This window comes from Pseudomonas aestuarii (genome assembly GCF_027988105.1).
In the GTDB taxonomy this organism is placed as follows: Bacteria; Pseudomonadota; Gammaproteobacteria; order Pseudomonadales; family Pseudomonadaceae; genus Aquipseudomonas; species Aquipseudomonas aestuarii.
In genome coordinates, this window is sequence record NZ_JAQJZJ010000011.1 from 114,804 (window position 1) to 171,134 (window position 56,331).

Here is a 56,331-nt window from a genome sequence, read left to right on the forward strand (position 1 = left end):
TGATTCAGGAAAGTCACCCGACCGGCTCTGACCGGCGGGAAGCGGCTGTGGATTCAACCCAAAGCCAACGTTGGCCACTGGCGGCGATCGACCCATTGCAATCATCAGCAACCGTGCCAACGAATGGTTCAATTGAGCCCACACCGGACATTGGGTTGCTGATCTCAAAGCCTCCGGCAACTGTGTGATCTTGAAGCCAGCGAACTGACCCGGTATCGCTCACCGTGCTGATGGAGCTGACCGGTGACCTGCTGCCGCCCTGTGTGCTCAACGTGGTTCTGGGCCTTGGCCGCGAAGCCGGTGAAGGCAAGCGCATCACCAAGATCGCCCTCACCGGGCCCGCACATCCTCAAGTGCGCCCCAAGAACATCATTCCGTCTACCGTGGCGCTGAGCGGCAAGTCGTCGAGCATCATCTTCGAGGGCCTCACGAACGCCGGGCCGTTCAGAGCCTTCGAAGACCTGCTACTGACCTTCACTTCCGGGCTTATGTCCAAATAATCTCCATTTTATTCACGCCCACTCAATCCACCTGAATAGTTTGGAGATAATAAACCAGCTCAAGAATCCTTCCCCGAACAGCCGCTTCCCCACCATACGGGCCATACTTATCGCCTATTTCCTCTTGATAACGCCCCCCCCAGATAGGCATTTCTCTCACACCATGACCTGACACCTGAGTTCTACCATCGATGATTTGAAAAACACGATGAAACGGATACTGGCCTGCTTTGGTTTCGTACTGGCCTGTATTGTTCTTAGCTAGCACAGTCAAATCGGCAGGTTTGATTTTCAGGAATTGTGCCATCGGCCCATTCCCTTTTGCGTCTTGACCATGACATGTTGAACAATGTAAGCGAAATTCCTCGAATCCGATTTTTACCTCTTCTGCACTGGCGATACCGCTGCCAAACACAGCTATAAAAAATACTGGATACTGGATAAAACTCAGTAACTTTTTAGCACCAATGGTTTTCATGATGACAGTCTCCGTACATACTTGAAAATGAGAACTGTGACTTCACTTTCCTACAGCCCGAAGCGCATTGGATAACAACACCTATAAAATAGTTCGTCATGGATTTTAGTCAAGTAACCTGCTGTGCCCAACAACCCGCAAATGATCCACGAACCACGTCTTTCAATAAACGGGATTGATGCTTACTGTGGGAATCGCTGGCGTGCAGTAGCGCTTCGGCGTTACGGGCCTGCGGCAACTATTCGAGGACAGGACGCAGCCAGGCTGGGGTTTCTAGCCGTTGGCTTTGGCGGTTTCAACGAGACTGTAGAGCTGAGCGCTGGCGGTTGCGCTTTTTGGCGTGTCGCTGAACGGCCAGTTCTTGCGGTTATGCAGCAGAGGTGGTGGTCGCGCGCCTGGCTGCCAAGCATTGCCGGCTTTGCATAATTTCAGAGGCTTTCCAGAAACTTCAGCAGAGCGTCAGTCGGACGATAGCGCATGAGCTTAGAGTAGCGCCGAGCAAATAGGGCTTCGACGTAAGGCACAGCGATGGCGCGGAGCCGCACCTCCAGCACCGGGGAATGAGCTGAGGAACGATCACCTAAGGAGCGGTGGGGGTTCGTTAGCTGCCGGTCACGATCGACCGACACCGACCCAAAGCCGCCTGTCACGAAAGGCGGACACCGGCCAGGAATGGACAGTCATCAGTTTTCTTGATCCCAATGCCGACCGCGGTGCACCAGTTGATACGGCGAAGTTCACTCGCAAGCCTCGCGATGTAAAAAACTACAAAAATCCGATCACTGGCGCAGATATCGAAACCAAATGCTGCAACCATCGCCAACTTAAAGAATGAAAAACTGAGTTCGGCACCGACGTTATCGACGTCCTGACACACTCAGCAAGACCTGTTTTTATTTAAAATTATGGCTCTGCGGGGCATTTTTTTCTTGGGGTTTAGAATGTTTGATCATGGCAGAGCGTATACCATGAAATCTCTTGGCGCTGAATATAATCACTTTATGCAGGCAGCCCACCAGGACAAGGTTCAATATGACGTAACGATTAAGCGCCAAACAGTTCCAGATGACCCTGCTAACAGCTTCGGCATTGAGACAGTGGCAGGCACTACCAACTTGCCACGACCAAGGAGGCATGAATGGCGTCACCGGGTTGATAGGAACTGCCCCATTAGAGACATGGAAGCCCTCTGACATATATTCAATCCTATACAAAACCCAGAGTCCGCAAGCCCTTATATTCTTTAGCTGACATTTGCTTATATTTTTCAAGAACAGCTGCGGGCAAAATCCACCCGAGAAGCTGATGAACACCCAAGTCATATCGATTAAAAACTCATGCTTATGTCTGCTGATGCGCTGCCTGGATCAAAGGCCAGATATGCAATTAGTGCCGGCAGCGACTTATGCGGCAATTAATAAAGACCTTCCCAGGCGATAAATGTGCATGCGCGGCAGCCTCAACGTTGCCAGGCAATCAGTGCATTTTCCGCCGGCAGAAAGGCGTCTGGGCGCCAGGCGCGCACCCGGGGGGTGTAATGATCCGCAGGCCGCGTTGCCGCGACCGTGATGGAAAAGATATACCCCTGAATGGCACCGGTAATGGGCCCGACTGAGTTCATCGGCAGGCATTCTGCCGGGTGCTCATCGCACAAGGCGCAATAGAGTTCCACCCTTACCCATTCCGCGGCGATCTCCCCCAGATAGACCGGCACGCTGATGTGCAGTCGGTCACCGTCGTGTTTCGCATCGACTGTGCCGAAATGTATTTTGTCCCATCCAGTGGCAACCGCCTTCTGCCACGCATGAAGTGCGCGGGCGAGCTCGGCCTTATCTTTGCTGCGGAGTCGGAAAGCCTGAATCGCCGGTTGGTAATAACGATCCTGGTATTCGAGGAACATGCGATTGCTACTGAATTGCGGCCCCAGCTGCGACATGCTGGCGCGCATGCGTTGCACCCAACCACGTGGAATTCCCTGCGTGTCGCGCGTGTAGAAGGTGGGTACTACTTCTGCTTCGAGCAGGCTATACAAGCGCTCGGCGTCGGCCATATCGTCGCTGGGAGCGTCGCCGCCGATCGCCCATCCGCAGGCAGGCTGGTACGCCTCCGCCCACCAGCCGTCCAATTCGGACAGGTTCAGTCCACCGTTGACCAGTACTTTCATACCACTGGTACCGCAGGCCTCCCATGGTCGCCGCGGTGTATTGATCCAGACATCGACGCCTTGCACCAGATGTTGGGCCAATTCGATGTCGTAATCCTCCAGGAACACGACATGCCTTCGTAGATTCGGCCGATGAACAAACTCCATCCATGCCTGGATCAGCTGCTTGCCCTGCTCGTCATTGGGGTGAGCTTTACCGGCGATGATCAACTGTACCGGATGATGCTCATCGGTTAGCAGACGCGTCAGGCGTTCCGGGTCATGCAGCAGCAGATTCGGTCGCTTATAGTCGGTAAATCGCCGCGCGAAGCCAAGCGTGAGGCAATTGGGATCAAGCACCTGCGCGGCTTCTTCAACCTGCTGCGCTGACTCGCCCCGCTGTCCAAGGTGCCATGCCAAGCGGCTACGGGTGTAATGCACCAGGTCGCGGCGTTGCTCGGCGGCCATGGTCCACAAGGCCATATCGTCACTGTTGGATACCGTCCCCGGAAGAGACTCCACCGTGCCGAGCCAACGCTCCTTGCCACAGGTGCTGGTCCACAGGTGATCGGACCAGACCGAGTCCCAGGAAGGCACATGGACGCCGTTGGTAACATGTCCCACGGGTATCTCTTCCAGCGGCCAACGTGGATAGAGATCACTGAACAGCCGACGGCTGACCTCGCCATGCAAACGACTCACTGCATTGCACTGAGCGCACCCCCGCAATGCCAGGAAAGCCATGTTGAACGGCTCATCGTCGTCCGCCGGATCACGCCGGCCCAGCGCAAGAAGTTCGCGCAATGAGATGTGACAGTCGTCGAGATAGTCGCGCGCATACTTGCCAATCAGCGTGGGTGAAAATGAGTCGAAACCCGCAGCCACTGGCGTATGCGTTGTGAATACATTACCTGCACGCGTTGCCCACCACGCCTCCCAGAACGATGTGTCCATCTTGTGCATAAAGCGCCGGGCGCGTTCCAGCACAAGCAGTGCGGCATGACCTTCGTTGAGGTGGCACACGTCAACGTCGAGACCAAGTGCGTCGAGTACTGCCCAGCCGCCAATGCCAAGCACCACTTCTTGGAGCAAACGCATTTCCGAACCGCCACCGTACAACTTAGCGGTGATACCGCGGTCGCCAGCACCATTGCGCAGATCGTTACTGTCCAGCAGGTACAGGCGCGTACGTCCGACGATGGCTTGCCATACACGCACATACAAAGTGCGACCGGGAAGCTCCAGCACGATTTTCAGCCATGCGCCTTCGTTGCCGATAGTAGGCTGAATCGGCAGGCTGGTCGGGTCATTGTAGGGATAGGCCTCGTGCTGCCTGCCTCCCGCGTCGATGTTTTGCCGAAAATAACCTTCCTGATAGAGCAAACCCACGCCAAGTATTGGAACGCCCATGTCGCTCGCCGTCTTGAGGTAATCCCCGGCCAGCACACCGAGTCCGCCTGCGTAGAGCGGAAAGGCCTCGCTCAGACCAAACTCCATGCTGAAGTAGGCGATCCGCGCCGAATCGCTAGCCGTATGCTGCTGTGCATACCAGCATGTGTCTTCAAGATATCGTCGATGCTCTTGGATGGCGTGCGCGAGCTTCTGCGAGAAAGTGGCATCTCGGCAGAGTTCGTCAAGACACTGCTGCGAAGCGTTCTGCAGAATCATCCATGGGTTATGGGTGCGCTCCCATAGTTCCGGGTCAATAGCTTTCCACAGGCCGTCGAGTGCATGATTCCAGGTCCAGCGCAGGTTAAGCGCGAGCTCGGTTAATGAGGAGAGTTGCTCCGGCAACTCGCGGGGCAAGAACGCATACACGTCAACACCTCGATGCATCCGGTAGTTTTGCGGACCCTAATCATTCGTGCCATGAGGCACATGATGACCATCGCGATCCACGATCGATCTTCCCTCTTTGCTATGGGGAGCTACGGTGTGCGCAGCTCGTGCGGCTGCCATTAGTATGGTCCGGTTGGCACAGTTTTACGGTCGTCGACGCAATGGATGTGTGAAAGAGACTCTCACCATTGGCGGACGTAGCGCGCGAGTGCAACTGATCGAACAGCTGCCGCACCGATGGACGCCCGGGTCGAGACGGTGGCGAGCGGCACGCTCTTCAAGCAGATATGGCAACACCGCGCGCTGGTCGCCGCTGACGGCTGGTATGAGTGGGTGAAGGACGCGAGCGATCCACAGCACAAGCAGCCCTACTTCTATTCGCCTGCGCGACGGCGGGCCGATGCTCTTCGCCGCCATCGGCCAGCTTCCCCACGCCGACAGCGAGGTCAGCGAGGACGACGGGCTCGTGATCCTCACCACCGACGCCCAGGGCGCCATATGGGATATCCATGATCGCCGCCCCGTGGTGCTCCCGCGAGTGGATAGACCCGCATACAACTGCGCAGCGGGCCGAACAGATCGTGCGGGAGCTGGGCCTGCAGTCCGAGGCGTTCGAGTGGTATCAGGTCGGCAAGGCGGTGGGTAACGTGAAAAACACCGGGCCAGCGCTGATTGCTCCGCTTGATTCCAGAGAGTCACCCGACCGGTCCTGAGCGGCGGAGGCGACCTTAACCGGTCAGTTGCGACCGGCCGCAAGCGGCCAAAAGCAGACCGTTCTAAGCACAGTGAGCCAGGATTGCTAGCGAAGAGGCGGGACGCCAGGCGTATCCTTGGAGCGGGTGGACGCCCGCTCCGTTGGGATGAACCATTCTGAATATCTGCCTCTGGCCGATGTCTGCCTTTCGCCACCGACCGCTTCGCCTCGGTTTCCCTTCCGCGCCCTGCAGCCCCTTTGCGGCCGGTCACAGACCGGGGCCTGGGCCCCTGGCAAAATACGCGCCTGCCAGCTAGCTGTGGCAAACGCCAAGCCTGGCTGGCCCCATGCCTCGGATCCGAGAGTGAACCCGAGGCGACTTGGAGTGTCTGTCATCGTGGGATGACACAACGGGCCATGCGCCCCTCCCGGGAGAAAGCTTTCTCCCCAGCACGCCACGATCTGCGAAGCAGTCGTGACCCAAGCCGTCGCTACGGCTTGGTGGCAGGGTCTTATAGGCTATTGCCGCAGCGCTTACCACCTGGCCATCGGAGCCTTTATCTTTTCCTTTTTTATGTGAAGTCATCATGTCCCTATCTCGCCATCTTTTTGCCCTTGCCTCTCGTCTTGCCCGCTTTCATGTCAGCGCGCAGCGCCGTGCCCTTGGCGCTGGCCTGCTCGGAGCCCTGCTCGCCATCTGCGGCCCCGTTCATGCGCAGGAGGCCGGCGACAATCAGCGCTGGGTCAGCGACAGTCTGAGCACCTATGTACGCAGCGGCCCGACTGACGGCTATCGCATAGTCGGCACCCTGCAATCCGGGCAGAAGGTCGAACTGATCAGCACCCAGGGCGACTACAGCCGGGTCCGCAGCGAGGCCGGCACCACCGTATGGATTCCCAGCAGGGACCTGCAGGACAGGCCCGGCCAGGCCGAGCGCTTGCCGCAACTGGAGCAGCAAGTGGCCGAGCTCAGCGACCAGCTCAAGACCATCGACGACAGCTGGAAGCTCCGCACCCAGGGCCTGCAGGAAACCCTGGACTCGCGCAAGGCGTTGATCGAAGAACTGCAAGCGCGCCGCAAGGCCCTCGACGTCGAGCTGACCGCGAGCCAATCGCAGCTGCGCACCGCGCAGGCGCGCCTGGGCGATGAGAACAATCAGCTGTTGATGCGCTACCTGATCTACGGCGCCGCTATCGCCGGTGCCGGTCTGCTCCTCGGGCTGATCCTGCCGGCCATGACCCGCGGCCGCAAACGCAACGACCGCTGGTTCTGAACCGCTGCCGGGCGCTGCAGCGCCACCAGCGGCGACATCGGCAGCCAGCTCGGTCAAGGGCTGCGACACTCAATCTGCCCCGATGGGCAGCCGCCCCTCCTGCGCAGGCGGGTGCAGCCGAACCGGCGAACTGCCCGGCTAGCGAAGCCGCCTTGTCACGTGGCAGCACGGCAAGAGAGCCGTTGTCTTGGTGCACCGGCAAGCCACGTTGATAACTGCCGGCACGCTATGGCATCACTCTTGCTCAGTATTCATTACTGACAGCTATCACTGACAGATCGCATCCGCAGGATTCGCTCCTGCAAGGCAAAGGCGCCTGAACCCGCTGCGGCTATTTCGCAGAGGCTTCAGGCGTTTTTTTGGCTAGCCCGTCGGAGATTCAGACACATGAAGTGGCTTACCTACCCTGCGTTCTTGCTGCTACGCGAACTGGGCCTCGTCGGCATGCTGCGCACCCTGCTGGGGATGACCCTGGCAGGTGGCGTCAGCTCGCTGGCTGCACCGACACTGCCAACAGCACCACTGTGGACAGTCCTGGCCTACCTGGCCATTGCCAGCCTGTGGCTGCTGCAGCAGGAGATCGGCCAGTTGCAACGCTACTGTGAAGGCGCCGCCCAGCATGGCGCCCAGGAGCCAGCCAGCGCCAGTGAGTGGCGGTTGCTGCAGCCGGTCAGTCGCGGCTTCCAGCAGTGGCTGAACCGCGAGCAGCGGCAACAACAGCTGTTACAGCAGCGCCTGGATGAAATCTCCCACTCCTCACACGAGCTCGAGCAAAGCGCGGCACTGGTGACCCGCAATGCCGAAGGGCAAAGCCACTCGGCTACAGTCGCGGCGGCGGCGGTCGAGCAACTGAATGTGAGCATCGTACAGGTGGCGGCGCTGGCCGATGAGTCGCGGCAAACCAGCGTGGTGGCCAGCGAGCAGCTGGCCGATGGCATCGAACAGCTCACCAATCTGGTGCAGCAGGTGTCCGAAATGGCGCAGCAAGCCATCACCACCAACGACCTGATCCAGCGGCTGAACAGCAACTCGCGCACCATCAATGAAATGTCCGGCACCATCCGCGGGATTGCCGCGCAAACCAACCTGCTCGCCCTGAATGCCGCCATCGAAGCGGCCCGCGCCGGCGAAAGCGGTCGTGGCTTCGCCGTAGTGGCCGATGAAGTGCGCCGCCTGGCCTTGCACAGCCAGGAATCGGCGGCCGAAATCAGCCGCAACATCGAATCGGTGCAACAGCACATCCAGGATGCCACGGTCCGGGTGTCCGACCTGACCGACCTGGCGCATCGCAGTGCCCACAGCTCAGAGGCGGTACGCACCCTGCTCGATCAGGTGCAGCAGCGCACCCTGCAATTGACCGAGCAGGTGGACCAGGTGGCGGTCAGTACCGAACAACAGGGCAAGGCCGTGGCGGAAATCGCCGAACTGGCCGACCGCGTCCGCCAGGGCAATGCCGACAACCTGCTGGCCGCCGATCAGGCGCGCACCATCGCCCACCATCTGGCTCATCTGACAGGATAATCAGCATGAATGGATTGCCCGGACTCCCCCTCCAGCTCGCCGGCGGCGCCGCCCTGGTCCTGACCACGCTGCTGTTCTACGCCCTGCACCGCCGCCTGCAGCGACACAGGCACCAGCATAGGCAGTTGAACATTCGCCAGCTGGCCTTGTTACGCGCGCTGATCGCCGGGTTTCAGCGTCATCGCGGCCTGAGCAATGGCGTGCTCTGTGGCGATGCCAGCCTGAGCCAGGATCTTGCCGCCGCGCGCCAGGGGCTGGACCAGCATATCCGCGCGGCCCAGGAGCTCGAGAGCTCGCACCGGGACGCCTGGAACAGCCTGATCGATCACTGGTCGCGGATGCGCGAAGGGCGCAGCAGCGACCGGGCGAACAACCTGAGCCAGCATCACCTGATCATTCGCAACAGCATCTTCTTGATGGAGGATGTGGCCAGCGAAATCGATCTGAGCGAGGGCCGTGCCGAGCTGGGCTACCTACCCTGCATCTGGCGCGAGGTGGTCCAGGCCGCCGAATGGGCGGGCCAGGCCCGCGCCCTGGGTACCGGCATGGCGGCGGCCGGCCAGAGCAGTGCCGAGCAGCGCGTGCGGATGCGTTTTCTCTACCAGAAGATCGAGCTGCTGGCCGGCACGGCCTTTGCCACCCTGCAGCGCCATGCCACCGCGCACCCACAGATCAACGGGCTGCGCCTGGAGCATCGCCAACAGGTGGTGGCGGATTTTCTGCGCTGCATAAAACAGGAACTGCTCGGCCAGGAGCAACCGGTGATTGCCGCCAAGACCTACTTCCAACGCGCCACCCAGGCCATCGACGAACTGCTGGCCCTGGTCGATGCGGCGCTGGCTCAGCTCCAGCCCCGCTGAGGAACCGCAGATGCTCAATACCGTCCAGCCGCTGCACTACGACCGGCCAGCACCAGTCCGCCCGCCAGCGCCCGAGCGGCTGACTGACCCCATTATCGCCACCCGCTATCGCGGCCTGTCACTCACCAGCCATTTCCAGCCCATATTCAGCATCGCCCATGGCCGCGCGGTGGGCTACGAAGGGCTGATTCGGGCCCAGCATGCCGATGGCACGGCCGAGCCGCCGGCCGCCCTGCTGGCGATGCCACGCAATGGCCATGAATGCCTTGAGCTGGATCGCACCTGCCGAACCCTGCATGTGCACAACTTTGCGCGCCAGGCCACGGGGCAGGCCTGGCTGTTTCTCAACCTGAACTCGCAGTACCTGGTCAGCGAACAGCCAGACATTGGTTTTACCCGCAACCTGCTGCAGGCAAGCGGTATTCCAGCGCATCGGCTGGTGATCGAAATCATAGAAAGTGAAGTCAGCGATCATGCCCAGCTGAAGCGCTTCATCAGCCATTTCCGCCAGTTGGGCTGCCTGATTGCCATCGATGACTTCGGCGCAGGGCATTCCAACTTCGACCGCATCTGGGATCTGGAACCCGACATCGTCAAGATCGACCGCCGCCTGATCCAGGACGCCGGCAATTCGCGCCGGGTGGAGCGGATTCTCACCGGCATGGTCAGCTTGCTGCATGAGGCTGGCAGCCTGGTGGTAGTGGAAGGCGTGGAAAGCGAACACGAGGCCCTGGTGGCGATTGCGGCCAACGCCGACATGGTTCAGGGCTTCTATTTCGCCAAACCACAGGCCCACATCAATGCGAGCCAGAATTTTGCCACTACCTTCGACAGCCTGCTGCGCGGCCAGCAGTGGAAAAGCGTCAAACGCAACGCCGACCTGCAGCACTATGTGCGTGAAATAGAAGGCTTGTTTCGGCAGGCCGTGGCGAACTTTGCCAGCAGCCAGCAGGTTGAGCAAAGCAGTGGCGTGCTTTTCAGCGACCCGCGCACGGTGCGCTGCTATCTGCTCAATGAGGCGGGCTATCAGGTGTCGCGCAACGTCTATGCGCCGCACTACCAGCAGCAGTTGAATGCGCGCTTTGCCCCGCTGTTATGTGGCGACAACGCCAACTGGTCGCACAGGCACTACCACTACCGGGCGCTGAAGCAACCGGGGGTCATTCAGATCAGCCGGCCCTATCTGTCGGTCGCCGATTCACGCATGTGCATCACAGTCTCGCAGACGGTCAAAGTGGGCGGTACGCTCTATGTCTTCTGCTGCGACCTGGATTGGCAGGAACAATGACCCGGCTCGCCCCACAGGCGATGCGAGCCGGATCATCCGCGTTCGATTGAGAACCTGAGCGAATCGGTCATCACCTGACAAGCCCGCATTGACCTGCAATCCTCGCTCGTTTCCTCACCGCAACGCCGGCTGCCCTTGCCGCGGTTCGGCGGGAACATAGAACAGCAGGCGATCGGTTTCTTTCTTGACCACGGCGTAACACTCGCAACTCAGTTGCTCGAGTTTGCACCGATCCAGCACGTGGATATGCCCGCGGCTGTATTCGATCACGCCAAGTTTCTGCAACTTGCCGGCGGCCTCGGTAACCCCTTCGCGGCGCACGCCAAGCATGTTGGCGATCAGTTCCTGGGTCATGACCAACTGGTTGCCTGACAGGCGATCCAGCGATAACAGCAGCCAACGGCACAGTTGCTGATCAATCGAATGGTGGCGGTTGCACACGGCCGTCTGCGCCATTTGCGTCAGCAGCGCCTGGGTATAGCGCAACATGAGGTGCAACATCTCGCTATGGCGGTTGACCTCATCCTTGAACTGCTTGCCGAGCAAGCGGAAGGCATAGCCGGCGCTCTGCACGATTGCCCTGCTCGGGGTGCTTTCGCCGCCCATGAACACGGCAACGCCGATCAGGCCTTCATTGCCCACCACGGAAATCTCCGCCGAGGCGCCGTTCTCCATCACATAGAGCAACGACACGATGGCGTCGATCGGGAAATAGACGTGGCGCAAGGCGTCCCCGGACTCATACAAGACCATGCCGAGCGGCAAGGGTATCAACTCGAGATTCACCAGTAGGCGTTGCTGCACTTCGGCCGGCAAGGCCGCCAGCAGGTGGTTCTGTTGCGGGATGGGCATCACGGACATAGCTGCCACCGTTCGAGTGAAGGTCAGTTCCCCACGACACAGGATAGTCCCTGCGAGTCCTTCTTGCGTGCGCTAGCGCACAGAGACGGTCACCAGGCTGGACAGTCTCCTGGCAGGCCGCTAACGCTCGATCACCTGGCCGCGCATGGCTGCCAGGCGCGCCAGCAGGCGGTTCTGCGCCGGCGTGGCGATGCCTTCGGCGTCCATGGCGTCCTGCAGGTTTTCCACCAGGGCATTGAAATCGCTGCGGGTGAGATTCTGGCCCTTGTGGCTTTCCTCCATGCTGTCGCCGCTGTAGATGCAGGGGCCGCCGGCCTCGACGCAAACCTGTTCGACCAACTTGTCGCGCAGACGCACGATGTCGATATTCTCGAAGTGGCGGACGATGCGCTGGTCCCTGGCGATGTTGAGCAGCATGCCTTCGACGATCCGGGTGATGCCCGGCTGTTCGCCCAAGGCGCGGTAGAGGCTGTCATCCGTTGGCGCGCGCTGGGCGCAGGCGGCCAGGCTCAACGCCAGGATCAGCAGCAAAATGCGCATAGTCAGAAGCTCCCCTGCACGGACAGGTAGGCCGCGTTCTGGTTATCCAGACTGGCAATCTCCCCGAGGCGTGCGTAGGCCAGTACCACCGCCAGGTGTTTGTTGGGAAAGTAGCCGAGGAACAGGTCGGCCCAATCGCTCTCACCCGCGAAGCTGAGGTTGTCCGGTTTCTCGCGGTATTCGATACCGAGCGCCCAGTGACGGTCGAACAGTACGGCGGCCGAGCCTTCCTTGAGCAGCGAGTGCTGGTCGCGGCGGTCGCCGCCGAAGCCGAGCAGGCCCAGTTCGTTGGCCCGGCTGTAGCGCAGGCCACCGTTGAGCAGCAGGTTGTAGCCGAAGGCGCCACCGAGAATCAGCCGACTGGCACTGAGATAGCCTTCCGTGTCTGCGCTGCGCCGGGCACCGACCAGGCTGGGAATGAGGAAATCCTTCTGCCGCTTGTGCTGGACACCGAGCGATAGCTGGGGCAATTGCCCGTAGATCAGGTCGCCGAACAGGCGCACTTTCACCCCGAAAACATCCTGGCTCAGGCTGTTCTGCGGCAGCTTGAGACCTCGCGCCAGGTTGCCCAGGTCGAAGCGCTGCCGTGCATAGGATACTTCCACACGGTTGTCGAATGACGCCGCCACACCCGCCACATCCAGACGGTAGTCAGCCGTTTCCACTCGAGTGGCGAACACATCGCCCCCCCACTCACCACGTTCGCCATAACCGGACAGCACCGCCCAGGGAGTGATACCGCCACCCGCCGCACCCTCCAGGCTGCTCGCCCCGCCAGTAGCCAGCAGGCGGCCCTGGTCGGCAACCGCCAGACCTGAGCACAGACTGAATAACGCAACGCCAAGCCATTGTGAGTACTGCATAGGCTTAGGACACCTTCAAAGCGGCTGCCGGTAACGGCTGGGCGACCCAGGCCTCGAAGGCCGCCGCCGGCAGCGGCCGGCTGATCAAATAGCCTTGGGCTGAGTCACATTGCCAGCGTTCGAGCATGCGCAGGCTACAGGCCAACTCGACGCCCTCGGCAACCACCTTGAGGCCCAGGCTGTGGCTCATTTCGATGGTCGAGCGGACAATCACGGCATCTTCGCTGGCCTCATCAAGGTCAAGGATGAAGGACTGGTCGATTTTCAGCTCCTGCACCGGCATGCGTTTGAGCTGGGTCAGCGAAGAATAACCCGTGCCGAAATCGTCCACCGACAGGCTGATGCCGAGGTCGCGCAAACCGTGCAGCACCTGCAGCGCCAGCGTGGGATTGAGCATCACCCCGCTCTCGGTAATCTCGAATATCAGTTGTTCGGCCGGCACCTGATAGCGCATCAGCAACTGACTGACGCGCGCAGGCAGCTTGGGGTCGACCAGGTCTTCGGTGGAGATATTCAGCGACAGCTGCACGCGCAGGCCGCGGCCATTCCATTCGCGCAACTGCCGCAGGGCCTCTTCAATCACCCAGGCGGTAAGGTTCTGGATGCTGCCGGTACGTTCGGCCAGGGGAATGAACTCGCCAGGCGAAATCATCCCCAGTTGTGGATGCTGCCAGCGCAGCAGGGCTTCGGCCTGACGCACCTTGCCGGCGGCGATATCCAGCTTGGGTTGGTAATGCAGCAGCAGCTCGGCGTTGTCGGGAGCCAGGCGCAGGTCGCGGATCAGGCGAATCTGGCGCTGGTGTGCGGCGTCGCGGCCGCGCTCGTACATCTGCAGGCGGCCAGGCAGTTGCGCGGCGTCCTGCATGGCGATGCTGGCGCGGCGCAACAGATCATCCGCGGTTTCGCCATCGGCCGGGTAGGCGGCGATGCCGACACAGCAGTCGAGGACGACCTCCTGATTGCCGATGCGCAAGGGTTTGCTGAGCAATTGCTGCAGGCGGTCGCCGACCACAATGGCACTGTCGCCGTCGCTGTTTTCCAGCAACAGCAGCAACTCGCTGGTCATCAACTGAGCTAGGCTGTCGCCGGGGCGCAGGCTGTCCTGCAGTCGCTGGCTGAGTTGCTGCAGGGCCAGATCGCTGGCGCCCGGCCCACAGCTGTCGTTGACTGCACGCAAGTTGCCTACGCCCACGTATAGCAGCGCCGTTGGCCGCCCGGCGGCAATCGCGCTACCGAGCCGCTCCTGTGCCAGGGTGCGGTTGGGCAGACCGGTCAGCGCATCATGCAGGGCGTTATGCGCCAGCTGTCGCTCACGCTCGGCAATGCCCTGCTGCATGGTATGAAACGCCTTGGCCAGGCTGCCCAGCTCATCGTTGCGATGCAGTTCCAGGGGCATCTGGTAATCACCCCGGCCCACCCGCTCGGCCACAGCGGCCAGGCGCTGTACCGGCTGCGAGATATTGCGCGCCAGCAACAAGGCACCACCGAGCGCGGCCAGCAGCGCGACCATGGCAATTAACAGGATATTGCGATCGAGCGGGGCGAAGGCCTGTTGCGCCTGGGTCATGGATTTATGCAGCAGGGCCCGGACCTCAAAGCCATCGCCACTGGCGAGCACCAGCCGTTGATCGAGATAGCGCTCTTCGCCGATCAGCATCAGATCGCTAGCAGCGGCTGGCTCAATCGCCATGTCGTTCTGCAGCAACGCCTGCGTCGAGGCTGGCAAGGTGCTGATCCAGATCGCCGGCAGCCCCTCCTGGCGGGCAACCAGGGTCAGTTCGAGCAGGGTCAGTTCGCGCAGCTCGCGCGCGAATGCCTCGTCCACCTCGAAGCCCATCATCACGCGCGCGATCGGTAGCGGGGCATTGACCGTAGCCTGCACCAACAGGTAAATGCTGTCGCCAATCGGCAGCAGGACAATCTGCTCGCCGTCGCGCTGCAGCGCCCTCACCTGAGCACTCAGGCGCGCGGCAGTCTGGCCGCCGATGCGCTCGTCGGTGCTTACCTCAAGATTGCCATCGAGGCCAAGCATCATCACCGCGCTGGCATTGATCCGTGCACCATGGTTAGCCAGCGCCGAGCGAATGGTTGCGCTATCGCCGCTGGCCACCGCCGCCTTGAAGCCAAAGTCGGCGGCCAGCACCTGCACCGCGTCGTGCAATTGCCGACCGCGCACATCGAGCAGTTGTTCAAAGACTCGCGTACCCACATCCAATTGCTCGCGGGCCTGGCTGCGCACGGCCACAGTGGTGGCGGCCTGAACGGCGAAATACAGTGCGCCGACCACCACCAGCATCAGCAGGATCAGCACACTGGCTATGCGCGCCTGGAAACTACGGGGCAGCATCACGCTTCGCTTTCTTGAACGCATCGCCAAAGGCACTCGCGGGCCCCTGCGGCGGAGCGACAACGGTGGAGGCCTGCATCGCCAGGGTAAAGCGCTGCCGGGTTTGCAGTTCGCCGAGCACCAGCGTGCCTGCAGCTTGCGGCAGCATGTCGGGGGCCTGCGGGTGCCACAGGCTGACGGCGTAACTGCCGACCGGCAGGCTATCGAGCTGGACCCTGCCCTGGGCATCGCTCACCGCGAACCAGGGGTCGTCGGTGACATAGACATAGCCGACCATCCAGTCGTGGATATTGCAGCCGAGCACCACCGCACCGGGCGTGTCGAACAGCACAGGTGCGCTGGGTGTGCCCTGGTACAGGCGCAGCTCGAAGCGCTTGGCCGGCGAGAAGGAATAGACGTGGTGGCGAATATTGTCGCTGTTGGGGAAGGCCACCTTGGTACCGCTACGCACCACCAGCACGTTCGGCACGAACTGCTTGGCCTGTTGATCCATCAGCGCCGTCACGGGCTCGGCCTCCGCGCCCAAGGGCCCTTGCAAGGTCAACACCGCACCCGTCAACGGCTGACCCTGGGTATCGACCAGCTCGGCCTGCAGACTGGCGGCCCAGAGCGCTGGACTGATCAGGCAGAGCAGGCCAAGCAAGCCGGCGCGCAGAAGATAGAGGAAAGGTCTGGTCATGCGGATCACTCATGCTCGGTGCCAACCGCACCACAATAGGAATACTCACCGCCCGGCAACTCCGAAGAGTTCACCGGCTGTCAGTGCCGACAGACTAGCCGGGCGCGTCCAGAAGATCACGCATTAGCATTGGATAATCCCTGGGGAGAGGTATCGAACTACGAGGTTATTCGGCGCCGCGCAGACGCTTGGGAGTCAGACCAAGGTAGCGACGCATGGCCGTGGTCAGCGCACTCTGGCTGGAGAAGCCGCACTCTTCGGCGATGCGGATCAACGGCATAGCACTCTCGCGCAACAGCCGGGAGGCACTGTCGAGACGGGTTTTCAGCAGGTATTGATGGGGCGTCAGGCCGACGCTGTCCTTGAACTGCGCATGAAAATGGCTCGGACTGAGGCACGCGACCTGGGCCAGTTCGGCGACGCTGATGCGCCGTGCCAGGTGCTCGACGATGTAACCGTCCAGCCGCTCCAGATTGAGCCCCCCCGGCACCCGAGCAGCCTGTTCGCCGAACAGGCGCAGGTGCAGCGCACGCAGCAGCACGCCACCGAGGGCGCGCGCCAGCAGTGGGTCGCTACCGTAACGTTCCAGTTCGGCGCCGGCGTAGCTCAGCAGGTTCTGGAAATCGGCATCCAGCTGCGGGTAACGCGGGGTCTCGAACAGATGGGTGAGCAGGGCCAGGTCTTCGCTGGAGGTGCCCTGCTCGTCCAGGTCGATGATCAGCATGCGGTTGTCACCCATGCCGGCGAACTGGTGATCGGCATCGCCGGGCACCAGACAGGCGCGCATGCGACACACCTCGCCGCCACGGCCGTTGACTTCGAACTCCGCACGACCGGTCAGCGACAGCACCAACTGGTGGTGATCGTGGGTGTGTTCATGGGCCTGGTCATCCAGGCGCAACAGGCGCGCTTTGAGCATTGCAACGACAATCCGCGGAGGTGTACTGGCACTTTAACCAGTTGTGCGGGTCGCCGTCACCCCCGGCGGCCAACGCACCAAAACCGCCGGCAAAGGCAGCACGCGCACAATAATGACGCAGCGATCGATGCCGGCGGCCTAGCAGGCCCGCGCCAGGGCGGGCTTGCCTTAACTGGCAGGAGAGTTGCTAGCATTTAGCTGATGCACTTTGTGCCTACCCAGGATTCGCCCAATGGAACTCAGCATCGCCCTGGCCCTGGCAGCGGGCCTGTTTTTGCTCGGACAGTGGCTCTGCCAGCGCGCCACTCGGCGCCACCAGCAGGCACTCGGCCACCTGCAAAGCACCACCCTGCTGCGCGCCCTCGAACTGTTGCAAATCTTGCAGAAGCATCGCGGCCTGGGGGCGCAACAGGACATCGTCAGCGTCAGCCAGCGCAACGCCCTGGCCCGCCAGCTCGACCAGCTCTGGCTGAACTGGCCAGGCCCCAGCCTGCAACTGCCGCCGTTGCAACAGGACTGGCCACAGCTGCGGCGCAATCCGGCCGACTTCGAGGCCCACAGCCGGATGCTAGAAGCCCTGCTGAGGGTCATCGAACAACTCGAGGAGCGCCTGCGTCAGAACGACTCGCCCGCTCTGCATGGCCTGGGACCGACATTGCGTCAGCTGGAAGGCCTGGCGCGCCTGCGTGGCCTGGCGATGCGTGCGGCCAACTACAGCCATTGCCCGGCCGGGCTGCAGCTGCAGCTGCGCGAGCTGTGCCAGCAACTCGACGACCCCGCCCGCACGGAACCCTTGCACGGCCTGCTGCAACGTCTGCAGCGGGAGCTGATAGAGCCCCCCCAGGTTCGCCTGGCGCCCAACGATTTCTTTGCCCTGCTCACCCCGCTGATTGACGCTCGCTTGAACGCCCTGCGCCATACTGTCGAGAGGCGCATCGCTCCGAGCTGATTGAAAAGCACCATGCCTTGCCCCATGTAGCACTTAACGTGCAACCACAGGTGCCGCATGAACGAGCCACAGGACATCGAAATCCTCGCAGAACAAGCCCACGATAGCGACCAGGACAGGCGTAGCAGCCATAGCCTGGCGTTGCCCGATCAGCAGTTACCCGACAAGCTGTATGTGATCCCGATTCACAATCGTCCGTTCTTCCCCGGCCAGGTGCTGCCGGTGATCGTCAGCCAGGACCCCTGGGGCAAGACCCTGGAACGCGTAGCCAATACCGCACACCAGTGCCTGGCGCTGTTCTACATGGATCACCCGCCGGCCGACGACGCCAGCTTCGACCCCGACAGCCTGCCCAAGCACGGCACCCTGGTGCGGGTCCACCACGCCACCGAGGAAGGCGGCAAACTACAATTCGTCGCCCAGGGCCTGACCCGCGTGCGCATCCGCGGCTGGCTCAGCCGCAAGCCACCTTACCTGGCGGAAGTCGAGTACCCGAAAAGCCCGCCCGACCCGCGCGACGAGGTCAAGGCCTACGGCATGGCGCTGATCAATGCGATCAAGGAACTGTTGCCGCTCAATCCGCTGTACAGCGAAGAACTGAAGAATTACCTGAACCGTTTCAGCCCCAATGACCCCTCGCCGCTGACCGATTTCGCCGCCGCCCTGACCAGCGCCCCCGGCAACGAACTGCAGGAAGTGCTGGATACCGTGCCGATGCTCAAGCGCATGGAGAAGGTCCTGCCCCTGCTGCGCAAGGAAGTGGAAGTCGGCCGCCTGCAGAAAGAACTGTCGGCGGAGGTCAATCGCAAGATCGGCCAACACCAGCGTGAGTTCTTCCTCAAGGAACAGCTGAAGCTGATCCAGCAGGAGCTGGGCCTGAGCAAAGATGACCGTAGCGCCGACGTCGAACAGTTCGAGCAGCGCCTGACCGGCAAGACCCTGCCCGAGCAGGCGCGCAAACGGATCGACGAAGAACTCAACAAGTTGTCGATTCTGGAAACGGGTTCGCCCGAGTACGCAGTCACCCGTAACTACCTGGACTGGGCCACCGTGCTGCCCTGGGGCGTTTTCGGCAAGGACAAGCTCGACCTCAAGTACGCGCGCCAGGTGCTCGACCAGCACCACGCGGGGATGGACGACATCAAGGACCGCATCACCGAGTTTCTCGCCGTCGGCGCCTTCAAGGGCGAGATCGCCGGCTCCATCGTCTTGCTGGTCGGCCCGCCCGGCGTGGGCAAGACCAGCATCGGCAAGTCGATTGCCGAATCCCTCGGCCGACCGTTCTACCGCTTCAGCGTCGGCGGCATGCGCGACGAGGCTGAGATCAAGGGTCACCGCCGCACCTATATCGGCGCCCTGCCCGGCAAGCTGGTGCAGGCGTTGAAAGAGGTCGAGGTGATGAACCCGGTGATCATGCTCGACGAAATCGACAAGCTCAGCAGCAGCTATCAGGGCGACCCGGCCTCGGCACTGCTGGAGACCCTCGATCCGGAGCAGAACGTCGAATTCCTCGACCATTACCTGGACCTGCGCCTGGATTTGTCCAAGGTGCTGTTCATCTGCACCGCCAACACCCTCGACTCGATTCCCGGCCCCCTGCTCGACCGCATGGAGGTGATCCGCCTGTCCGGCTACATCACCGAGGAAAAAATGGCCATTGCCAAGCGCCACCTGTGGCCCAAGCAGCTGGCAAAGGCCGGCGTACCCAAGAATCGCCTGGCCATCAGCGATGCAGCCTTGAAGGCTCTGATCGAGGGCTATGCCCGTGAAGCCGGCGTACGTCAGCTGGAAAAACAGCTCGGCAAACTGGTGCGCAAGGCCGTGGTCAAATTGCTCGATGACCCCGCCAACACCGTCAAGATCGGCCCCAAGGAGCTGGAAGCCTACCTCGGTATGCCGCTGTTCCGCCGCGAGCAGGTGCTCTCCGGTGTCGGCGTGATCACCGGCCTGGCCTGGACTAGCATGGGCGGCGCGACCCTGCCAATCGAGGCGACGCGCATCCATACCCTCAATCGCGGCTTCAAACTCACCGGCCAGCTCGGCGAGGTGATGAAGGAGTCGGCGGAAATCGCCCACAGCTACATCAGCTCACACCTCAAGCAGTTCGGCGGCGACCCGAACTTCTTCGACCAGGCCTTCGTCCACCTGCATGTACCCGAAGGCGCCACCCCCAAGGACGGCCCCAGTGCCGGGGTGACCATGGCCAGCGCCCTGCTCTCGATCGCGCGCAACCAGGCGCCGAAAAAAGGCGTGGCCATGACCGGCGAACTGACCCTCACCGGCCAGGTCCTGCCGATCGGCGGCGTGCGCGAGAAAGTCATTGCCGCGCGCCGGCAGAAGATTTTCGAGCTGATCCTGCCGGAAGCCAACCGTGGTTCCTACGAGGAACTGCCCGACTACCTCAAGCAAGGCCTGACGGTGCACTTTGCCAAACGCTACAGCGATGTGGCCAAGGTATTGTTCGACTAGAGGCCTCTAGCAAGCTGTTGAAAAACCACTTAGGTTTTCAACGGCCTGCTAGCCCCCAGGTGCATAGGCAAGGCCGGCGACCCAGGCCTATTCCCGCAGAGGGATAAGCCCCGGCGCCATCAACCCAGGCGGGTTACAAAATCCCGCGGTGGCTTACGCCTAGCCCTGCACAGCGGCTATGCTGGCAGGCGTTTGCCGACCACAGGAGTTCACCATGTCCACCGCCCATCGCCTGCTACTGCCGTTAGGCCTCGCCCTGTTGGGCGCCTGCGCCAGCCAACCCAGCAGCCAGACTGTGCAACAGCAAAGCCAGTGTCCGCTGCGCCTGCACAGCGGCCAATATGTGATCCTGACCCTGCCGAGCAACCCCACTACCGGCTTTCGCTGGGTTCTGCGTGACGCGGCCAGCAACCTGCTCGACAGCCTCGGACCGGAAGTCTATAGCAACCCGGAAGACGCCGGATTGGTCGGCAGTGCCGGCCAATCGACCTGGCGTTTCCAGGCCAGACAGGCAGGCGAAGGCCACCTGCTGCTGACCTATCAGCGGCCCTGGGAAACTGGCGTGGCGCCGGCAAAAACCTTCGACTGTTCGATCAGGATCAAATAAGTCCCTGCAGCGCCCGCTCAGCCATTGTTGAGGCAACTATCGGCACAACCTTTCAGCCATGTAACAGCCCCCACTCAGCTGTTAAGCAAACGAAACATCAGATTCCGACTAAATTAACTACATGGCATAGCAGTATCCGACTTGTGGGGAGAACGACATGGCAGCCCGCTGGCGTGAAGCTTTAGTAGTCATGACGTTGATCTGGTTGAGTGGTTGCGGCAGTTTGCTACCCAGCGAACGCGCCGAAGTGCAGTCGCCATTTATCGACTACCTGGATGCGGAAATGCGCTATTCCCAGGCGATCAACGGCATGACCAGCCGCTCCGAGCTGTTCTCCCTGGGCTTTGACCCGCTGGCCCAGGGCAACGGCAAAATGCTCTCGTTCATCGACGTACGGCTGATGTTCGTGCAACCGAACATTCCCATCGAATACCTGCCGGACGGCCTGGTGCGATGCCTGGAAGCCAAGGATCGCTGCATCGGCTATGCCTTCGAATTCACCAAGAGCGATACCAAGCGGGTCGGCAGTTTCTGGGCCGATGTGTTCAACTTCCGCAAACAGCGGGCGATGCAGGGCTGGTCGTTCCGCGCAGTATTCGTACTGGTCGACGACACCCTGGTGCACAAGGTCAGCAATGGCGAGCCGAACATTCGTCACTTCGAAGTCAAACGCAACCCGCTGGGTCCGCTGCAGGGCGCCGGTGAGTATTTCTCCGATCAATTGAAATAATCGTGGTGTGCCTGGACGTCGCCCGGGGCTGAGCGGGACGCGCAAGCTTCCCGACACATCGAAGCCTGGCAAGCAGGGCTGCCTGCGCTCCGCGCCATGCACCCGCGATTCCCTGCAGGAGAAGGACACAAGGCCGTCGTCGCTGCGCCTCTTTCACGCTAAAATCCTCGGCTTTCTCGACCTTGCGCGGAACCACCGTGAAAAAACAGCCCGACCGTCTCTTCGCCCGGCCCCTTGTCCAAGTGCCGGACTTCGCCTTCAACGAGGACGTGGTGCGGGTATTCCCGGACATGATCAAGCGCTCGGTACCCGGCTACCCGACCATCGTCGAGAACCTCGGCGTACTCGCCGGCCAGTTCGCCCAGCCGCACAGTGTGCTCTACGACCTCGGCAGCTCCCTCGGCGCAGTGACCCAGGCCCTGCGCCGTCATGTACAGGTCGAAGACTGCCGGGTAATCGCGGTGGACAATTCCAGCGCCATGGTCGAACGCTGCCGCGAATACCTGCATGCCCAGGATTCGATGTTCCAGGAGCTGTTGCCAGTCGAGGTGGTCGAGGCCGATATTCTCAGCCTGGCGTTCCAGCCGACCTCGCTGGTGGCGCTGAATTTCACCTTGCAATTCATCCAGCCCGAACAGCGCCTGGCCCTGCTTGGCCGGATTCGCCAGGCCCTGCTGCCCGGCGGCGCCTTGATCCTCTCGGAGAAACTGCGCTTCGAAGATGCCGAGCAACATAAGCTGCTCGGCGACCTGCACATCGCCTTCAAGCGTGCCAACGGCTACAGCGAACTGGAAATCGCCCAGAAACGCAGCGCCATCGAAAAGGTCATGCTGCCAGACAGTCTTGAGCAACACCGCGAGCGCCTGCTGGCCGCCGGATTCAGCAAGGTGGTGCCCTGGTTTCAGTGCCTCAACTTCGCCTCTTTGATTGCCTTGCCATGATCAACCGCCTCGACCTCGACGCCCTCCAGGCGCAACTGGCTGGAACGCCACTGCAAGACTGGTCAGCCGGCTTGCCCGGCCAGATCGACGCCAAACTGGCCATCGGCCATGGCGACCTGCAACGCTGGTACGGCGCCGTTCAGGCCTTGCCGGCGCTGAGCGTCGAACAATTGGAGCTGTTGACTGCCTTCAGCTTCGACGGTGCCTGTAATGCAAGCACCCGCGCTGAACTGAAAAGCGCACTGCAGGGCTTGATCCCTTGGCGCAAAGGCCCTTTCGAGCTGTTCGGCGTGCATGTCGATACCGAATGGCGCTCGGACTGGAAGTGGCAGCGCGTAGCCCCCTACCTCGACCTGGCCGGCAAGCGTGTGCTGGATGTGGGCTGCGGCAACGGCTACTACATGTGGCGCATGCTCGGGGCCGGCGCCGACAGTGTCGTCGGCATCGATCCCAACTGGCTGTTCCTCTGCCAGTTCCTGGCAATCAAGCACTACCTGCCCGACCTGCCGGCCTGGCACCTGCCGCTGGCCTTCGAGGAACTGCCGGGCAAGCTGCAAGGCTTCGATACCGTGTTCTCCATGGGCGTGCTCTACCACCGGCGCTCGCCCATCGATCACCTGATCGATCTCAAGGATTGCCTGGTAAAGGGCGGCGAACTGGTGCTGGAAACCCTGGTGGTGGAAGGCGATGCCCAGCAGGTGCTGGTGCCCGAAGACCGCTACGCGCAGATGCGCAACGTCTGGTTCCTGCCGTCGGTGCCGGCACTGGAACTGTGGCTGCGTCGCGCTGGTTTCATCGATGTGCGCTGCGTGGACGTCAACACCACCTCGGTACAGGAGCAACGCGCGACCGACTGGATGCGCTTCCAGTCGCTGCCGGAATTTCTCGACCCGGCCGACCACAGCCGCACCCTCGAAGGCCTGCCAGCGCCGACCCGTGCCGTATTGATCGCCCGCAAGCCCTGACCACTGCCATGATCCTGTAGGAGCAGGCCATGCCTGCGACTTGCGGTTCGCGGCCATGGGCCGCTCCTACGGGCGTTCCGGCGATCAGATCCGCTATTCAGCCGCGCCCTGCCGCCGCGACTATCAGCGCCTTCATCTCCACTACTGCCTGTTTGAAGCCGACGAACAGGGCATGCGCGACCAGGGCGTGGCCGATGTTCAGTTCGTTGATGCCGGCAATCGCCGCCACCGCCTCGACGTTGTGGTAATGCAGGCCGTGGCCAGCATTGACGATCAGGCCATGGGCCAGGCCGCAGGCCACGCCGTCGCGAATCCGCGCCAACTCCTTGGCCGTTTCGACCGGCGTAGTGGCATCGGCATAACGCCCGGTATGCAGTTCGATAGCCGGCGCACCGACGCGCTTGGAGGCTTCGATCTGCCGCGGATCAGGGTCGATGAACAGCGAGACTTCGCAGCCGATCCGGCTCAGGCGCTCAACCGCGGCGCGAATCCGCGCCTCTTGCCCCGCCACGTCCAGGCCACCCTCGGTGGTCAGCTCCTGGCGGGTTTCCGGCACCAGGCAGACATGCTCGGGACGAATGCTTTCGGCGAAGGCGAGCATCTCTTCGGTGACGCCCATCTCGAAGTTCATGCGCGTCTGCATGACCTCCCTGAGCAGGCGTACGTCACGCTCCTGGATGTGCCGACGGTCTTCGCGCAGGTGCACGGTAATGCCATCGGCGCCCGCCTCCTCGGCGTCCAGCGCGGCCTTGACCGGATCCGGGTAACGCGTACCGCGGGCCTGGCGCAGGGTCGCCACATGGTCGATGTTCACACCCAGCAGAATACGGTTGGCGTCAGTCACGTGGTGGCTCCTTGAGCGTCATGAAGAGTTCGCGGCTGACCAGCGGTCGGCCGCCTAAATGCGGCGCCAGGGCCTGGCGCATGAGGCGCTTGGCCGCGGCCAGGGCGCCTGGAACGCTCCAGTCGGCCTCGGCCATGGCGAGTAATTCGCTGCCGTGGAACACGCCCGGCTGCAACTGGCCGACCGCTTCCAGGCCGGCATCGGCCTGCAGGCGATAGAGGCCCGCAGCGACGATCGGCTGGCCGAGCCGGTCCACGTCCAGGGCGAAACCATAGCCCAGCTCATCGAGCAAACGCCATTCAAAAGAACGCAGCAAGGGTTCCAGCGCGCGGCCCTGGGCCAGCGCCAGCACGGTCATGGCGTAGTGCTCGAACGTCGCCGGGTGTGGGTCTTGCTCCGGCAGCAGGCGGATCAGCAGCTCATTCAGATAGAGGCCACTGAACAGGGCCTCAGCGTGCAGCAGATTGGGGATACCGGCGGCTTCGAGACGGCTGACGGTCTTCAGCTCACCGCGCCCGCGCAACTCCACTTCCAGCGGCACAAACGGCCGCGCCAGGGTGCCGGCCTTACCCCGCGCACCGCGCAATACGACGCGCAGGCGGCCTTGCGGGGTGAGCAAGTCCACCAGCGCACTGCTCTCGCGGTAAGCACGGCTGTGCAGAACATAGGCTGGCTGGCTGAGCGGGAGCATGGCGGGTGATTACTCGGCATGGCGGGCGCAAGGGTGCCCCCGCACGCGGCTCAAATGTTGTCGTAACCCAGGGAGCGCAAGGCGCGCTCATCGTCCGACCAACCACCTTTGACCTTGACCCAGAGGTTGAGCATGACCTTGGAGTCGAACATGACCTCCATGTCCTTGCGCGCTTCCTGGCCGATGCGCTTGATCCGCTCGCCCTTGTCGCCAATGATGATTTTCTTCTGACCATCGCGCTCGACCAGAATCAAGGCATGGATGTGCAGGATGCGCCCGTCGCGCTTGAATTCCTCAATTTCCACGGTGATCTGGTAGGGCAGCTCGGCGCCCAGCTGACGCATGATCTTCTCGCGCACCAGCTCGGCGGCGAAGAAACGGCTGGAGCGGTCGGTGACCTGGTCTTCCGGGAAGAAATGCACGCCCTCGGGCAGGCGCTCACCCACCAGTTTTTCCAGGGTATCTAGGTTATGCCCGTGCTGGGCGGAGACCGGGACTATCTCGGCGTTCGGCAACTGGGTCGCCAGCCATTCGAGATGCGGCATCAGCTCGGCCTTGTCTTCGAGGCGGTCGGTCTTGTTGATCGCCAGGATCACCGGTCCCTGCACGTACTGGATGCGCTCCAGGACCAGCTGGTCCTCGTCGGTCCAGCGGGTGCGATCGACCACGAAGATCACCACGTCGACATCTTTCAACGCCGACGAGGCATTCTTGTTCATGTAGCGATTGAGGGCTTTTTCGTTGTTCTTGTGCAGACCCGGGGTATCCACATAGATCGCCTGCACAGCGCCTTCGGTCTTGATCCCGAGCATGTTGTGCCGGGTGGTCTGCGGCTTGCGCGAGGTAATCGCCAGCTTCTGCCCGAGGATGTGGTTGAGCAGGGTCGACTTACCCACGTTGGGCCGGCCAACGATGGCGACATAGCCACAGCGTGTAACGGGTGTATCAGTCATGACCATTCTCCACCCCCAGGGCAATCAAGGCAGCGGCTGCAGCGACCTGTTCGGCGATGCGACGACTGGCACCCTGGCCCAGGGTCTTGTCATTCAGTAAGGAAATCTGGCATTCGACGACGAATGTCCGACAATGCGGATCGCCCTGGATATCCACCACGTCATAGCGTGGCAGCTCGCAGGCGCGCGACTGCAGGAACTCCTGCAAGCGGGTTTTCGGATCCTTGTTGGTATCGACCAGAGTCAGACCTTCCAGTTCATTGCTCAGCCAGGCGATCACCCGCTCGCGCGCGGCGTCCATGCCGGCATCCAGGTAGATGGCGCCGATCAGTGCCTCGAGGGCATCGGCGAGAATCGATTCACGGCGGAAACCGCCACTTTTCAATTCGCCGGAGCCGAGCCGCAAGTAGTCACCCAGATCGAAGCCGCGGGCCAGGATGGCCAGGGTCTCGCCCTTGACCAGGCGCGCGCGCAAGCGCGACAACTGCCCTTCGCGGGCCAGGGGGAAGCGCTCGAACAGCACCTCGCCGGCAACGAAGTTAAGGATGGCGTCACCGAGAAACTCCAAACGCTCATTGTTGCGTCCGGCGAAACTGCGGTGGGTAAGCGCCAAGACCATCAGGTCCTGATCTTTGAAGGTATAACCGAGCTGACGCTCGAGACGAGCTAACGAAGCACTCACGGCATGCGCACGCGGTATTCTTTGTCGAACCGCACCACCAGATCGAGGTTCTCGATCAGTGGTTCGCGCTTTTCATACTTCAGATGTGCACGAAACTCGTTGTTCTCGATTTTCACTTTCAACGCTTCCTTCAGATTCAGGTCGCGAATACTGTTGACCCCCATGCCCTTGGCGACATGCCCGTAGAAAGCGCCGACCGAACGGATATCCATGGTTTGATCCGTCTCAACCGAGGTAATGATTTTATCCATCGACATGTAGTCGAGGTAGTGCGGCAGCATCTTGAATGCCGTGCTGGCGAAGAATGCCACCACCGCCAGTACCATCAACCAGCTCAGTATCGACAAGCCTTTCTGCGAACGTGCAAATGTCATGTTTGCCCCCAAGTGAGACCAATGTGAGTGCCCAGCGGGCTAAGAGGGTGTTTACAAATTACTGCGTTTGGCCATGCTGGGTTGAAATCAGCCCCGGATGCGACCCCAGTCGAAATACTCATGTACAGCAGTACACTCCGCTTTTTCAGTTGATTTCGCCTTGCCCGACCATCGCTCGCTACTTTTGTAAACACCCTCGCAGACTATATATTGCCGGCGACGCTGTATTGAACAGCGCCGCAAAATAGGCGAAACGTCAGTGAATCAAACCGACACGAGAGAAGTTCGGCAGATTGCGCAATTTCGGGTCAGGCCAGCTCATCCAGATGGCGAACGCTTTACCGACGATATTCTGGTCCGGCACCATGCCCAATAACGGCTGGGGAATGGCCGGGTCGTTCCAGTAACGGCTGTCATTGGAGTTGTCGCGGTTGTCGCCCATCATGAAGTAATGCCCTTGCGGCACCACCCACTCGTGCCCTGGCTCGGCCCGATAACGATTCATTTCCTTGCGAACCAGGTGCTCGACCTCGCCCAGCCGCTCCTCATAGAGGGCCACGCTACCGAGACTGCCCGGCTCTTCGCCGAGCAACTGCTGGGCTACTAGCTGATCGTTGACGAACAGGCGCTTGTCAGAAGTGTAACGAATATGATCGCCTGCCAAACCCACCACGCGCTTGATGTAGTTGATGCTCGGGTCGCTCGGGTAACGAAACACCATGACATCGCCGCGCTGCGGGTCATCCACGTCAATGACCTTGACATCCAGCACCGGCAGACGAATGCCATAGGCGAACTTGTTGACCAGAATGAAGTCGCCCACTTCCAGGGTGGGTTTCATCGAGCCGGACGGTATCTGGAACGGCTCGATCAGAAAGGAACGCAGCACCAGCACGATCGCCAGCACCGGGAAGAACGATTTACCGTACTCCACCAGCAATGGTTCTTTGTTCAGGCGTTCGACCACAGCCTCGTCAGGCTGGCTGACCTGGCCATGGTAATTGCCAATAGCCGTACGGCGGCGCGGAGCCAGAAAGATCAAATCGAACAGGGCCAGCGCACCACAAACGGCGACAGCGATTACCAGCAACAGCGGGAAATTTAGCGACATAGGACCTAACTATCCAACCTGAGCACAGCGAGGAAGGCTTCTTGTGGAATTTCCACGTTACCGACCTGCTTCATCCTTTTCTTACCGGCCTTCTGCTTTTCCAGCAGCTTGCGCTTACGGCTCACATCACCGCCGTAACACTTGGCCAGCACGTTCTTTCTGAGTGCCTTGACTGTGGTTCGCGCGACAATCTGCCCGCCAATGGCGGCCTGGATTGCCACATCGAACATCTGCCGTGGAATCAGTTCTTTCATCTTCTCGGTCAACGCACGCCCTTTATAGTGTGCGTTGTCACGGTGCACGATCAACGCCAGGGCGTCGACTTTTTCACTGTTGATCAATACGTCAAGCTTGACCAGGTTAGCCGACTGATAACGATCGAAATGGTAGTCCAGTGACGCATAGCCACGGCTGGTCGACTTCAGGCGGTCGAAGAAGTCCAGGACCACTTCGTTCATCGGCAGGTCGTAGGTCACTTGCACCTGGGAACCGAGGAACAGCATGTCGTGCTGAACGCCACGCTTCTCGATGCACAGGGTGATGACGTTACCCAGGTGCTCCTGTGGCACCAGGATATTGGCCCGCACGATCGGCTCGCGCATGTCTTCGATGGTCGACAGGTCGGGCAGCTTGGACGGGTTGTCGACGTAAACCGTTTCGCCGGTCTTGAGCAGCAACTCGAAAATAACCGTCGGCGCCGTGGTAATCAGGTCCAGGTCGTACTCGCGCTCCAGGCGCTCCTGAATGATTTCCATGTGCAGCATGCCGAGGAAACCGCAGCGGAAACCGAAGCCCAGGGCATCGGAGCTTTCCGGGGTGTACTGCAAGGACGAGTCGTTCAGCGTGAGCTTTTGCAGGGCTTCGCGGAAATCCTCGAAGTCGTCGGAACTGACCGGGAACAGGCCGGCATAGACCTGCGGCTGGATGCGCTTGAAGCCTGGCAGCATGTCGACGTCGGGGGTGGAACTCAAGGTCAGGGTATCGCCCACCGGCGCGCCATGAATGTCCTTGATACCGGCAATGATGAAGCCTACTTCACCGGCTTTCAGGTCAACCGTGGCGCTGTGCTTGGGGTTGAATACGCCGACACTGTCGACCAGGTGAATCTTGCCGGTGGATTTCACCAGCACCTTGTCACCTTTCTTGATCCGCCCATGGCGCACACGCACCAGGGAAACCACCCCCAGATAGTTGTCGAACCAGGAGTCGATGATCAGCGCCTGCAAAGGCGCCTCGATATCACCGGTCGGCGCGGGAATGGTGTGTACCAGACGTTCGAGCACCTCGTCGACACCCAGGCCGGTCTTGGCGCTGCAGGTCACGGCATCGGTGGCATCGATGCCAATGATTTTCTCGATTTCTTCCTTGACCCGATCTGGGTCAGCCTGCGGCAGGTCGATCTTGTTCAGCACCGGCATGACCTCGAGGCCTTGCTCGATGGCTGTGTAGCAGTTGGCGACCGATTGCGCCTCGACGCCCTGACCGGCATCGACCACCAGCAACGCACCTTCACAGGCCGCCAGAGATCGGCTGACTTCATAGGTGAAGTCGACGTGACCGGGGGTATCGATGAAGTTCAACTGGTAGGTCTTGCCGTCGCGCGCCTTGTAATACAGGGTCACGCTATGCGCCTTGATGGTGATCCCGCGCTCACGCTCGAGGTCCATGGAATCCAGGACCTGGGCTTCCATTTCACGATCGGCCAGGCCGCCACACATCTGGATAAAACGATCGGCCAGGGTGGACTTGCCGTGATCGATGTGGGCGATGATGGAGAAATTGCGGATATGACTCAGGTCACTCACAGGACAACACTCGAAAAGGTCGCAGGCGACAGCCCGCCGAAAATAGCCGTGAAGTGTACCCGATTGGCGCCGCAGCCGTCACGCCCAGGCGCCAATCAGCAGACAAGAAGAAGGGCGATCGGAATCGCCCTTCTGGCTCGGCCTTGCAGGTCGCACCCGATTCGGGACCAAGCCCGGGATGCCGTATCAGCAGCGTAGAGTCAGCCGGCAACCGGCACCGACGTCACTCCGCCAACTTGAAGGTGATGAAGCTGGCGCGCCCCTGACGCAGCACCCGCATGGAAACAGAGCGATTCTTCGGCAGTTCCTGGGCCACCCGGGTAAAGGTTTTCGCCGAGTCGATCGCCTGATTGTTCAAATGGGTAATCACATCACCCGGACGCAAACCGATCAGCGCGGCGGGACCGTCGAGAACCTCGGTGATCACCACGCCACCTTGCAGGTCGAGGCTTTTCTTCTGCTCGGCAGTCAATTCGGTCACCTTGACCCCGAGTCGATTGCTGCTGCGCTCGACCCCAGGCCCAGCCGTGCCGGCCAAGATCTCGCCGTCTTCCGGCAAGGCACCGATGGTCAACTTGAGCGTCTTGCGCGCACCGTCACGCACCACATCCAGCTCGGCCTTGCTGCCCGGCTTCAGACGACCGACCAAGTGCGGCAAGTCTCCCGACATGACGATCGGCGCGTCATTTATGCTGAGAATCACATCGCCAACCAACAAGCCGCCCTTGGCCGCCGGACCACCCTCCAGCACTTGGGCAACCAGCGCACCCGCCGGCTTATCCAGACCGAATGACTCGGCTAGATCCTTGTTCACTTCCTGAATCACCACGCCCAACCAGCCGCGACTGACCTTGCCCTCGGCCTTCAGCTGCTCGGCCACATCCAGGGCAACGCTCATCGGAATGGCGAAGGACAAGCCCATGAAACCACCGGAACGGGTGAATATCTGCGAGTTGATACCCACCACCTCACCCGCCAGGTTGAACAGCGGGCCGCCGGAGTTGCCCGGATTGATCGCCACATCGGTCTGAATGAATGGCACATAGCTTTCGTTCGGTAGGCTACGGCCCTTGGCACTGACGATACCGGCGGTCACCGAATGATCGAAGCCGAAGGGCGAGCCGATGGCCAGCACCCATTCGCCGACCTTGAGATCCTCGGACTTGCCCAGCTTGACCGTCGGCAGGTTCTTGCCTTCGACTTTGAGCAGGGCCACGTCGCTACGCGGATCGGCACCAATCAGCTTGGCCTCCAACTCACTGCGATCCGGCAGACGCACGATGATCTCATCGGCCCCGGCGATCACATGGTTGTTGGTCAGCACATAGCCATCGGCAGAGATAATGAAGCCGGAACCCAGCGACTGCGCCTCTCGCTGGCGACCACCGTTTGGTGTGCGCGGAACCTGCGGGAAGTTGCGCTCGAAGAATTCGCGAAAGATCGGTGGCAGGCCTTCAAGATCGGGAATGGCCAACTCGCCGGCACCGGCCACCTGCTCCGGTATTTTCTGTCGGGTGCTGATATTGACTACCGCTGGCGCGGCCTCTTCGACCAACGCGGTAAAGTCCGGCAGCTCTGCCTGGGCAACCAGCGCCTGCCCCAAGAGCAGTATTGCGACCAAGGAATAGAAATACGATTTCAGGCTAGGCATCGAGATAAAACTCCGATCGAAAACGAGTAAAAAGCTCAAACCGCTGCAGCAGATCCGGCGAGCAAGGCTCGCACGACAACCGGCTGCAAGGCCGGGTCATCGGCCGTGCGACTGCTGCGCCAACGCACCGCCGACCAGGCCACGAACAAGCCGACAAAAGCAGAGAAAATCACCAGTGGCTCACTCAAGGCCAATTGCTCGGCCAGTAATGCCGCGCTGAACAAGCCGATCAACGGCAGCAGGTAAACCAGCAAGGAGCCGCGCACCAGCAAGTCTTCGCGCACACCAATCACCACCGCATCGCCCACGCTCAACTGCAGATCACAGAGTGCACGAACATAGCCGCGACGACCACTGGCGCCCAGCTTCTCCAGAACGCCATGACCGCAACCTGCACTCACCGAGCAGCTGGAACAGGTGCTTTTACGCATAGTCTCAACCCAGACAGCACCTGGCTCGACAGCCACGACTCGCCCCTGCTCTTCGATCATTGTAGAGCCTGCCCATCTATGGCGCGCATCGACAAGGCAACGCGCTCTGCCGTGCCCAGCGGAATTTCACCAACCACCGTCACCATCACATCGCCATCAGCGGTCGCCAGACGTCGAGAAACCGCGGCAGTCGGGCCAAGCTGACTGCGCGCATCTTCGGCCATGACCCCATGCAAGGGCTCAACAAACACGGAAAAACGCGCCAACCCATCGAAATAAACCAGGCTGGTGACTTGCTCATCGGAAACCGGACTGCGGCGTTCGGCCACCCGACTCAAGGTGAAACCGGGGGGTAACCAGTCGGATCGCCAAGCCCCGACAACCTCAGTGGCCGCCTTGCTGGCAGTGACCGGCCGGCAACCTGCGCCAGACTGCAGCTGCTGGTCAGTAGGCGACGCGCCAAGATCGAACTGGGTGTACTGAAAGCGTTCGAGCAGCTGCCCCTTGTCATTCAGTAACAGGGACTTCAGCGGCAGAGCGCTTTCCTGATCCAGGTGCAGCTCAACGCCATAGCGATGCTGGTCACGCGGCGACAGCGCCAGCACCACGGCCGCACGCCCCGCCACGCGGGACTCGCCGATGACTCGCAGATCATAAGACTCGAGCAGTCGCTGACTACTCAGGTCGCGCGCCGACCACGCCTGATAGTCGCCAACCTCGTCGGCCAAGGTACCGCTGACGCATTGCGTGCGGCCATCGACATGCAGCACTTCCTGATCCGGACCATCCAACTGCAATAATCGCTCGCGCACCACGCCCGCCTCATCCACCCGATGCCAGATACGGTGGGTAGAGAAGCTGCCGTTACGCTCATAAACGAATGTGCCCTGAAAGCTTTGACTTTGGCCCGCATCAGCCAATCGCTCCAGCCAGTCTTGCGCCTCAGTAGCAGCGGCAGGTAATGCCAGCCAACTACCGAGCAACAAAGAGATGATGGGAATAAAGCGCATGCGCCTCCTTAGCGACCTTCCAGGCTTGCAGCACGAGCATATGGCAGCGCGCTTTCTTTGGCATTCATGGCAGCTTGCTGAGCATGCTGGCGCAAATAGGCCGGCAGACGCTGCTCATGCCAGCCGGGCGCGGCCTCACTGGCAGTTTCAGCCACACCTGGTTGCTCACCCGCAGTACTGAAGCCCGCCAGCATGGCTGGACCTTGCACTTGTGGAGCGCTCAAGGCTGGCTGAGCGGTTTGCTGCGCCAATTGCGTACTTGCAACGTCATCCTGATTGTACAAGCGCACACCCGCCAGCACGGCGACCGTAACAGAAGCGGCGACGGCAAAACGACCGACTGTACGCCACTGGCCACGAACAAGAGGCTTGCTCTGAACAGGCAAGTCTTCGTCGGCCAGTGCCGCAGACACTGCAGCTGCAATATCCAGACGCGGCTCCAGCAGCTCCTTGTGCATCACCGCACGAGCGATCTGATAACGCGACCACGTTGCTCGCAGTTCAGCATCGTCACTCGCACCGAGCACGCGCCGCAGTTCCATTTCGTCCGCTTCGTTATCCATCATCGCGGACAGCGATTCCTGCAGGGCTTCACGACTCATGGCGTTCCTCTCTTGGCTGTCGCCGCTGTCTTAACTTTCCTGCAACAGAGGTTGCAAGGATTTGTCTACGGCCTCACGAGCCCGAAAAATTCGCGACCGCACAGTACCGACAGGGCACTGCATGACGCTCGCAATGTCCTCATAACTGAGACCATCGAATTCGCGCAAGGTTAGAGCGGTGCGCAAATCTTCTGGCAATTGCTGGATGGCCCGGTGCACGGTGGCTTCGATTTCATCCCGCAGCAACAAGCGCTCAGGCGATTCGATATCCTTGAGAGCGTGATCGCCATCATAGAATTCCGCGTCTTCAGCACTGACATCGCTCTCTGGTGGCCGCCGACCGCGCGACACCAGATGATTCTTCGCCGTATTGATGGCAATGCGGTACAGCCACGTATAGAACGCACTGTCACCGCGAAAATTCCCCAGCGCCCGATAAGCCTTGACGAAGGCTTCCTGCGCCACGTCTTGCGCTTCATGGGTGTCATGCACGAAACGCACGATCAACCCAAGAATCTTGTGCTGGTACTTCAACACCAACAAATCGAATGCACGCTTGTCACCACGCTGCACGCGCTCGACCAGTTGCTGATCTTCTTCCTGAGCTAGCATCAACACTCCTCATTGAGTCCGAAGGAGTGCAGCGCCATCCAATCAATCGACTTGCCAAAATAGACCCGGACGTTGCGCAAAAGTTCTCCCCTCCAAACAAGCTTCCTGCAGAACGTTCTATGTCCTGCACGGAGCGACGCAGCAACGACCTATAAGCCCTGCTGCGCAAAAAATCTTAGACCGCTCATCTGCCGGCGAATGAAAGCCTTTGAAAGCCTGCAACGCACCCCGTCAAATAAGCGCTGTCCTCTGCGGGCGACCTTTTATGGAACCTGAAAGACTAAGAAAGTTCCCCAGCGCCACAGCAGGTCATAAGCCGGCTATTGTGCCGCTCGCCCCCTCTATATACTAGGGGCCGCTTACTTGCGGAATCACGACATGAGTCAACACTACCAACACGACGTTCTGGTCATCGGCAGCGGGGCCGCCGGCCTAACCCTGGCGCTGACGCTGCCCGAACACCTGCGCATTGCCGTGCTGAGCAAGGGTAATCTGGCCAATGGCTCGACTTACTGGGCCCAAGGTGGTGTAGCCGCAGTGCTGGACGACATGGATACCGTTGAATCACATGTCGACGACACCCTCAATGCCGGTGCCGGCCTGTGTCGCGAAGACGCGGTGCGCTTCACCGTGGAGCATAGTCGCGAAGCGATTCAATGGCTGATCGACCAGGGCGTCCCCTTCACCCGCGACGATCAGACCGCCCGCGAAGATGGCGGCTTCGAGTTTCACCTGACCCGCGAAGGCGGCCACAGCCATCGACGCATCATCCACGCCGCCGACGCAACCGGCGCGGCGATCTTCAAGACCCTGCTCGAGCAGGCCAAGCTGCGGGCCAACATCGAAATGCTCGAGCAGCGCGTGGCGGTTGACCTGATAACCACGCGCAAACTCGACCTGGCCGGCGAACGCTGCCTGGGCGCCTACGTGCTCAACCGTGCCAGCGGCGAAGTTGACACCTTTGGCGCGCGCTTCGTGATCCTCGCCACCGGCGGCGCAGCCAAGGTGTATCTGTACACCAGCAACCCGGATGGCGCCTGCGGCGATGGCATCGCCATGGCTTGGCGCGCCGGCTGCCGGGTCGGCAACCTGGAGTTCAACCAGTTCCACCCGACCTGCCTCTACCACCCGCAGGCCAAAAGCTTTCTGGTCACCGAAGCCCTGCGCGGCGAAGGCGCACTGCTCAAACTGCCCAATGGTCAGCGTTTCATGCAGCGCTTCGATGCCCGCGCCGAATTGGCGCCGCGCGACATCGTGGCCCGCGCCATCGACCACGAGATGAAGCGCCTCGGCGTGGATTGCGTATACCTGGATATCAGCCACAAGCCGGCCGAGTTCATCAAAGAGCACTTCCCCACCGTCTATGAGCGCTGCCTCGACTTTGGCATCGACATCACCCGCGAGCCGATCCCGGTAGTGCCGGCCGCGCATTACACCTGCGGCGGCGTCGTTGTCGACCAGAGCGGACACACCGATGTACCGGGCCTGTATGCCATTGGTGAAACCAGTTTTACCGGTTTGCACGGCGCCAACCGCATGGCCAGCAACTCGCTGCTGGAGTGCTTCGTCTACGCCCGTTCGGCGGCGGCCGACATCATGCAAAAGCTGGATGACGTGAGTGCGCCGAGCAACCTGCCGACCTGGGATGCCAGCCAGGTGACCGACTCGGATGAAGACGTGATCATTGCGCACAACTGGGATGAACTGCGGCGCTTCATGTGGGACTACGTCGGCATCGTGCGCACCAACAAGCGCCTGCAACGCGCCGAACACCGGGTGCGCCTGCTGCTCGACGAGATCGACGAGTTCTACAGTAACTACAAGGTCAGCCGCGACCTGATCGAGTTGCGCAACCTGGCGCAGGTCGCCGAACTGATGATCCGCTCGGCCATGCAACGCAAGGAAAGCCGTGGCTTGCACTACACCCTGGACTACCCGCAACAGTTGCCCGAGGCCAAGGACACTATTCTGCAGCCACCCATCTACGGCGACTGAATTTCAGGCGTACACGCAATCGCCTATGCATATCCCGCGGCATGCCATCATGCGGGATGCACAGGCCGCGCACCCGGCGCTCGCCCGCCAGGCGAAAGCGCAGCACCACCACCAGCGGCAACGCCAGACTGTCGGGTCGCAACTGAATGCGCTGCCAGCCGCCAGAAACACTCCACAACTGCCAGCCATCTGCCGTGCAACGCAGCTTGCTGAACGCTAGCGGCGCGCTGAGCAGGATATGCCGCGGCAGTACCCAGGCGGCATGCCCCAGACACAGGGCGACACCCAGCAATAACCCCCACAGCGGCATCTCGACCCGCAACAAACTGAGCAGCGCTAGTGCCTGAAGCAGCCCGTAGAGCAGCAGCAAGCGCCGCGACGGCTGCCAGCGGCACTCGAAGCTGTCACTTGGGCTGGACACGGTCCAGGATCATGCGAACCATGCGCTGCAGGTCGGCATCGTCGGGCTCGGCCCGCTGCATGAACCAACCAAACATATCCTGATCTTCACACTCGAGCAGCTTGCGGTAACGCTCGCGATCTTCGGCATCGAGGGTTGGATACACCTCCTTGACGAATGGCACCAGCAGTACATCCAGTTCCAGCATGCCGCGGCGGCTGTGCCAGTAAAGGCGATTGAGTTCTGTCGAATCGACCATGGAGCGGTTCCTTGATAGAGCCTGGCGGGAAGAAAGCGGCGCAGTATAACAGCCAGCCACAAGACGGGTGGCCGCCCCCTGCAAGCCAATCGCGAATGGTTCGTTGCGCTCGCCGTTCAAGCTTTTTCCAGGCTTTTACGCAAAGCCTGTAGCTTGAGGCTTGTGGCTGCTTTTATGATGACGCCCCTAACTTTCATCCAGCGATTGTTTATCCCTATGGCCGACTCCGCGTTTTTCTCCACCCTCAGCCACGAAGGCGTCCTCGCCGTCCGCGGACCTGATGCGAGCAAATTCCTCCAGGGCCAACTGACCTGCAACCTCAATTACCTGAGCGATGTCAGCTCCAGTCTCGGTGCTCGCTGCACCCCGAAAGGTCGCATGCTGTCGAGCTTTCGGATTGTCAGCGTGGCCGACGGCTTCGTGCTGGCGATGGCCAGTGAACTGGTCGAGCCGCAACTGCTCGACTTGCAGAAATACGCGGCCTTCAGCAAGTCCAAGCTGATCGACGAAAGCACCGAGTGGGTGCGTTTCGGCCTGCATGACGGCGACGCCGCGCTGACCAGCCTCGGCCTCGACCTGCCCCTCCACGCCGACAGCGTGGCGCGGACCGACGAGCTGCTGGCACTGCGTCTGAGCGACGGCCGCGCCGAACTCTGGGCGCCGGCCAGCCAAGCCGAGAGCCTGCACGCCCATCTGGCCACACAGCTGGCGCACGCCCCGCTCAATCAGTGGCTACTGGCCCAGGTGCGCGCCGGTATCGGCCAGGTGCTGGGCCCCACCCGCGAGTTGTTCATCCCACAGATGCTCAACCTGCAGGCATTGGGCGGCGTCAGTTTCAAGAAGGGCTGTTATACCGGTCAGGAAATCGTCGCGCGCATGCAGTACCTCGGCAAGCTCAAGCGCCGCCTGTATCGCCTGGCCGTGGACGGCGAGCAACTTCCCGCGCCGGCACTCGAACTGTTTACCCCCGAGCGCAACGGCAGCGTCGGCGAAGTGGTGCTGGCAGCGCAAAGTGACGGCGGTTACGAGCTGCTCGCCGTGTTGTTGGAGGACGCGATCAGCGACGGACGCATCCACCTCGGCACCCCACAAGGCCTGCCACTCAGACTGCTCGATTTGCCCTACAGCCTGGACAGCAACCGCGAAATCCAGCGCTAACCACACTGCACCTGCAGCCGATTAGAAGAGATCTGCCCCATGAGCAAGCTTGCCGAGAAAGTCCAACAGGAACTGATCAAGGCCATCGACAACGATGATCTGGTACTGCCCACCCTGCCGGAAGTCGCCCTTAAAGTCCGCGAGGCGGCAGAGAATCCGGACATCGGTATTCCACAGATCAGCAAGGTAATCGGTAACGATGCAGCGCTGACTGCCCGCATCATCAAGGTGGTGAACAGCCCATTGCTGCGCACCAACAAGCCAATCACCGACCTGCAGATGGCCATCAGCCGCCTGGGCATCAACTACACCTGCAACCTGGCCACCGGCCTGGCGATGGAGCAGATGTTCCAGGCCACCTCGGACGTGGTCGACCGCAAAATGCGCGAAGTCTGGAACAAAAGCACGGAAATCGCCGGAATCTGCCACGTGCTGTGCAAGCACTACACCCGCCTGATGCCGGACCAGGCGACCTTGGCCGGACTGGTGCATCAGATCGGCGTACTACCGATCCTTACTTACGCCGAAGACAATAATGAACTGCTGTCGGACTCGATCAGCCTCAACCATGTGATTGAACAAATTCACCCGCTTATCGGCGACAAGATTCTGCGCACCTGGGACTTCCCGGAACTGATCGCCATGGTGCCAAGCCAGCACCTGGACTTCAGCCGCGACAGCGCCAAGGTCGACTACGTCGACATCGTCCAGGTCGCCATCCTGCAGAGCTACCTGGGCAGCCAGCACCCCTATACCCAGCTGGACTGGAGCCAGATCCCGGCCTTCAGCAAGCTCGGCCTGGATCCGAATCAGAACCTGAATGACGACGAAGATCTCTCCGCGTCCATGGAAGCGGCCATGGCCATGCTGCAGTAAAGCGCAGGCGCATGTGGCGGCCCGCTGGCCGTCTGCGTACGCCACGCCAATCGCCGATCCCGGAGGCTGTCCGAGAAGAGTAAATCCTGCAGGTTGGGCTGAGCGCCGCGAAGTCCAACCTACAGGTTGATTTTTCGGCCTGCGCTGCACGATACCGTCACTTATCCTCAGCCAGCCTCGACGGCAAACTCGACTCGCACCAGCAGCCCCTGCGGCTGTACCTGATGCAGGCTGATGTTGGCCCGATGCGCGCGACATATCTCGCCGACGATGGCCAGGCCAAGGCCCGCGCCCGTCCCCTGCACGCCGCGCCGATAGAAGCGCTCGAAGACCTTCTCACGCTCCTCTGCGGGGATCCCCGGGCCATCGTCCTGAACCTCGAGGATGCCGGGCGCCAGCACCCGCAGGATCACGTTGCCACCGGCCGGGGTATGCGCCAGGGCGTTATCCACCAGGTTGCACAACAGTTCGTTGAGCAGGGTCGGCTCGCCGCGCAGCCATACCGGCTGTTCGGCCTCCAGCGCCAGGGCGATACCGCGCGCGTGGGCCAGGGGCGCCAAGGCCAGCCCCAGTTCACGGACCAACTGACTGAGATCCAGGCGTTGCGCGCCGCCTTCGGCAATCGCCCGCGCCCCGCTTTCGATGCGCGCCAGCGAGAGCAGCTGGTTGGCCAGCTGAGTCAGGCGGTCGGTGTTCTGCGCGGTCTCTTCCAGGGTACTGCGCCAGGCCGCCGGCTCCTGCGCGCGCAGACCCAGCTCGACCCGCGCCTTGAGCGCCGCCAAAGGCGTGCGCAGTTCGTGGGCAGCATCGGCGATGAATTGCGACTGGCGCTCGAACAGGTCGCGCAGTCGGTCGTTGAACTGGTTCAAGGCATTCACCAGCGGGCGCAACTCGCGCGGCAGCCCGGCATCCGGCAACGGCCGCAGATCGTCGCTGGCGCGCGCGACCACGGTTCGCCGCAACAGCTCCATGGGGCGTAGCGCGGCGCTCACCGCCAACCACACCAAGAGCAATGCGCTGAATGCCAGCAGACCCATGCGCCACAGCGTGCCGACCAGCAACTCACGGACCATGCGCTCGCGCGCGCCCAGGGTCTCGGCCACCCGGATCTCGGCGATACCATTGAGCAGCGGCTCGCTGACCGGTTGCAGCAGGCTGACCATGCGCACACCCTGGTTGCGGTAGGTGCCGTCGTAGAAACGCGCCAGCGCCGGGTAATCGTCGGTGCGCGGGGTGCCGGGAGGCGCGGCCGGCAGGCCTTCGTAACCGGAGACCAGCTGCCCGCGCGGGTCCAGCACCTGGTAGTAGATGCGCCCGGCGCTGTCGTAGGCGAAGGTATCCAGGGCGACATAGGGCACATTGGCCTTGAGCCGGCCATCGTCGGCATACAGGCCCTGGGCGATCGCCCGCGCCGACGCCAGCAAGGTGCGGTCATAGGCGGTATCGGCGGCGCGCCGGGCACTCCAGTAGGCGCTCAAACTGCTGACCACCAGGATCAGCGCCAGCAACAGCGCCAGGCGCCGCAGCAGCCGTCCGCGCAGGCTACCGACTTCAGCCATCCCGCGCCGCCAGCCCTTAGTCACCGACGGCCTCCAACAAATAACCCAGGCCACGGAAGGTGACGATGCGCACGCCGCTGCCCTCGAGCTTCTTGCGCAGGCGATGGACGTAGATCTCGATGGAGTCGGCGCTGGCCTCCTCGTCCAGGCCAAACACCTGGGCGGCCAGTTGCTCCTTGCTCATCACCCGCCCCGGTCGGGCGATCATGGCCTCCAGCACCGCCTGCTCGCGCGAGGTCAGGCTGAGGCTTTCACCGCGGGCGCTGAAGCGCCGGGTCGCCAGGTCGTAGACCAGTTCGCCACAGCGCTGCTGCTGCTCGCCGCCCAGCACGCTGCGCCGCAACAGCGCCTTGACCCGCGCCTCCAGCTCGCTCAGCTCGAAGGGCTTGGCCAGGTAGTCATCGGCGCCGAGGTTGAGCCCATGCACGCGATCCTTGACCTCGCCGCGGGCGGTCAGCATCAGCACCGGCAGGGTCTTGCCGCGCGCGCGCAGACGCGCCAGCACCTGGAAGCCATCGAGGCGCGGCAAGCCGATATCGAGAATCGCCAGGGCGTAGTCTTCGCTGGCCAGGGCCAGGTCGGCGGCCACGCCGTCGTGCAGCACGTCCACCGTCCAGCCGCCACTCTTCAGGGCCTGGGCCACGCTCGCCGCCAGTTGCGGATGGTCTTCGACCAGCAAAATTCGCACCGCCACCTCCCTCCAGAATCGAGTCGGACAAGCGCCGCCAACCACGCAGTCCGTGGCGCAGTTTACAGACGCGCGGCGCCCTGTGAATGGTCCATATGCCGGCGAACAGCCGCCGCGGCAATACTTTGTGGCCTGCCATCCCTGGCGTCCACCCGGCGAGCCGTCGCAGGCGACGCGCAAAAACGCTCCAGGCGTTTTTTTCAGCACTGAAAGCTTGGTGAAAGCTTGACCTCATAGGATCAGTCCCAGGTGGCTCGATCCACCTACCTGAACGGTCCGCACAGTGGTGTGCAGCCGTGACAAAAACAACAATGGAGACCACACGATGCCGATCGCATCCCGCCAGGCCCTGCTGCCTACGCACCTGCTAAGCCTAGCCGTAACCGCCGCATTGCTGACTCCTGCCGCCCAGGCCGCGTTTCTTGACGACAGCCAAGCCAGCCTGAGCATGACCAATATCTACCTGAACCGTGATTTCCGCGAAGGCACCGGCCAGAACAAACGCGAAGAATGGGGCCAGGGTTTCCTCCTCGACATCCAGTCCGGCTACACCGAAGGGACTGTCGGCTTTGGCCTCGATGCCCTGGGCATGCTCGGCGTCAAGCTCGACTCCGGCGGCGGACGCACCGGCACCGACCTGTTGCCGGTGCAGGACGACGGCGGCACCCCGGACGAATTCGGCCGCCTGGGCCTGACCGCCAAGGTCAAGGTCTCCAGCACCGAACTGCGCTACGGCTCGCACGTGCCCGAACTGCCGGTGGTCAAGGCCAGCGACAGCCGCCTGCTGCCCCAGGTGTTCGAAGGCGGCCTGCTGACCTCCTCCGAGTTTGAAGGCCTGACCTTTACCGGCGGGCGCCTGGACAAGGTCATCGACCGCGCCTCGACCAACTCCGAAGACCTGGTACTCAACAGCAAGAACAAGCGCTACGCCGGCGGCATTACTGCCGACCACCTGGACCTGGCCGGCCTCGACTACCAGTTCAACCAGAACCTGAAAGGTCGCTACTTCCATGCCGAGCTGGATGACATCTACCGGCAGAACTTCTTCAACCTGCTGGCCAGCTACCCAATGGGTGGCGGCACCCTGGCCGCCGATCTGCGCCTGATGCTCAGTGACGACACCGGCGCGGCCAACGCCGGCAAGGTCGATAACCGCGCGCTGAATGGCGTGCTCAGCTACGCCCACAGTGGCCACAAGCTCAGCCTCGCCTACCAGAAAATGAGCGGTGACACCGGCTATGCCTATCTCGACGGCAGCGATCCCTACCTGGTCAACTTCGTCCAGATCAACGACTTCGCCAACGCCGACGAACGCTCCTGGCAGGCCCGCTACGACTACAACTTCGCCAGCCTCGGCCTGCCCGGCCTGAGCTTCCTGACCCGCTACGTCAGCGGCGACGATGCACGCATTGCTGGCAGCACGGCCACCGGTAGCGAATGGGAACGCGACATCGAACTCAAGTACGTGGTGCAGAGCGGCCCGGCGAAGAACCTCTACGTGCGCCTGCGCAACGCCAACTTCCGCTCCGACTTCGCCCGCAATGCCACCGAGAACCGCGTGATCGTCGGCTACACACTGCCGATTTGGTAATCCACAATAACAATCGAGAGGATTCAACCATGAAAACTGCCTTTACCCGTATCGCCCTGGCTACCGCCTGCATGGCATTCGCCGGCCAACTGCTGGCCGCTGAACCCAAGCGCCCCGAGTGCATCGCCCCGGCCAAGCCCGGCGGCGGCTTCGACCTGACCTGCAAGCTGGCGCAGAGCGGCTTGAAGGACAGCGGCCTGCTGAAGGCACCGATGCGCGTCACCTACATGCCCGGCGGCGTCGGCGCGGTGGCGTACAACGCGGTGATCGCCCAGCGTGCCGATGACCCAGGCACCATCGTCGCCTTTTCCAGCGGCTCCCTGCTCAACCTGGCCCAGGGCAAGTTCGGTCGTTACGACGAGACCGGCGTGCGCTGGCTGGCGGCGGTGGGCACCGACTACGGCGCCATCACCGTGCGCGCCGACTCGCCCTACCAGACGCTCAACGACCTGGTCGAAGCGCTGAAGAAAGACCCGTCCAGCATCGTCTTCGGTGCAGGCGCCACCATCGGCGGCCAGGACTGGATGCAGACCGCCTTGATCGCCCGCCTGGCCGGCATCGATCCGAAAAACCTGCGCTACGTCGCCTTCGAAGGTGGCGGCGAAACCCTCACCGCCATGCTCGGCGGCCACGTGCAGGTGACCAGCAGCGGTCTGGGCGAGGTCACCCCGCAACTGGAAGCGAAGAAGGTACGCATCCTCGCGGTACTCGCCGACGAGCGCCTGCCGGGCAAGCTGGCCGACATCCCCACAGCCAAGGAACAGGGCTACGACATCAGCTGGCCGGTGATCCGCGGCTTCTATGTCGGCCCAGAGGTCAGCGACGAGCAGTACAACTGGTGGAAACAGCAATTCGACACCCTGCTCGCCAGCGAGGACTTCGCCAAGCTGCGTGAACAACGTGACCTGCTGCCGCTGTCGGTGACTGGCGACGAACTGCAAGCCCTGGTCTTCAAGCAGGTCGAAGACTACAAGATCCTGGCCGATGCCTTCGGCCTGATGCGCGAGTAACCCGCCGGTGCCCGGTCAGACAGCCCTGCGGCTGCTCTGACCGGCGCCCGCCACCGCGCGTGATGCGTTCAACTCTGTACCTTTTCACGAGACTACCGCCATGTACGTCCGCCTGTTCGCTGCGATCTGGCTGCTTTTCTGCGCCGTGCTCGCCGTCATTGCCTGGGGTTTCCAGGCGCCCTTCGCCTACGACCCGGTCGGCCCCCGCGCCTACCCGCTGCTGCTGCTGGCCTTGATGGCCGCCGGTTCGCTGTGGCTGCTGATCAAACCCGGCGTACTCGAGCAGAAGCTGGACACTTCCAGCGCCTTGCGCTCGGTACTGTGCATGCTGACGCTACTGGCCTACGCCCTGCTGTTCGAACCCCTGGGGTTCGTCATCAGCACCGCACTGTGCACCTTCGCCCTCGGCCTGCTGTTCACCGGCCGCCTGCTGCCCTGCGCCATCAGCGGTGTGCTGATGGGCGCGCTGCTCTACGGTTTATTCGATTACCTGCTGGACGTGCCGCTGCCGCTGGGCCTGTTCGAAGCCTTTGTGGAGAACTGAACATGGAAACGCTGAATTTCTTGATGCAGGGCTTCGAGGTCGCCAGCCGACCGGAAAACCTGATGGTGGCGCTGTTCGGCGCCTTCGTTGGCACCATCGTCGGCCTGTTGCCGGGCCTGGGCCCGATCAACGGCGTAGCCCTGCTGCTGCCGCTGGCCTTCGCCCTCGGCCTGCCGCCGGAAACCGCCCTGATCCTGCTGGCCGCCGTGTACCTGGGCTGCGAATACGGCGGACGTATCTCGGCCATCCTGCTCAACGTGCCGGGTGATGCGGCGGCGGTGATGACCACCCTCGACGGCTACCCGCTGGCGCGCCAGGGCAAGGCCGGCATCGCCCTGTCGCTGTCGGCGGTCAGTTCCTTTGTCGGCAGCATCATCGCCACCTGCGGCGTGGTGCTGTTCGCCCCGTTGCTGGCGAAATGGGCGGTGGCCTTTGGCCCGGCCGAATATTTCGTGCTGATGATCTTCGCCATCGCCTGCCTCGGCGGCATGGTCGGCGACAAACCGGTGAAGACCCTGATGGCGGCACTGATCGGCCTGGCCCTGGCCACGGTCGGGGTGGATTCGACCACCGGGGTGTACCGCTTCACCTTCGGCAGCGTCAGCCTGTCCGACGGCATCCAGTTCGTCATCGTGGTGATCGGCTTCTTCAGCGTCAGCGAAGTGCTGCTGATGCTGGAAAAAACCCACAGTGGGCAAAAGGCGGTGAAGACCAGCGGCCGTCTGCTGTTCAACTTCAAGGAGTTCTGCTTCACCTTCTGGACCATGGTGCGCAGCTCGATTGCCGGCTTTGTCATCGGTGTGCTGCCGGGCGCCGGCGCGACCATCGCCAGCGCCATGACCTACATGAGCGAGAAGCGCATGGCCGGTGCCAGCGGCACATTCGGCGAAGGCGACCTGCGCGGCCTGGCCGCCCCGGAAGCGGCGAACAACGCCTCGGCCTGCGGTTCGCTGATCCCCATGCTGACCCTCGGCGTGCCGGGTTCGGGCACCACTGCGGTGATGATCGGCGCCCTGACCCTGTACAACATCACACCCGGCCCGCTGTTGTTCGAGCAGCAACCGGACGTGGTGTGGGGCCTGATCGCCTCGCTGTTCATCTGCAACGTGCTCCTGCTGGTGATGAACATCCCGCTGGTCGGCTTGTTCGCGCGCATGCTCAGCGTACCCAACTGGGTGCTGGTGCCGGCGATCACCGCGATCAGCATGGTCGGGGTCTATGCGGTGCACAGCACCACCTTCGACCTGGTGCTGATGATCGGCCTCGGCGTGTTCGGCTACATTTTGCGCAAACTGGACTTCCCGCTGTCGTCACTGATCCTCGGATTCGTCCTCGGTGAACTGATGGAAGACAACCTGCGGCGCGCCCTGTCGATCTCGGCCGGCGACCTCAACATCCTCTGGAGCAGCCCGATCAGCCTGTGCCTGTGGGCGCTCACTGCGCTGATGCTGGGAATGCCCGCCCTGCGCTGGTGGCGTGCACGGCGCGTCTCTCAGCTCGCCAATGCTTGATCTCTGCGCCCTGGCTCAGTGGCGACGCTACTGGGCCACCCCGCTGATCGGCCTGATCGGCGGCTACCTGGCCAGCCTGATCGGCTGGCCTTTGCCGTGGATCATCGGCTCGCTGCTGGCGGTCATCGCGGCACGCTGCAGCGGCTGGCTGGTCACGGAACTACCCGGCGGCCGACAAACCGGACAATGGCTGGTGGCCAGCGCCATCGGCCTGCACTTCACCGGCGAGGTGATGGGCGAGTTGCTCGGTCATTTCGGCGTAGTCCTGGTTGGCGCCCTGACGACCCTGATGCTCAGCCTGATAGGTATCGCGCTGTTGCGCCGTGCCGGGGTCGACCCGGCCACCGCCTTCTTTTCCAGCATGCCGGGCGGTGCCAGCGAAATGGTCAACCTGGCGCAACGCCACGACGCCCAGGTCGCCCGCGTTGCGGCGGCGCACAGCCTGCGCCTGTTGCTGGTGGTGCTGCTGGTTCCGGCAATCTTCACCTGGAGCCTGCCTCCCATCGAAGCGCCGGCGGCGGCGACGGTGAGCGGGCCCTGGCTGGCCGCCCTGTTACCCGCTGGCGCGCTGCTGGCCCTGCTGTGGAAAAGGCTCAAGCAACCCAACCCCTGGATGCTCGGGCCGCTGACGGTGTGCGCCGTCGCCAGCGTCGGCTTCGACCTGCACATCGGCTTGCCTGACGGTCTCGGCCAGGCCGGCCAGTGGCTGATCGGCTGCGCCCTGGGCTGCCACTTCGACCGCGCCTTCTTTCGCAGCGCACCGGGCTTTCTCGCGCGCATTCTGCTGTTCAGCCTGCTCGCCATGCTCAGCGCCGCGCTGCTGGCCAAAGGCCTCGGCTGGCTGGCCGGCGAAGACCAGAGTTCGCTGATGCTGGGTATGATGCCCGGCGGCATCACCGAACTGTGCCTGACCGCCGAGGCCCTGCAGCTGTCGGTGGCACTGGTCACCGCGCTGCAGGTGCTGCGCCTGTTTCTGGTGATGTTCCTGGCCGAGCCGCTGTTCAGGCTGTGGCAGCGCAGCTAGCAGCCCTATGTAGATTTCGACCACGTTTAGCCCGCCTTGTGCGGGCTCTTTTTTGCTGCGCAATCCCGTGCGCGCCCGCGCCATCCTCTGCCCTGATCTAACCTGCAACTGAGCACCCGAACTCGATGAGGCGACCCCGATGATCCTGCTGCGGCGGCAACGGCTGAGCGGCATGGCCCTGCTGCTGGTCGCAAGCCTGCTGCTTGCGTCCTGCAGCCGCGTCAGCCTGGTCTACCGCAACCTCGACTGGCTGATCCCCTGGCGCCTGAACGACTACCTGCACCTGAACCGCGAACAGAAAGCCTGGCTCAAACCGCGCCTGCAGGCGCACCTTGCCTGGCACTGCAGCAGCGAGCTGGCGCGCTACCTCGACTGGCTGCAACGCCTCGACGCTTTGCTGCAGCAGCCACGGCCGGATGCCAGCCTACTGGACCTGCAGCTGAGGGAAGTCGACGAAGCGCTCAAGCGGGTCGCCGTGCAGATCACCCCGACCGCCATCGAGTTGCTGCGGATGTTCAGCGACCGGCAGGTGGCCGAACTCTTTGCGGCCATCGACGAAGACAACCGCGAGTTGTACGAGGAGTACCTCGAGCCGCCGCTGCGGGTACAGATCGCCGACCGCGCCGAGCGCATGGAGGAGCGCCTGCGCCCCTGGCTGGGCTCCCTGACTCTGCGACAGCGGGCGCGCATAAGTCAGTGGGCAGCAGCCATGGGCGGGCAGAACCGCCTGTGGCTGGACAACCGCATGCGCTGGCAGGAGGCGTTGTTCGAGGCCATCCGGGGCCGGCACGACGCGGCCTTCGCCGGCTTGCTGAGCGACCTGCTGCAGCTGCGCGAAAGCTACTTCAACGCCGAGTTCCGCGCCGCCTACCCGCGCAACCGCCGAGCTCTGGCCGAGCTGTTCCGCGACCTGCTGACCAGCGCCGATGACCACCAGCGCATGCGCCTGCGCCGTCGGTTGCACGACTTGCAGCGCGACCTCGCCGAGCAGGTGTGCGCCGCCCCGCTGACCGCCGACTGAGGCGAGTCGCTAGGAGCCTGTCCGCAGTAGCACAGCGTTAAGTCCGACAGGCTCCTAGAGTGGCGGCAGGCGCCAGTCGATAGGCGTCATGCCGTGCTGCACCAGGAACTTGTTGCAGCGGCTGAAGTGACCGTTGCCGATAAAGCCGCGATGGGCCGACAGCGGTGAGGGATGGGGCGAACACAGCACCAGGTGTTTGCTCGGGTCGATCAGGCGCGCCTTGCTCTGCGCATGCTTGCCCCACAACAGGAAAACCAGGTGCGGACAGTGACCGCTGACCACCTCGATCACCCGGTCGGTAAACACCCCCCAGCCCTTGTCCGCATGGGAGCCGGCGATGCCGCGCTCGACCGTCAGCGAGGTATTGAGCAACAGCACGCCCTGATCGGCCCAATGTTGCAAGCAGCCATGGGCGGCGATGTCGATATTCAGATCGCGCTTCAATTCCTTGTAGATATTGAGCAACGACGGCGGCGTGGCCACCCCCGGCTGCACCGAGAAGCACAGGCCATGGGCCTGCTCCGGACCGTGATAGGGGTCCTGGCCGATGATCACCACCTTGACCCGCTCCAGCGGGGTGGAGTTGAGCGCATTGAAGATCAGCGCACCCGGCGGATAGACCTCCTTGCCCGCGGATTTCTCCTGGCGCAGGAAGTCGGCCAGCTCCTGCATATAGGGCTTGGCGAACTCCTCGCGCAGCGCCTGTTTCCAGCCCGCTTCGAGCTTGATGTTATCGGCGGAGGTCATGCCTGGTTCCCGAGTCGACGAATTGAAGACGGCACGCTAGAGAAGCCTCACAGGCAAGTCAAGGCGCAGACGAATAGCCCCTCATCATCCACCTGGATGCAGATGGCGACAGCTCGGCAGGCAGTCGAGACTGGACCAACCAACCCCACAGGAGCACCCCACATGGACAGTCCCGTCGGCATCAGCCGTGAGCGCCTGGAGCAGGCCCTGGAACACTCTGCCTTTGCCAAGTTGCTCGGCGCCGAACTGCTGGACTTCGCCCCCGGCAAGGTCAGCCTGCAGCTGCACAGTCGCCCGGAGCTCAACCAGCACCACGGTTACACCCACGGCGCGGTGGTCGGTTTCATGATCGACAGCGGTTGCGCCTGGGCTGCCGCCTCGCTGGTGGGTGACGTAGTCACCAGCGAGTACAAGGTCAACCTGCTGGCCCCGGCGATTGGCGACCAACTGATCTGCCGCAGCGAGGTGATCAAGGCCGGCAAGCGCCAGGCGGTATGCCGCGCCGACGTGTTTGCCGTCAACCACGGCGAGGAGAAGATCATCGCCACCGGCCTGGCGACCATCGCCCGGGTATGAGGGCCACCGCTCCAACATCCCCCTAACGTCCGCTATCCCTGATGCAGCGCCCGGTAATGGCTGGGCGCCATGCCCACCACCTTGCGGAACAGCCGCGAGAAGTAGTACACGTCCTCATAGCCCAACTGCTCGGCGACCTGGCGGATACTCTGCTGGCCTTCGTCGAGCAGGCGGCAGGCGTGGGCCATCTTCAGCTGGATGAACTCCTGGATAGGCGCATGGCCGGTCAGCGCGCGGTAGGTCTTGGCGAAGTGAAAACGCGACAGCTTGAACTGCGCCGCCAGCTGATCGAGGTTGAGCGAACCGTGCAGGTGGGCGCGCATCACCGCCTGCACCGCATCGACGTCGAGCACCCGCCCCGACTTCAACTTGGCCCGCGCCGGCAGCACCGCCAGGGAGGCCAGCAGCGCCTGCAACTGATGGGCGGCATAGATGAAGTGCGCCAGGTTCAGGCCCTGCTTGCGCAGCGTGAGCAGGGCATCGAACTCGGCCAGCAGCCGAGGTTGCACGCCGATGCGCCAGATCGGTCCCTTGCCCAGCGGGTGCAGGAACTCCGCCGCCAACTCACCATCGAAGTGCACCCAGTACAGGGTCCAGGGCTTGCCGGGATCGGCGCCATAGGCATGGGCAATGCCCTTGGGCAACAGCAGCAGATCGCCACCGGCGACAGCGATTCGTCCATCCCCGGTTTCCACCCAGCCCTGCCCGGCCCGGCAATAGATCAGCAGGTAATCGTCCGGAAGCGGCCGATTCATCTGGTGTCCGCGCGCCTCCGGATAGAATCCCAGGGCCAGCGGATAGCAGCCGCAAGCCAGTGGATGACGGCTCAAGAGGCGGCGCAGGCGCGGCGGCGTGATAAAGCGCACGCCGTTGGCCGGTAATGGCCAGTTCGATGTTTCAACCCGAGCGTTCATTCGCCCTCCTACGGCTCAATGCCAAAATCGTCCATCCGTTGCCCAAGATCGTCAATCCACAAGCGCGCTTTCCCCGACTATAAAATTAAAAGAAGCACAACCTTGAAGACCTGGATCCAAGGGGGAGTTGACGATGAGCAAGGCAATCCCGCAGTTGATCGAAGGGGAATGGCGTGCAAGCCGTACCCGCGAATTCATCGAAGTCACCGACCCGGCGACCCAGGAGGTGCTGGCCCTGGCGCCCAAGGCCACGGCCGAAGAAATCGAAGCGGCCATCGCCAGTGCCAAGGCGGCGTTTGTCGGCTGGCGCGACGTGCCGGTGTCCGATCGCGCACGACTGATGCTGCGTTATCAGCACCTGCTCAAGGAACACCACGACGATCTGGCGCAAATACTCGCCAAGGAAACCGGCAAGACCCTGGCCGACGCCAAGGGCGATATCTGGCGCGGCATCGAGGTGGTCGAACAGGCGGCCAATATCGCCAGCCTGATGATGGGGGAGACCATGGAGAACGTGGCCACGGGCATCGACACCGCCAGCTGGATTCAGCCGCTCGGCGTCTGCGTCGGCATCACCCCGTTCAACTTCCCGGCGATGATTCCGCTGTGGATGTTTCCCCTGGCCATCGCTGCCGGCAACTGCTTCATCCTCAAGCCTTCCGAACAGGACCCCATGACCCCCAACCGCCTGGCCGAGCTGTTTATCCAGGCCGGTGCGCCCAAGGGCGTGCTGCAGGTGCTACATGGCGGGCGCGAGGTGGTCGACAGCCTGCTCACTCATCCGGATATCCGCGCCATCTCCTTCGTCGGCTCGGTACCGGTCGGCCAGCACATCTACCGCACCGGCACCGCCCACCTCAAGCGCGTGCAGGCCTTCGCCGGGGCCAAGAACCACATGGTGATCCTGCCCGACGCCCATAAGCAGCAGGTGCTGAGCAACCTGGTCGGCGCCAGTTGCGGCGCGGCCGGGCAGCGTTGCATGGCGATCAGCGTGGCGGTATTCGTCGGCGAGTCGAAGCAGTGGATCGACGAACTGCAGGCGCAGATGGCCGAGCTGCAACCCGGCTACTGGACCGACGGCCATGCCGCCTTCGGCCCGCTGATCAGCCAGCAGGCCAAGCAGCGCGTGCTGCGCCTGATCGCCGAGGGCAAGGCGGAAGGCGCCGAATGCCTGCTCGACGGCTCGCACTGCGCGGTCGCAGGCTACCCCGACGGCAACTGGCTGGGCCCGACCCTGTTCCGCGGCGTCACGCCGAAGATGAGCCTGTACCGCGAGGAAATTTTCGGCCCGGTGCTGGTGTGCATGGAGGTCGACACCCTCGAGCAGGCGATCGAACTGGTCAACGCCAGCCCCTACGGCAATGGCACCTCGATCTTCACCCGCTCCGGTGGCGCGGCGCGGCATTATCAGCACGCGGTGCAAGTCGGCCAGGTCGGGATCAACGTGGCGATTCCGGTGCCGCTGCCGTTCTTCTCCTTCACCGGCTGGAAAGGCTCGTTCTACGGCGACCTGCACGCCTACGGCAAACAGGCCGTGCGTTTCTATAGCGAGACCAAGACCGTCACCAGCCGCTGGTTCGAGGAAGACGCCGTGGCCACCGGGGCGCCGGCCGGGGCGAACATGACCATTCACTTGAAATGAGAACGGCGTAGGGTCTGTTAGACCAATAGACGATCACGCAGTCCAGCCGAGCGGGGTAAAAAGTTCTCCGAAAACAATAACAAGGGGAATTGCCATGCAACGACTGACTGCCACACTGGCCCTGTGGGCTGGATTAACCGCCTGCGCGCAGGCTGCCGAGCCGATCACCCTCGGTCTCAATTACCCGCGCACCGGCCCCTATAAGGAAGAAGGATTGGCCCAGATGCGCGGCGCCTTGCTGGCCATCGACGAACTCAACGCCCAGGGCGGAGTGCTCGGTCGCTCGTTGCGCCTGTCCAGCCGTGATAGCGCCTCGCGCCCGGAGAAAGCCGTGCGCAATGTCGACAAGCTGGCCCGCGAAGGCGCGGCCATGCTGTTCGGCGGTTCCTCCAGCGCGGTGGCGATCGCTGCCGGCCAGCGCGCCGCCACCCATGGCCTGCTGTATTTCGGCACCCTCACCTACTCCAACGACACCACCGGCAAAAATGCGCACCGCTATATGTTCCGCGAGTGCAACAACGCCTGGATGAGCGCCCGGGTGCTCGGCCAGTACCTGAACCAGCACCTGCCGGAACAACGCTATTTCTACGTGACCGCCGACTACACCTGGGGCCACACCACCGAAGACTCGCTACGCCAGACCACCGGCAGCGCAGATACCGGCAAACATCCCGGACTCAAGGTGCCCTTCCCCGGCGCGCGCCTGGCCGATTACCAGGATGTGCTGAGCCAGGCCGCGGCGAGCAACGCCCAGGTACTGGCCCTGGTGCTGTTCGGCGAAGACCTGGTGCGGGCCATGCGCATCGCCAAGGATCTGGGCTTGACCGAGCGCATGCAGATAGTCGCGCCCAACCTGACCCAGAGCATCATCGAGCAAGCCGGCCCCGGCCTGATGGAAGGGGTACTCGGCACCGAGCCCTGGACCTGGCGCGTGCCTAAACTGGAGCAATCAGCCCAGGGCGAAGCCTTCGTCAACGCCTTCAGCCAGCGCTATGCGATGTACCCGTCCAGCTCGGCTGCATCGGCCTACAGCATCGTCTATCAGTGGGCCGACGCCGCCCGCCGGGCCAAGAGCCTGGACAGCGAGGCCTTGATCAAGGCGCTGGAAGGTCACCGTTACCAGCTACTCAAGGGCCCGCAAGAATGGCGCGCCTTCGATCACCAGAACTTGCAGACGGTGTATGCCGTCAAAGTGAAGGCCCGCGCCGACGTGCTCAAGGATCCGCTGAAACAGGATTACTTTGACATCGTCGACCGGCTCGACGCCAACCAGGCCGCGCCCAGTCTCGCCGAATGGCAGGCGCAAAGACGCGCCGCCGGGCAACCCCTGACCCTGCAATGAGGACTTATGGATTTCGAACTCAGCGATGAACAACGCCTGCTGGTCGACAGCGCACGCGCTTTCGCCAGCCGTGAACTGGCGCCCCATGCCGCCGACTGGGACCGCGACCATCACTTCCCGGTGGACGTTATCAAGCTGGCCGCCGAACAGGGCTATCTGGCCCTGTACATCAAGGATGAGGACGGCGGCCTGGGCCTGTCGCGACTGTCCACCGCGCTGATTTTCGAGCAACTGGCCGCCGGTTGTGTTGCCACCACGGCCTTCCTCACCATTCACAACATGGCGACCTGGATGCTCGCCTCCTTTGCCGACCAGGCGCTGAAGGACCAGTGGCTGCCCGGCCTGGTCAGCGGCAAACTGCTCGCCTCCTACTGCCTGACCGAGCCGGATGCCGGTTCCGACGCCGCGCACCTGCGCACCCGTGCCAGACGTGACGGCGACGATTATGTGCTCGACGGCAGCAAGTGCTTTATCTCCGGCGCCGGCTCGGCCGACGTACTGATCGTCATGGCCCGTAGCGGTGAGGACAGCGGCGCCAAGGGTATTTCCTGCTTCCTGGTGCCGGCCGACGCTGCCGGGGTGAAGTACGGCCGCAACGAACTGAAGATGGGCTGGCGCGCGCAGCCGACCCGCACCATCAGCTTCGAGGGCGTGCGCATCCCCGCCGGCAACCGCATCGGCCCCGAGGGCCAGGGCTTCGCCTACGCCATGCAGGGCCTGGACGGCGGCCGCCTCAACATCGCCAGTTGCTCGCTCGGCGCGGCCCAGGCGGCGCTGGAACAATCGCTGCGCTACGTGGAGGAACGCAAGCAATTCGGCAAGCCCCTCAGCGAGTTCCAGGCCCTGCAATTCAAGCTGGCCGACATGTTCACCGACCTCACGGCCAGTCGACAGATGGTGCGCCTGGCCGCGCACAAGCTGGATCGGCAGCACGGCGAGGCCAGCCTGTACTGCGCCATGGCCAAGCGCTTCGCCACCGATCAGTGTTTTACCCTGTGCAACGAGGCGTTGCAGCTGCATGGCGGCTACGGTTATCTAAACGACTACCCACTGGAACGCTGGGTCCGCGACAGCCGCGTGCACCAGATTCTCGAGGGCACCAACGAAATCATGCGGGTGATCATCGCCCGCCGCCTGCTCGAACAGGGCGGCATGCTCGATCGCTTACTGTGAACACCTTTGCGTAGGGCGGGTGCAAAACGCCATTTGCGGGTTTCACCCGCCCTACATGACCGACATGAGGATTTTTATGAGCCACGCCATCGAACCCTACCATCCCGGTGTATTCGACCTGACCCACAAGATCACCGTGGAAAAGCACGGCCACACCGCGCTGATCACCCTCAACCACCCGCCGGCCAACACCTGGGACCGCGACTCGCTGATCGGCCTCAAGCAACTGATCGAGCACCTCAACCACGACGACGACATCTACGCTCTGGTGGTGACCGGCCAGGGCGGCAAGTTCTTCAGCGCCGGCGCCGACCTCAACCTGTTCGCCGATGGCGACAAGGCCCGCGCCCGTGAAATGGCCCGGCGCTTCGGTGAAGCCTTCGAGGCGCTGCGCGATTTCCGCGGTGTGTCGATTGCCGCAATCAACGGCTATGCAATGGGCGGCGGCCTGGAATGCGCGCTGGCCTGCGACCTGCGCATCGCCGAACGCCAGGCGCAGATGGCCCTGCCGGAAGCCGCGGTGGGCCTGCTGCCCTGCGCCGGCGGCACCCAGCACCTGGCCTGGCTGGTCGGTGAAGGCTGGGCCAAGCGCATGATCCTCTGCGGCGAGCGTATCGACGCAGAAACCGCCCTGCGCATCGGGCTGGTCGAACAACTGGTCGACAGCGGCGAAGCGCGCGGCCATGCCCTGCTATTGGCGGCCAAGGTCGCACGGCAGAGCCCGGTGGCGGTGCGCACCATCAAGCCGCTGATCCAGGGCGCCCGCGCACGCAGCCCGAGCACCTGGCTGAGCGAAGAACGCGAGCGTTTCATCGATCTGTTCGACGCCGACGACACCCGCGAAGGGGTCAACGCCTTCCTGGAAAAACGCACGCCACAGTGGCGCAATAAATAAACCCATTCCCCGAGCGTGCGCCCTGCGCACCAGGAACCCGCGACATGAACGTGATTTTCGAAGAACACCACAGCCTGCATGGCTTTCGCATCGGCATCGCCAGCCTGGCTGCAGAAAAAAGCCTGAACGCCCTGACCCTGCCGATGATCGAGGCATTGGATACACAACTCGCGGCCTGGGCGGATGACCCGACCATCGCCTGCGTGCTGCTGCGTGGCAACGGCGCGAAAGCCTTCTGCGCCGGCGGTGACGTGGTGCAACTGGTACAGCAGTGCCGCGAACACCCCGGCGAAGTCCCGCCCCTGGCGCGGCGCTTCTTCGCCGACGAGTACCGTCTCGACCATCGTCTGCACAGCTACCCGAAGCCCTTGATCTGCTGGGCCCACGGCCATGTGCTGGGCGGCGGCATGGGCCTGATGCAGGGCGCCGGCCTGCGCATCGTCACCCCGTCGAGTCGACTGGGTATGCCGGAAATCAATATCGGTCTGTATCCAGATGTCGGCGGCAGCTGGTTCCTCGCCCGCCTGCCGGGCAAGCTCGGGCTGTTCTTCGGCCTCACCGCCAGCAGCATCAACGCCCGCGATGCCCTCGACCTGGACCTGGCCGACCGCTTCCTGCTCGACGAGCAGCAAGACGCCCTGATCGAGGGGCTGGTGCAACTGAACTGGCTGGAACAGCCACACCTGCAACTGCACAGCCTGCTCAAGGCCCTGCAGCACGAGGCCCTCAGCGAACTGCCCGAAGCCCAATGGCTGCCGCGCCGTGAACGCATCGACGAGGTACTCGACCAGGCCGACCTGCCCACCGCCTGGCGCGCCCTCACCGCCCTGCACAACAGCAGCGACCTGTTGCTGGCGCGCGCAGCCAAGACCCTGGCCGGCGGCTGCCCGCTCAGCGCGCACCTGGTCTGGCAGCAGATCGCCCGCGCCCGACAGCTGTCAGTGGCCCAGGTATTCCAGATGGAGTACGCCATGAGCCTGAATTGCTGCCGCCACCCGGAACTCCCCGAAGGTGTGCGCGCGCGCCTGATCGACAAGGACCAGAAGCCCCACTGGCACTGGCCGGATGTGGCGAGCATCCCCGCCGAGGTGATCGAGTCACACTTCGAGGCGACCTGGGAAGGCGAGCATCCGCTGGCGGATCTGCAGTAACAACGCCGGGAGGTATCGCAGG

The 56,331-nt window shown here is 62.5% G+C and carries 54 protein-coding genes and 3 pseudogenes (2 of these 57 running past the window's edge); 31 read left to right on the top strand and 26 right to left on the bottom strand.

Annotation, left to right across the window (positions count from 1 at the left end):
• Window positions 1–31 carry the 3' end of an SOS response-associated peptidase gene (locus PH586_RS20330; RefSeq protein ID WP_271349624.1) on the top strand. 686 nt of this gene lie to the left of the window's left edge, so only the last 31 of its 717 coding nucleotides appear in the window; its start codon lies beyond the left edge, outside the window; its stop codon occupies window positions 29–31.
• A 123-nt stretch (window positions 32–154) separates the two neighbouring features.
• A pseudogene (locus PH586_RS23805) lies at window positions 155–338 on the top strand (aldehyde dehydrogenase family protein); the annotation flags it as partial.
• A gap of 184 nt (window positions 339–522) precedes the next feature.
• Here PH586_RS23805 and PH586_RS20340 read toward each other — a convergent pair.
• Together PH586_RS20340 and glgP are read right to left on the bottom strand one after the other, a co-directional pair.
• The gene (locus PH586_RS20340; protein ID WP_271349625.1) at window positions 523–978 is read right to left on the bottom strand and encodes a c-type cytochrome; all 456 of its coding nucleotides are present in this window, start codon (window positions 976–978) and stop codon (window positions 523–525) included.
• 1,459 nt (window positions 979–2,437) lie between these two features.
• Entirely contained in the window at window positions 2,438–4,939 is a 2,502-nt protein-coding gene (gene glgP, locus PH586_RS20355; protein WP_271349627.1) for an alpha-glucan family phosphorylase, read from the bottom strand.
• A 258-nt stretch (window positions 4,940–5,197) separates the two neighbouring features.
• Between glgP and PH586_RS20360 the strand changes: the two are divergent.
• The 7 genes and pseudogenes from PH586_RS20360 to PH586_RS20390 form a co-directional block, all read left to right on the top strand.
• Window positions 5,198–5,257 (top strand): annotated as a pseudogene (locus PH586_RS20360) (hypothetical protein); the annotation flags it as partial.
• A 103-nt stretch (window positions 5,258–5,360) separates the two neighbouring features.
• Window positions 5,361–5,444: pseudogene (locus PH586_RS20365) on the top strand (DUF159 family protein); the annotation flags it as partial.
• Window positions 5,445–5,469: 25 nt separating this feature from the next.
• On the top strand, window positions 5,470–5,673 hold the full coding sequence (locus tag PH586_RS20370; RefSeq protein ID WP_271349684.1) for an SOS response-associated peptidase family protein: 204 nt from the start codon (window positions 5,470–5,472) through the stop codon (window positions 5,671–5,673).
• 568 nt (window positions 5,674–6,241) lie between these two features.
• Window positions 6,242–6,928, top strand: a complete 687-nt coding sequence (locus PH586_RS20375; RefSeq protein ID WP_271349628.1) for a TIGR04211 family SH3 domain-containing protein — start codon at window positions 6,242–6,244, stop codon at window positions 6,926–6,928.
• A 465-nt stretch (window positions 6,929–7,393) separates the two neighbouring features.
• Window positions 7,394–8,449, top strand: coding sequence for a methyl-accepting chemotaxis protein (locus PH586_RS20380; RefSeq protein WP_408637014.1), 1,056 nt, complete (start codon window positions 7,394–7,396; stop codon window positions 8,447–8,449).
• Between the two features lie 5 nt (window positions 8,450–8,454).
• Window positions 8,455–9,309, top strand: a complete 855-nt coding sequence (locus PH586_RS20385) for a nitrate- and nitrite sensing domain-containing protein (RefSeq protein ID WP_271349630.1) — start codon at window positions 8,455–8,457, stop codon at window positions 9,307–9,309.
• A 10-nt stretch (window positions 9,310–9,319) separates the two neighbouring features.
• A complete protein-coding gene (locus PH586_RS20390) occupies window positions 9,320–10,597 on the top strand; it encodes an EAL domain-containing protein (protein WP_271349631.1) in 1,278 nt (425 codons plus the stop codon).
• Window positions 10,598–10,711: 114 nt separating this feature from the next.
• Here PH586_RS20390 and PH586_RS20395 read toward each other — a convergent pair whose 3' ends face one another.
• From PH586_RS20395 to PH586_RS20420, 6 genes are all read right to left on the bottom strand, one after another.
• Window positions 10,712–11,458 carry a Crp/Fnr family transcriptional regulator gene (locus PH586_RS20395; protein WP_271349633.1) on the bottom strand — a complete coding sequence of 249 codons (747 nt, stop codon included), beginning with the start codon at window positions 11,456–11,458 and terminating at the stop codon, window positions 10,712–10,714.
• Window positions 11,459–11,578: 120 nt separating this feature from the next.
• On the bottom strand, window positions 11,579–11,998 hold the full coding sequence (locus tag PH586_RS20400) for a group I truncated hemoglobin (protein ID WP_271349634.1): 420 nt from the start codon (window positions 11,996–11,998) through the stop codon (window positions 11,579–11,581).
• Window positions 11,999–12,000: 2 nt separating this feature from the next.
• The gene (locus tag PH586_RS20405) at window positions 12,001–12,861 is read right to left on the bottom strand and encodes a DUF3034 family protein (RefSeq protein ID WP_271349635.1); all 861 of its coding nucleotides are present in this window, start codon (window positions 12,859–12,861) and stop codon (window positions 12,001–12,003) included.
• Window positions 12,862–12,865: 4 nt separating this feature from the next.
• Window positions 12,866–15,208, bottom strand: a complete 2,343-nt coding sequence (locus tag PH586_RS20410) for a putative bifunctional diguanylate cyclase/phosphodiesterase (protein ID WP_271349681.1) — start codon at window positions 15,206–15,208, stop codon at window positions 12,866–12,868.
• Window positions 15,195–15,887: a methylamine utilization protein gene (locus PH586_RS20415; RefSeq protein WP_271349636.1), complete on the bottom strand. Its 693-nt coding sequence runs from the start codon at window positions 15,885–15,887 to the stop codon at window positions 15,195–15,197. The genes PH586_RS20410 and PH586_RS20415 overlap by 14 nt, the downstream gene beginning before the upstream one ends.
• Window positions 15,888–16,053: 166 nt before the next feature.
• The gene (locus tag PH586_RS20420; RefSeq protein WP_271349637.1) at window positions 16,054–16,806 is read right to left on the bottom strand and encodes a helix-turn-helix transcriptional regulator; all 753 of its coding nucleotides are present in this window, start codon (window positions 16,804–16,806) and stop codon (window positions 16,054–16,056) included.
• A gap of 232 nt (window positions 16,807–17,038) precedes the next feature.
• Between PH586_RS20420 and PH586_RS20425 the strand changes: the two genes are divergently transcribed.
• The 6 genes from PH586_RS20425 (at window position 17,039) to cmoB (ending at window position 23,467) form a co-directional block, all read left to right on the top strand.
• Window positions 17,039–17,755, top strand: coding sequence for a hypothetical protein (locus PH586_RS20425; protein WP_271349638.1), 717 nt, complete (start codon window positions 17,039–17,041; stop codon window positions 17,753–17,755).
• Between the two features lie 57 nt (window positions 17,756–17,812).
• On the top strand, window positions 17,813–20,224 hold the full coding sequence (gene lon, locus PH586_RS20430; RefSeq protein ID WP_271349639.1) for an endopeptidase La: 2,412 nt from the start codon (window positions 17,813–17,815) through the stop codon (window positions 20,222–20,224).
• A 214-nt stretch (window positions 20,225–20,438) separates the two neighbouring features.
• Window positions 20,439–20,831 carry a protease inhibitor I42 family protein gene (locus PH586_RS20435; protein WP_271349640.1) on the top strand — a complete coding sequence of 131 codons (393 nt, stop codon included), beginning with the start codon at window positions 20,439–20,441 and terminating at the stop codon, window positions 20,829–20,831.
• Between the two features lie 157 nt (window positions 20,832–20,988).
• Window positions 20,989–21,561, top strand: a complete 573-nt coding sequence (locus PH586_RS20440) for a hypothetical protein (protein ID WP_271349641.1) — start codon at window positions 20,989–20,991, stop codon at window positions 21,559–21,561.
• A 197-nt stretch (window positions 21,562–21,758) separates the two neighbouring features.
• A complete protein-coding gene (cmoA, locus tag PH586_RS20445; RefSeq protein ID WP_271349642.1) occupies window positions 21,759–22,502 on the top strand; it encodes a carboxy-S-adenosyl-L-methionine synthase CmoA in 744 nt (247 codons plus the stop codon).
• On the top strand, window positions 22,499–23,467 hold the full coding sequence (gene cmoB, locus PH586_RS20450) for a tRNA 5-methoxyuridine(34)/uridine 5-oxyacetic acid(34) synthase CmoB (protein WP_271349643.1): 969 nt from the start codon (window positions 22,499–22,501) through the stop codon (window positions 23,465–23,467). The genes cmoA and cmoB overlap by 4 nt, the downstream gene beginning before the upstream one ends.
• A gap of 97 nt (window positions 23,468–23,564) precedes the next feature.
• Here cmoB and pdxJ read toward each other — a convergent pair whose 3' ends face one another.
• From pdxJ to rpoE, 12 genes are all read right to left on the bottom strand, one after another.
• Window positions 23,565–24,311, bottom strand: coding sequence for a pyridoxine 5'-phosphate synthase (gene pdxJ / locus PH586_RS20455; RefSeq protein ID WP_271349644.1), 747 nt, complete (start codon window positions 24,309–24,311; stop codon window positions 23,565–23,567).
• Window positions 24,304–25,002 (bottom strand): DNA repair protein RecO, encoded by a 699-nt coding sequence (gene recO / locus PH586_RS20460; RefSeq protein ID WP_271349645.1) that lies wholly within the window; start codon window positions 25,000–25,002, stop codon window positions 24,304–24,306. Before recO ends, pdxJ begins: the two co-directional genes overlap by 8 nt.
• Before the next feature lie 50 nt (window positions 25,003–25,052).
• On the bottom strand, window positions 25,053–25,955 hold the full coding sequence (era, locus tag PH586_RS20465; RefSeq protein WP_271349646.1) for a GTPase Era: 903 nt from the start codon (window positions 25,953–25,955) through the stop codon (window positions 25,053–25,055).
• The gene (gene rnc / locus PH586_RS20470; protein ID WP_271349647.1) at window positions 25,948–26,637 is read right to left on the bottom strand and encodes a ribonuclease III; all 690 of its coding nucleotides are present in this window, start codon (window positions 26,635–26,637) and stop codon (window positions 25,948–25,950) included. Before rnc ends, era begins: the two co-directional genes overlap by 8 nt.
• Window positions 26,634–27,011: a DUF4845 domain-containing protein gene (locus PH586_RS20475; RefSeq protein ID WP_271349648.1), complete on the bottom strand. Its 378-nt coding sequence runs from the start codon at window positions 27,009–27,011 to the stop codon at window positions 26,634–26,636. The genes rnc and PH586_RS20475 overlap by 4 nt, the downstream gene beginning before the upstream one ends.
• 256 nt (window positions 27,012–27,267) lie before the next feature.
• Window positions 27,268–28,122: a signal peptidase I gene (lepB, locus tag PH586_RS20480; RefSeq protein ID WP_271349649.1), complete on the bottom strand. Its 855-nt coding sequence runs from the start codon at window positions 28,120–28,122 to the stop codon at window positions 27,268–27,270.
• A gap of 5 nt (window positions 28,123–28,127) precedes the next feature.
• Window positions 28,128–29,927, bottom strand: coding sequence for a translation elongation factor 4 (gene lepA, locus PH586_RS20485; RefSeq protein WP_271349650.1), 1,800 nt, complete (start codon window positions 29,925–29,927; stop codon window positions 28,128–28,130).
• Between the two features lie 223 nt (window positions 29,928–30,150).
• Window positions 30,151–31,578 carry a DegQ family serine endoprotease gene (locus tag PH586_RS20490; RefSeq protein WP_271349651.1) on the bottom strand — a complete coding sequence of 476 codons (1,428 nt, stop codon included), beginning with the start codon at window positions 31,576–31,578 and terminating at the stop codon, window positions 30,151–30,153.
• Window positions 31,579–31,613: 35 nt separating this feature from the next.
• On the bottom strand, window positions 31,614–32,069 hold the full coding sequence (locus PH586_RS20495) for a SoxR reducing system RseC family protein (protein ID WP_271349652.1): 456 nt from the start codon (window positions 32,067–32,069) through the stop codon (window positions 31,614–31,616).
• Entirely contained in the window at window positions 32,066–33,019 is a 954-nt protein-coding gene (locus tag PH586_RS20500) for a MucB/RseB C-terminal domain-containing protein (protein ID WP_271349653.1), read from the bottom strand. The genes PH586_RS20495 and PH586_RS20500 overlap by 4 nt, the downstream gene beginning before the upstream one ends.
• Window positions 33,020–33,027: 8 nt before the next feature.
• Window positions 33,028–33,621: a sigma-E factor negative regulatory protein gene (locus PH586_RS20505; RefSeq protein WP_271349654.1), complete on the bottom strand. Its 594-nt coding sequence runs from the start codon at window positions 33,619–33,621 to the stop codon at window positions 33,028–33,030.
• Between the two features lie 30 nt (window positions 33,622–33,651).
• Entirely contained in the window at window positions 33,652–34,233 is a 582-nt protein-coding gene (rpoE, locus tag PH586_RS20510) for an RNA polymerase sigma factor RpoE (RefSeq protein ID WP_271349655.1), read from the bottom strand.
• Between the two features lie 378 nt (window positions 34,234–34,611).
• On the opposite strand from rpoE, the gene nadB reads away from it, so the two are divergent.
• A complete protein-coding gene (nadB, locus tag PH586_RS20515) occupies window positions 34,612–36,228 on the top strand; it encodes an L-aspartate oxidase (RefSeq protein WP_271349656.1) in 1,617 nt (538 codons plus the stop codon).
• Here the strand turns inward: nadB and PH586_RS20520 are convergent.
• Complete coding sequence (locus PH586_RS20520) at window positions 36,197–36,649, bottom strand: protein YgfX (protein WP_271349657.1); 453 nt, start codon at window positions 36,647–36,649, stop codon at window positions 36,197–36,199. The two genes, nadB and PH586_RS20520, sit on opposite strands and share 32 nt — an antisense overlap.
• A complete protein-coding gene (locus tag PH586_RS20525; protein ID WP_271349658.1) occupies window positions 36,633–36,887 on the bottom strand; it encodes an FAD assembly factor SdhE in 255 nt (84 codons plus the stop codon). Before PH586_RS20525 ends, PH586_RS20520 begins: the two co-directional genes overlap by 17 nt.
• A gap of 216 nt (window positions 36,888–37,103) precedes the next feature.
• Between PH586_RS20525 and ygfZ the strand changes: the two genes are divergently transcribed.
• Together ygfZ and PH586_RS20535 are read left to right on the top strand one after the other, a co-directional pair.
• Window positions 37,104–38,045 (top strand): CAF17-like 4Fe-4S cluster assembly/insertion protein YgfZ, encoded by a 942-nt coding sequence (gene ygfZ, locus PH586_RS20530; protein WP_271349682.1) that lies wholly within the window; start codon window positions 37,104–37,106, stop codon window positions 38,043–38,045.
• 39 nt (window positions 38,046–38,084) lie between these two features.
• On the top strand, window positions 38,085–38,921 hold the full coding sequence (locus PH586_RS20535; protein ID WP_271349659.1) for an HDOD domain-containing protein: 837 nt from the start codon (window positions 38,085–38,087) through the stop codon (window positions 38,919–38,921).
• A gap of 167 nt (window positions 38,922–39,088) precedes the next feature.
• On the opposite strand, the gene PH586_RS20540 is transcribed toward PH586_RS20535, so the two are convergent.
• Window positions 39,089–40,480 (bottom strand): sensor histidine kinase, encoded by a 1,392-nt coding sequence (locus PH586_RS20540; RefSeq protein ID WP_271349660.1) that lies wholly within the window; start codon window positions 40,478–40,480, stop codon window positions 39,089–39,091.
• A 16-nt stretch (window positions 40,481–40,496) separates the two neighbouring features.
• Window positions 40,497–41,168 (bottom strand): response regulator, encoded by a 672-nt coding sequence (locus PH586_RS20545; RefSeq protein WP_271349661.1) that lies wholly within the window; start codon window positions 41,166–41,168, stop codon window positions 40,497–40,499.
• Between the two features lie 325 nt (window positions 41,169–41,493).
• Between PH586_RS20545 and PH586_RS20550 the strand changes: the two genes are divergently transcribed.
• The 6 genes from PH586_RS20550 (at window position 41,494) to PH586_RS20575 (ending at window position 47,869) form a co-directional block, all read left to right on the top strand.
• Window positions 41,494–42,759 (top strand): OprD family porin, encoded by a 1,266-nt coding sequence (locus PH586_RS20550; protein WP_271349662.1) that lies wholly within the window; start codon window positions 41,494–41,496, stop codon window positions 42,757–42,759.
• A 29-nt stretch (window positions 42,760–42,788) separates the two neighbouring features.
• On the top strand, window positions 42,789–43,769 hold the full coding sequence (locus tag PH586_RS20555; RefSeq protein WP_271349663.1) for a Bug family tripartite tricarboxylate transporter substrate binding protein: 981 nt from the start codon (window positions 42,789–42,791) through the stop codon (window positions 43,767–43,769).
• Window positions 43,770–43,869: 100 nt separating this feature from the next.
• Window positions 43,870–44,313: a tripartite tricarboxylate transporter TctB family protein gene (locus PH586_RS20560; RefSeq protein WP_271349664.1), complete on the top strand. Its 444-nt coding sequence runs from the start codon at window positions 43,870–43,872 to the stop codon at window positions 44,311–44,313.
• A gap of 2 nt (window positions 44,314–44,315) precedes the next feature.
• A complete protein-coding gene (locus PH586_RS20565; protein WP_271349665.1) occupies window positions 44,316–45,824 on the top strand; it encodes a tripartite tricarboxylate transporter permease in 1,509 nt (502 codons plus the stop codon).
• Window positions 45,817–46,848, top strand: coding sequence for an AbrB family transcriptional regulator (locus tag PH586_RS20570; RefSeq protein ID WP_271349667.1), 1,032 nt, complete (start codon window positions 45,817–45,819; stop codon window positions 46,846–46,848). Before PH586_RS20565 ends, PH586_RS20570 begins: the two co-directional genes overlap by 8 nt.
• Before the next feature lie 139 nt (window positions 46,849–46,987).
• A complete protein-coding gene (locus PH586_RS20575; RefSeq protein ID WP_271349668.1) occupies window positions 46,988–47,869 on the top strand; it encodes a DUF6279 family lipoprotein in 882 nt (293 codons plus the stop codon).
• A gap of 54 nt (window positions 47,870–47,923) precedes the next feature.
• Here PH586_RS20575 and ung read toward each other — a convergent pair whose 3' ends face one another.
• The gene (ung, locus tag PH586_RS20580) at window positions 47,924–48,616 is read right to left on the bottom strand and encodes a uracil-DNA glycosylase (protein ID WP_271349669.1); all 693 of its coding nucleotides are present in this window, start codon (window positions 48,614–48,616) and stop codon (window positions 47,924–47,926) included.
• Between the two features lie 162 nt (window positions 48,617–48,778).
• Between ung and PH586_RS20585 the strand changes: the two genes are divergently transcribed.
• Window positions 48,779–49,192, top strand: a complete 414-nt coding sequence (locus PH586_RS20585; RefSeq protein ID WP_271349670.1) for a PaaI family thioesterase — start codon at window positions 48,779–48,781, stop codon at window positions 49,190–49,192.
• Window positions 49,193–49,224: 32 nt separating this feature from the next.
• On the opposite strand, the gene PH586_RS20590 is transcribed toward PH586_RS20585, so the two are convergent.
• Window positions 49,225–50,106, bottom strand: coding sequence for a helix-turn-helix transcriptional regulator (locus PH586_RS20590; protein ID WP_271349671.1), 882 nt, complete (start codon window positions 50,104–50,106; stop codon window positions 49,225–49,227).
• Between the two features lie 133 nt (window positions 50,107–50,239).
• Here PH586_RS20590 and PH586_RS20595 point away from each other — a divergent pair, with 133 nt between their 5' ends.
• The 6 genes from PH586_RS20595 to mmsB all read left to right on the top strand — a co-directional run.
• Window positions 50,240–51,748: a CoA-acylating methylmalonate-semialdehyde dehydrogenase gene (locus tag PH586_RS20595; RefSeq protein WP_271349672.1), complete on the top strand. Its 1,509-nt coding sequence runs from the start codon at window positions 50,240–50,242 to the stop codon at window positions 51,746–51,748.
• A 94-nt stretch (window positions 51,749–51,842) separates the two neighbouring features.
• The gene (locus tag PH586_RS20600) at window positions 51,843–53,090 is read left to right on the top strand and encodes a substrate-binding protein (protein WP_271349673.1); all 1,248 of its coding nucleotides are present in this window, start codon (window positions 51,843–51,845) and stop codon (window positions 53,088–53,090) included.
• Between the two features lie 6 nt (window positions 53,091–53,096).
• The gene (locus PH586_RS20605) at window positions 53,097–54,263 is read left to right on the top strand and encodes an acyl-CoA dehydrogenase family protein (protein WP_271349674.1); all 1,167 of its coding nucleotides are present in this window, start codon (window positions 53,097–53,099) and stop codon (window positions 54,261–54,263) included.
• Between the two features lie 76 nt (window positions 54,264–54,339).
• Complete coding sequence (locus tag PH586_RS20610) at window positions 54,340–55,158, top strand: enoyl-CoA hydratase (RefSeq protein ID WP_271349675.1); 819 nt, start codon at window positions 54,340–54,342, stop codon at window positions 55,156–55,158.
• Window positions 55,159–55,202: 44 nt separating this feature from the next.
• The gene (locus PH586_RS20615; RefSeq protein WP_271349676.1) at window positions 55,203–56,309 is read left to right on the top strand and encodes an enoyl-CoA hydratase/isomerase family protein; all 1,107 of its coding nucleotides are present in this window, start codon (window positions 55,203–55,205) and stop codon (window positions 56,307–56,309) included.
• A 14-nt stretch (window positions 56,310–56,323) separates the two neighbouring features.
• On the top strand, window positions 56,324–56,331 hold the beginning of the coding sequence (gene mmsB, locus PH586_RS20620; RefSeq protein WP_271349683.1) for a 3-hydroxyisobutyrate dehydrogenase. It continues 928 nt past the right edge of the window; 8 of the gene's 936 nt are visible here — the first part of the coding sequence; it begins with the start codon at window positions 56,324–56,326; the stop codon falls past the right edge of the window.

What these genes read in the sequence shown, in the direction of transcription:
- PH586_RS20610 (WP_271349675.1), top strand. Translation starts at nt 54,340, where the DNA reads ATGAGCCACGCCATCGAACCCTACCATCCCGGTGTATTCGACCTGACC.
- PH586_RS20415 (WP_271349636.1), bottom strand. Translation starts at nt 15,887, where the DNA reads ATGACCAGACCTTTCCTCTATCTTCTGCGCGCCGGCTTGCTTGGCCTG.
- PH586_RS20440 (WP_271349641.1), top strand. Translation starts at nt 20,989, where the DNA reads ATGGCAGCCCGCTGGCGTGAAGCTTTAGTAGTCATGACGTTGATCTGG.
- PH586_RS20560 (WP_271349664.1), top strand. Translation starts at nt 43,870, where the DNA reads ATGTACGTCCGCCTGTTCGCTGCGATCTGGCTGCTTTTCTGCGCCGTG.
- ung (WP_271349669.1), bottom strand. Translation starts at nt 48,616, where the DNA reads ATGACCTCCGCCGATAACATCAAGCTCGAAGCGGGCTGGAAACAGGCG.
- PH586_RS20375 (WP_271349628.1), top strand. Translation starts at nt 6,242, where the DNA reads ATGTCCCTATCTCGCCATCTTTTTGCCCTTGCCTCTCGTCTTGCCCGC.
- PH586_RS20600 (WP_271349673.1), top strand. Translation starts at nt 51,843, where the DNA reads ATGCAACGACTGACTGCCACACTGGCCCTGTGGGCTGGATTAACCGCC.
- PH586_RS20340 (WP_271349625.1), bottom strand. Translation starts at nt 978, where the DNA reads ATGAAAACCATTGGTGCTAAAAAGTTACTGAGTTTTATCCAGTATCCA.
- PH586_RS20425 (WP_271349638.1), top strand. Translation starts at nt 17,039, where the DNA reads ATGGAACTCAGCATCGCCCTGGCCCTGGCAGCGGGCCTGTTTTTGCTC.
- PH586_RS20420 (WP_271349637.1), bottom strand. Translation starts at nt 16,806, where the DNA reads ATGCTCAAAGCGCGCCTGTTGCGCCTGGATGACCAGGCCCATGAACAC.
- PH586_RS20505 (WP_271349654.1), bottom strand. Translation starts at nt 33,621, where the DNA reads ATGAGTCGTGAAGCCCTGCAGGAATCGCTGTCCGCGATGATGGATAAC.
- PH586_RS20400 (WP_271349634.1), bottom strand. Translation starts at nt 11,998, where the DNA reads ATGCGCATTTTGCTGCTGATCCTGGCGTTGAGCCTGGCCGCCTGCGCC.
- PH586_RS20535 (WP_271349659.1), top strand. Translation starts at nt 38,085, where the DNA reads ATGAGCAAGCTTGCCGAGAAAGTCCAACAGGAACTGATCAAGGCCATC.
- nadB (WP_271349656.1), top strand. Translation starts at nt 34,612, where the DNA reads ATGAGTCAACACTACCAACACGACGTTCTGGTCATCGGCAGCGGGGCC.
- cmoB (WP_271349643.1), top strand. Translation starts at nt 22,499, where the DNA reads ATGATCAACCGCCTCGACCTCGACGCCCTCCAGGCGCAACTGGCTGGA.
- lon (WP_271349639.1), top strand. Translation starts at nt 17,813, where the DNA reads ATGAACGAGCCACAGGACATCGAAATCCTCGCAGAACAAGCCCACGAT.
- PH586_RS20565 (WP_271349665.1), top strand. Translation starts at nt 44,316, where the DNA reads ATGGAAACGCTGAATTTCTTGATGCAGGGCTTCGAGGTCGCCAGCCGA.
- PH586_RS20385 (WP_271349630.1), top strand. Translation starts at nt 8,455, where the DNA reads ATGAATGGATTGCCCGGACTCCCCCTCCAGCTCGCCGGCGGCGCCGCC.
- PH586_RS20615 (WP_271349676.1), top strand. Translation starts at nt 55,203, where the DNA reads ATGAACGTGATTTTCGAAGAACACCACAGCCTGCATGGCTTTCGCATC.
- PH586_RS20395 (WP_271349633.1), bottom strand. Translation starts at nt 11,458, where the DNA reads ATGTCCGTGATGCCCATCCCGCAACAGAACCACCTGCTGGCGGCCTTG.
- lepB (WP_271349649.1), bottom strand. Translation starts at nt 28,122, where the DNA reads ATGTCGCTAAATTTCCCGCTGTTGCTGGTAATCGCTGTCGCCGTTTGT.
- PH586_RS20500 (WP_271349653.1), bottom strand. Translation starts at nt 33,019, where the DNA reads ATGCGCTTTATTCCCATCATCTCTTTGTTGCTCGGTAGTTGGCTGGCA.
- PH586_RS20595 (WP_271349672.1), top strand. Translation starts at nt 50,240, where the DNA reads ATGAGCAAGGCAATCCCGCAGTTGATCGAAGGGGAATGGCGTGCAAGC.
- PH586_RS20525 (WP_271349658.1), bottom strand. Translation starts at nt 36,887, where the DNA reads ATGGTCGATTCGACAGAACTCAATCGCCTTTACTGGCACAGCCGCCGC.
- PH586_RS20405 (WP_271349635.1), bottom strand. Translation starts at nt 12,861, where the DNA reads ATGCAGTACTCACAATGGCTTGGCGTTGCGTTATTCAGTCTGTGCTCA.
- PH586_RS20495 (WP_271349652.1), bottom strand. Translation starts at nt 32,069, where the DNA reads ATGATCGAAGAGCAGGGGCGAGTCGTGGCTGTCGAGCCAGGTGCTGTC.
- PH586_RS20435 (WP_271349640.1), top strand. Translation starts at nt 20,439, where the DNA reads ATGTCCACCGCCCATCGCCTGCTACTGCCGTTAGGCCTCGCCCTGTTG.
- PH586_RS20590 (WP_271349671.1), bottom strand. Translation starts at nt 50,106, where the DNA reads ATGAACGCTCGGGTTGAAACATCGAACTGGCCATTACCGGCCAACGGC.
- PH586_RS20555 (WP_271349663.1), top strand. Translation starts at nt 42,789, where the DNA reads ATGAAAACTGCCTTTACCCGTATCGCCCTGGCTACCGCCTGCATGGCA.
- PH586_RS20390 (WP_271349631.1), top strand. Translation starts at nt 9,320, where the DNA reads ATGCTCAATACCGTCCAGCCGCTGCACTACGACCGGCCAGCACCAGTC.
- rpoE (WP_271349655.1), bottom strand. Translation starts at nt 34,233, where the DNA reads ATGCTAGCTCAGGAAGAAGATCAGCAACTGGTCGAGCGCGTGCAGCGT.
- ygfZ (WP_271349682.1), top strand. Translation starts at nt 37,104, where the DNA reads ATGGCCGACTCCGCGTTTTTCTCCACCCTCAGCCACGAAGGCGTCCTC.
- PH586_RS20475 (WP_271349648.1), bottom strand. Translation starts at nt 27,011, where the DNA reads ATGACATTTGCACGTTCGCAGAAAGGCTTGTCGATACTGAGCTGGTTG.
- PH586_RS20585 (WP_271349670.1), top strand. Translation starts at nt 48,779, where the DNA reads ATGGACAGTCCCGTCGGCATCAGCCGTGAGCGCCTGGAGCAGGCCCTG.
- PH586_RS20490 (WP_271349651.1), bottom strand. Translation starts at nt 31,578, where the DNA reads ATGCCTAGCCTGAAATCGTATTTCTATTCCTTGGTCGCAATACTGCTC.
- PH586_RS20570 (WP_271349667.1), top strand. Translation starts at nt 45,817, where the DNA reads ATGCTTGATCTCTGCGCCCTGGCTCAGTGGCGACGCTACTGGGCCACC.
- PH586_RS20540 (WP_271349660.1), bottom strand. Translation starts at nt 40,480, where the DNA reads ATGGCTGAAGTCGGTAGCCTGCGCGGACGGCTGCTGCGGCGCCTGGCG.
- PH586_RS20380 (WP_408637014.1), top strand. Translation starts at nt 7,394, where the DNA reads ATGACCCTGGCAGGTGGCGTCAGCTCGCTGGCTGCACCGACACTGCCA.
- PH586_RS20410 (WP_271349681.1), bottom strand. Translation starts at nt 15,208, where the DNA reads ATGCTGCCCCGTAGTTTCCAGGCGCGCATAGCCAGTGTGCTGATCCTG.
- era (WP_271349646.1), bottom strand. Translation starts at nt 25,955, where the DNA reads ATGACTGATACACCCGTTACACGCTGTGGCTATGTCGCCATCGTTGGC.
- PH586_RS20575 (WP_271349668.1), top strand. Translation starts at nt 46,988, where the DNA reads ATGATCCTGCTGCGGCGGCAACGGCTGAGCGGCATGGCCCTGCTGCTG.
- recO (WP_271349645.1), bottom strand. Translation starts at nt 25,002, where the DNA reads ATGCTCCCGCTCAGCCAGCCAGCCTATGTTCTGCACAGCCGTGCTTAC.
- PH586_RS20550 (WP_271349662.1), top strand. Translation starts at nt 41,494, where the DNA reads ATGCCGATCGCATCCCGCCAGGCCCTGCTGCCTACGCACCTGCTAAGC.
- PH586_RS20605 (WP_271349674.1), top strand. Translation starts at nt 53,097, where the DNA reads ATGGATTTCGAACTCAGCGATGAACAACGCCTGCTGGTCGACAGCGCA.
- PH586_RS20370 (WP_271349684.1), top strand. Translation starts at nt 5,470, where the DNA reads ATGATCGCCGCCCCGTGGTGCTCCCGCGAGTGGATAGACCCGCATACA.